This window comes from Burkholderia sp. AU18528 (assembly GCF_002223215.2).
Lineage (GTDB): Bacteria > Pseudomonadota > Gammaproteobacteria > Burkholderiales > Burkholderiaceae > Burkholderia > Burkholderia semiarida.
Window position 1 is genome coordinate 846516 of sequence record NZ_NKFC02000004.1, and the last position, 56784, is coordinate 903299.

A 56784-nucleotide genomic window follows, 5' to 3' on the forward strand; every position below is an offset into this window, starting at 1 on the left:
ACGGCAACCAGAACACCGATGGGTCGCGCAGCTTGCGCCAGAGCTTCGCCGCGCTGCGCCGCGCGGGCGCGGCCGCGCGCACGATGCTCGCGCAGGCGGCCGCTGCGGAGTGGGGCGTCGACGTGCGCCAGGTCAAGGTGACGGTGCACGAGGTCGTCGACCCGAAGACCGGACGCACGCTCGGCTTCGGCGAGTTGGCGGCGAAAGCGGCCGCGCTGCCGGTGCCGGATACGACGACGCTCGCGTTGAAGGCGCCGGCCGAATTCCGCTATATCGGCAAGGGCAGGACGGCGCTGATCGACGGACGCGACATCGTCGGCGGCCGCGCGTGGTACGGGATCGATACGCGGCTCGACGGCATGCTGTATGCGGTCGTCGCGCGACCGCCGGCGTACGGCGACACGGTCGCGTCGTTCGATGCGTCGGCCGCCGAGAAGCTGCCGGGCGTCGTCAAGGTCGTGCAACTGGCGTCGACGCCGCTGCCGTCCGGCTTCCAGCCGCTCGGCGGCGTGGCCGTCGTCGCGCGCGATACGTGGACGGCCATCCAGGCACGCGCGCAGTTGAAGATCGACTGGAAGCGCGGGCCGCATGCGGGCTACGACTCGGCCGCCTATCGCAAGACGCTCGAAGCGGCCGCCGCGCAGCCGGGCGACGTGATCCGCAACGACGGCGACGCGGCGGCCGCGCTCGCCGGCGCCGCGAAACGCGTGCGTGCGACGTACTACGTCCCGCATCTCGCGCACGCGACGATGGAGCCGCCCGCGGCCGTCGCGCGCGTGGCCGACGGCCGTTGCGAAGTGTGGACCTGCACGCAGGCGCCGCAGACCACGCGCGACGAGATCGCGAAGGCGCTCGGCTTGCCGACCGAGCGCGTGACGGTCAACGTGACGCTGCTCGGCGGCGGCTTCGGGCGCAAGTCGAAGCCCGATTACGTGGTGGAAGCCGCGCTGCTGTCGAAGGCGGTCGGCGCGCCCGTGAAGCTGACCTTCACGCGCGAGGACGACATCGCGCACGACTACTTCCACGCGGTGTCGCTCGAGGCGTTCGACGGCGGGATCGATGCGTCGGGGAAGGTCGTCGCGTGGCAGCATCGCACGGTCGCGCCGTCGATCCAGTCGACGTTCCGGGCCGGCGTCGTGCACGAGCAGCCGGGCGAGCTCGCGCAGGGCATCGCGGATCTGCCGTTCGCGATTCCGAACGTGCGGATCGAGAATCCGGCCGCCGAAGCGCACACGCGGATCGGCTGGTTCCGTTCGGTGTACAACATCCCGCATGCGTTCGGGATCCAGAGTTTCGTGTCGGAGCTCGCGCATGCGGCCGGCCGCGATCCGAAGGATTTCCTGCTCGAACTGATCGGGCCCGCGCGGCGTTTCGAACCGCACATCACGGTGAGGAACGTGAACTACGGCGAGGATCCCGCGCTGTATCCGGTCGATACGGGGCGGCTGCGGCGCGTGGTCGAGACGGTCGCGCGCGAAGCCGGCTGGGGGCGCAAGCTGCCGAAGGGGCACGGGCTCGGGATCGCCGCGCATCGCAGCTTCGTGTCGTACACGGCCGCCGTGTGCGAGGTTCAGGTCGGCGCGGACGGCGGGATCTCGGTGCCGCGCGTCGACATCGCGATCGACTGCGGGCCGCAGGTCAATCCGGAGCGCGTGCGCTCGCAGCTCGAGGGCGCGGTGGTGATGGGGCTCGGCATCGCGCTGCACGGGGAGATCACGTTCAAGGACGGCCACCCGGAGCAGAGCAACTTCAACGGCTTCCAGGTGCTGAGGATGAACGAGGCGCCGCGCGAGATCCGCGTGCATCTCGTCGCGCCGGACGACTACTCGACGCCGCTCGGCGGCGTCGGCGAACCGGGCCTGCCGCCCGTCGCGCCGGCGCTGACCAACGCGATCTTCGCGGCGACCGGCACGCGCATCCGCAGCCTGCCGGTGGCCGATCAGCTCGCGAAACCGCGGGCGGGTTGACGCAACGGCCGTTCGTGGCGGCGGCGCCGGGCCGCATCGCGCGGCCCGGCCCGCCTCCCGGTGCGCGGACTCGCGTGTGCGTCGTTGTCGGTTGCGAACGACCGTGCTAAATTTCTGCCGGCCGGGATGCTGACGATCGTGCCGATGCCGAAGGCCATCGTGCGTGCGTCGCGAACCGGCCGAGCGGGCGGATCCCGCGAACCATACCGATGCCCGGCCACGCCGCGCAAGGAGAGAGAAGCGCATGAAAGCCCTGTTGTGTACCGCATTCGGCCCGATCGACCGCTTGCGCATCGAGGACGTCGCGATTCCCGAACCGGCTGCCGGGCAGGTCCGGATCCAGGTGAAGGCGGCGTCGCTCAATTTTCCCGACGCGCTGATCGTCCAGGGGCTCTATCAGGTGAAACCGGCGCTGCCGTTTTCGCCGGGCGCCGAGTTTGCCGGCGTGATCGATGCGGTCGGCGACGGCGTCACCGCATGGCGGCCCGGCGATTCCGTGATGGCGTTTACCGGGCACGGCGGGTTCGCGCAGCAGTGCGTGGCCGATGCGCACCAGCTCGCCGCGCTGCCGCCGGGCATGACGTTCGAGCAGGGCGCGGCGCTCGTGCTCGCGTACGGCACGTCGCTGCACGCGTTGCAGCAGCGTGCGCGGTTGCAGCCGGGCGAGACGCTGCTCGTGCTGGGTGCGGCCGGCGGCGTCGGGCTCGCCGCGATCGAGATCGCGAAAGCGCTCGGTGCGCGCGTGATCGCGGCGGCGTCGAGCGCGGACAAGCTCGCGCTGTGCCGCGAAGCGGGCGCCGACGAGACGATCGACTATGCGACCGAGGATCTGCGCCGCCGCGTGGACGAACTGACCGGCGGGCGCGGGGCCGACGTCGTCTACGATCCGGTGGGCGGCGCATGCAGCGAAGCGGCGCTGCGTGCGACCGCGTGGCGCGGCCGGTTTCTCGTGGTTGGCTTCGCGGCCGGCGAGATTCCGAAGATCGCGCTGAACCTCGCGCTGCTGAAGGAGCGCGACATTCTCGGCGTGTTCTGGGGCGATGCGGTGCGGCGCGATCCGGCGCAGCATGCCGCGAACATGCGGCTGCTCGCCGAATGGTTCGCGGCCGGCAAGGTGCGGCCCGCGATCACCGAGCGCGTGTCGCTGGACGGTGCGGCCGACGCGATCGCGCGGATGGCGAACCGGCAGGTGAAGGGCAAGGTGGTGATTTTCCCGGACGCGTGATCCGGTTTCGCCGCGCGGCGATTCAACGCGGGCCGCGCGGCGGGTTCTTCATGACGACGGGCGCGGGGCGAGCGGTTGTCAAGCCGTCATCCTGTAGTCAGACGCACGATGTCGAGCGGCGGTGAAGCGAACCGCCGCGCCGCGGCGTCAATCCTTCGGCAGACGCAGCGTATCGAGCGCGTGCTGCGAAAACTCGACCCAGAACCGCTCGTTCGCGATGCCGGCCTGCAGCACCAGATGCTGCAGGCGCTTCGTGCGTGACTCGCCGGCCGCCGGGTCGCCGGCCGCCGGATCGCCGGCCGCCGGATCGCCGGCCGCCAAAAAATCACGCGCCTCGATTTGCAGATACAGGTCGAGCTTTTCCTGATGCAGCGCGATGCGCCGCCGGATCTCGTCCTCGAGGCCTGCCGGCCCGAGCACGGCCTCCGCGCGCAGGCGCACCATCAATGCTTCGCGCAACGGCGTCGGATCTTCCGGTTCGGCGATCCAGCGCCGCAATTCCTTCTTGCCGGCCGGCAGGATCCGGTACGCGCGCTTGCGGCCGCGACCGGATTCGGCCGGCAGCGATTCGATCCAGCCCGCTTCCTCGAGACGCCCGAGTTCGCGATAGATCTGCTGATGCGTCGCCTGCCAGAAGTAGCCGATCGAGCGATCGAAACGATCGGCGAGCTCGGACCCCGAACCGGGACGTTCGGCGAGGGCGGTGAGAAGCGCGTGAGGCAGGGACATGTCGGATCGAAGGAGGCTGCGCAATGGCCTGCATCTTGCCATATCGGGGCCACGGCACAAACGACGGGACTCTGTTTATGCAACATGTTGCATAAACGAGGGCGGCGAGCTACCATTCGTGCAACTTGTTGCATAAAAATTGGAGACGCTCCCGATGACCTCCCGTTATCCGCATTTGACGACCCCGCTCGAACTCGGCTTCACGTCGCTCCGGAACCGCGTGCTGATGGGGTCGATGCACGTCGGCCTCGAGGAGGCGCCGAACGGCTTCGAGCGGATGGCGGCGTTCTATGCGGAGCGCGCACGGGGCGAGGCCGGGCTGATCGTCACGGGCGGCTTCGCGCCGAACGAGCGTGGCCGCCCGGCGCCCGGCGGCGCGATGCTGACGACCGAAGCGGAAGCCGAACGCCATCGTGTCGTGACGCGCGCGGTGCACGCGGAAGGCGGCAGGATCGCGTTGCAGATCCTGCATTTCGGGCGCTATGCGTATCACCCCGCGCTCGCGGCGCCCAGCGCGCTGAAGGCGCCGATCAACCGGTTCACGCCGCATGCGTTGACGAGCGACGAGGTCGACGAGACGATCGCCGATTTCGTGCGATGCGCGGCGCTCGCGCAGCATGCGGGCTACGACGGCGTCGAGATCATGGGCTCCGAGGGCTACCTGATCAACGAATTCATCGCCGCGCGCACGAACCATCGCGACGATGCGTGGGGCGGTGCGTACGACAACCGTATCCGCTTCGCGGTCGAGATCGTGCGGCGCGTGCGCGAACGCGTCGGCGCGAACTTCATCGTCATCTACCGGCTGTCGATGCTCGATCTCGTCGAAGGCGGCTCGACGCTCGACGAGGTGATCCGGCTCGCGCGGGCGATCGAGGCGGCCGGCGCGACGATCCTCAACACCGGTATCGGCTGGCACGAGGCGCGCATTCCGACCATCGCGACCAAGGTGCCGCGCGCCGCGTATGCGTGGGTGACGCGGCAACTGATGGGCAAGGTCGGCATTCCGCTCGTCGCGACCAACCGGATCAACACGCCAGAAGTCGCCGAGCAACTGCTCGCCGACGGCTATTGCGACATGGTGTCGATGGCGCGGCCGTTCCTCGCCGATGCCGAATTCGTCCGCAAGGCGCGGGAAGGGCGCGCGGACGAAATCAACACGTGCATCGGCTGCAACCAGGCGTGTCTCGACCATACGTTCAGCGGCAGGATCACGTCGTGCCTCGTGAACCCGCGTGCGTGCCATGAAACCGAGCTCGTGATTCGTCCCGCGCCGCGGCGCAAGCGGATCGCGGTGGTCGGCGCGGGGCCGGCGGGCCTCGGCTTCGCGGTCACGGCGGCCGAACGCGGTCACGCGGTCACGCTGTACGAGGCCGGCGCCGAGATCGGCGGCCAGTTCAATCTCGCGAAGAAAGTGCCCGGCAAGGAAGAGTTCAACGAGACGCTGCGCTACTTCCGCCGGCAGATCGAGCTGCGCGGCATCACGCTGCACGTCAATACGCGTGCGAGCGCCGAGATGCTGTTGCAACGCGAATTCGACGAAGTGGTGATCGCGACGGGCATCGTGCCGCGTACACCGCCGATCGAAGGCATCGACCATCCGAAGGCGCTCGGCTATCTCGACGTGCTGCGCGACGGCATGGCCGTCGGCCGCAGCGTCGCGATCGTCGGCGCGGGCGGCATCGGCTTCGACGTCGCCGAATATCTCGTTCATCGCGACGGCGGCGAGCGCGTCGATGCCGACCGTTTCTTCAGCGAATGGGGGGTCGACAGCACGTATGCGACCGCGGGCGGGCTCGGCGCCGCGCGGCCCGAGCCGGCGGCGCGGCACGTGCATCTGCTGCAGCGCAAGGCGTCGAAAGTCGGCGACGGGCTCGGCAAGACCACCGGATGGATTCACCGCGCGGCGCTGAAGGCGCGCGGCGTCGGGATGTCGTCGGCGGTCACGTACCGCCGCATCGACGACGACGGTTTCCACGTGACGATCGACGGCGTCGAGCAGACGCTGCCGGTGGACAACGTCGTGATCTGCGCGGGGCAGGAGCCGTCGCGCGAGCTGGCGGAGCAACTGCAAGCCGCCGGATGCCGCGTGCATCTGATCGGCGGCGCATACGAGGCCGCCGAACTCGATGCGAAGCGCGCGATTCACCAGGGCACGACGCTGGCCGCGCCGCTTTGATACCGACTCGTTTCCATTCGATCCAACAACGTTACTGGAGACCGCGATGACGCACTCACTGCTGAATGTTCATCCCGCCGTCGCGAAATCGCTCGACGCGTGGCACGCGATGGTCGAGCGCAAGGATTTCGGCGCGCTGGAATCGATCGTCCATCCGGACGCCGTGTTCCGTTCGCCGATGGCGTTCAAGCCGTACGGGCCGGCGCCCGCGCTGCTGATGGCGCTGCGCACGGTGATCACGATCCTCGAGAATTTCACGTATCACCGCCAGTTCGCGACCGACGACGGCAAGAGCGTCGTGCTCGAGTTTGACGCGACCGTCGGCGACAAGGCGCTGAAGGGGATCGACATGATCCGCTTCGACGACGACGGGCGGATCGTCGAATTCGAGGTAATGATCCGGCCGTTCAATGCGCTGCAGGCGCTCGGCGCGGAAATGGGCGCACGGCTCGGGCAGCAGTTGCCGGCGTTCAAGACCGGCGGGTGAGCGGGAACACGCGCTAGCGTGCAACCGGCTTGCGGCCGCGTTGCCGGCCCCGCGCGAGGTCGGGCGCAGCGTCGACGACGCGCACGGCAAGCGCGTACGTGTGCGGGTGCACGCGTTCACGGCACGCAATCGGCCGCAGGCCGACAAGCCGCGGATGCAGTTCGGTTTCCCGCCGCAGACGCGCGGAGCGGCATCCCAAGCTGTCAAAATCCTGACGAATCAAGTTGATATATTGTATCATCCGAGGTTTTCGTCGCCGGCCGGGCGGGCTGCCCGGGCCGCTCGTGTGCGACGACATCCTGCGAAGATCGATACGACGTGACGAGAATCGGACACACCCCGGCGCGCGGGGCGCGGCGCCATGCCGCGCCGCGCCGGAACGCGAGCGCCTGGCGCACGCGCGCGGCACGCGGTTGCACGACCTTGGTCGGCTGCGCGATCGCGACCACCGGCGCGCTGGCCGCCGAAGCCGCCGCATCGGCGGCGGACGACCGGCACGCGCTGCCGGCGATCAGCGTCACGGCTTCGTCCGCACCGGCCGACCCGCTGACGCAACCGCTCGAAACGGGCTCGCGGCTCGGGCTCGCGAGCCTCGACACGCCTGCGAGCGTCGAAACCGTCACGGCCGATACGATCGAAGCACGCGGCGATCGCACCGTGCTCGACGCGGTCACGCGCACGGCCGGCTTTGCGAGCGCGATCGCACCAGGCACGGGTGGCACCGCATCGAGCGTGCGCGGCTTCAGCGGGCAGGAATCGGTGATGATGCTGCTCGACGGCGTGCGGCTGATGCCGGCGGCCGGCACGATCACGTTTCCGTTCGACACGTGGTCGGTCGCGCGCATCGAGGTGCTGCGCGGGCCGGCATCGGTGCTGTACGGCGAAGGGGCGATCGGCGGGGTCGTGAACGTGGTGCCGAAGCGGCCCCGGCGCGCGCGCGAGACGACGCTGCAGGCCGGCATCGGCCCCGACGGCGCGAAGCGCTTCGCGTTCGATACGACGGGCGCGCTCGGCCCGCGGCTGTCGTACCGCTTCTACGCGAGCGATGCGCGCGCGAACGGTCTCGCCGAGCGGGCCGATACGCATACGACGGCCATCGGCGGCGCGCTGACAGTCGACGTGAGCCCCCGGCTCACGCTGACGCTCGACTACGACTACGGGCGCCAGATGCCCGCGACGTACTATGGCGTGCCCGCGCCGAACGGCGTGCTCGATCCGTCGCTGCGCAAGCTGAACTACACGGTCGGTGACGCGACGATTTCGTACTACGACCAGTGGACGCGCCTGTCGGCCAGCTACCGGCCCGCGGCCGGCGTGACGATCGACAACCAGCTCTACTACCTGACCTCGAACCGCCACTGGCGCAACGCGGAATCGTATGTGCTTGACCGCGCGACGGGACGTGTCACGCGCGGCGACTATCTCGACATCGGCCACCATCAGCGACAGATCGGCGACCGGCTGAGCGCGCGCTTCGACGGCATGCTGTTCGGTCGCGCGAACCGTTTCGTCGTCGGCACGGAATTCAGCCAGACCACGTTCAACGGCATCAACAATTCGCCGTACGGCGGCGAAACGACGGTACCGGCGCACGGCTTCGATCCCGGCGTATTCACGAGCCCGAACCCGACCGTGCCGCAGTTCAGCACGCGCGCGCGGCAGGCGGCGGTATTCGCCGAGAACCGGCTCGAGGTGCTGCCGCGGCTCGCGTGGGTGAGCGGCCTGCGCTACGACCACATCGCGTTCAGCCGCGAGCAGGCGGCGACCGGCGCGCGCTTCGACAAGCGATTCGCGAACGTCGGCTGGCGCACCGGTTTCGTGTTCGACATCGCACCGACGTTCAGCGCGTATGCGCAGTACACGACGGGCGCGGAGGGCGTCGGCTCGCTGTTGACGCTGTCGGCGTCGCAGGCGGGCTACCGGCTCGCGACCGGCGAGCAGTGGGAAGCCGGCCTCAAGCAGACGCTGCTCGACGGTCGCGCGTACTGGACGTTCGCCGTGTACGACATCACGAAGCGCAACCTGCTCAGCACCGATCCGTTCAATCCGGCGCTGCGCCAGCAGGTTGGCCGGCAGTCGTCGCGCGGCGTCGAGCTGACGGGCGGCGCGCGGCTGCCGCACGGCTGGACGGTCGATGCGAACGTCGCGCTGCTGCGTGCGCGCTACGACACATTCAACCAGACGGCCGGCGGCGCGACGGTGTCGCGGGCCGGCAACGTGCCGTCCGGCGTGCCGCAGCGGACCGCGAACCTGTGGCTCGGCTGGGCGTTCGCCGAGCGCTGGCAGGCGAATGCGGGCGTGCGCTACGTCGGGCCGACCTACGGCGACGACGCCAATCGCATACAGGTGCCGTCGTATACGGTGTTCGATGCGTCGCTGCGCTGGCAGCCGACGTCGCGCACCGAGCTCGCGCTGACGCTGCGCAATCTCGCGAACCGCACGTACGCGGCGACGACGTCGAACGGCGGCGAGCAATGGCTGCTCGGCCCGTCGCGCTCGGCGGAGCTCGTCGCGACGATGCGCTTCTAGGCCGGCACGACATGCGTGCCGTCACCCACATGCTCGACATCGAACGCGTGCGCTGGTCTCCCGGCGGCGCGGCCGACGTGCTCGATTCGGTGACGCTGACGGTGGCCGAAGGCGAATTCGTCGGGCTGGTCGGCCCGAACGGCAGCGGCAAGACGAGCCTGCTGCGCTGCGTGTTCCGCTACGCGCGCCCCGACGCGGGCCGCGTCGCGCTCGACGCCGAGGACGTGTGGCGCATGCGGCCGCGCGCGGTCGCGCGGCGCATCGCGGTGCTGCAGCAGGAAACGCCGGACGATTTCGGGCTGACGGTCGACGAACTGGTCGGCATGGGCCGCACGCCGCACAAACGGGCGTTCGACGGGGAATCGGCCGACGATCGCCGGATCGTCGATTCCGCGCTGCACGACGTCGGCCTCGTCGAGCGCCGCGCCCAGCGTTTCGCGTCGCTGTCGGGCGGCGAGAAGCAGCGCGCGCTGCTGGCTCGCGCGCTCGCGCAGCAGCCCGAACTGCTGTTGCTCGACGAACCGACCAACCATCTCGACCTGCGTCACCAGCTCGAACTGCTCGCGCGCGTGCGCCGCCTCGGCATCGCGACGCTCGCGACGATTCATGACCTCAATCTCGCGGCCGCGTATTGCGACCGGCTCCATGTGCTCGCGCACGGCCGCGTCGTCGCGTCCGGCGCGCCGGACGACGTGCTGACCGAAGCGCTGCTGCGCGACGTGTTCGGCGTCGCCGCGCTCGTCGATCGCCATCCCGTCACGGGCCGCCCGCGCATCACGCCGCTTCATCCGGAATGACCGCCATGCCGTTTACTCTCTTGTCCTTCGTGTCCCGCCGGCTGCTTGCCGCCGCCGTGCTCGGCTGCGCGGCCGTTCACGCGCTCGCCTATCCGGTCACCGTGCGCAGTTGCGACCGCGACGTGACGTTCGAGCATGCGCCACGGCGTGCGGTGAGCAACGACGTGAACCTCACCGAGATGATGCTCGTGCTTGGCCTGAAGGACCGGCTCGTCGGCTATACGGGCATCGGCGGCTGGAAGACGGGCACCGCGCGCGTGCGCGACGCATTGCGCGGCGTGCCCGAACTGGCGAGCCAGTATCCGTCGCTGGAAGTGCTGGCCGCCGCGCGCGCAGACTTCTATCTCGCCGGCTGGAACTACGGGATGCATGTCGGCGGGCCGGTGACGCCGGCGACGCTCGCGCCGTTCGGCATCCGCACGTACGAACTGACCGAATCGTGTTCGCACGTGATGAAGCAGTCGGCCGCATCGTTCGACGACGTGTTCCGCGACCTGACCAATCTCGGCCGGATCTTCGGCGTCGATGCGCGCGCCGCGCAGGTCGTCGCCGCGATGCGCGCGCGGCTCGCGGCGGTGTCGCGTGCGATCGGGCGCCCGGCGCCAGTGCGCGTGTTCGTGTACGACAGCGGCACCGACAAGCCGATGACGGCGGGCGGGCTCGCGATGCCGACCGCGCTGCTCGCGGCGGCGGGCGCACGCAACGTGATGGACGACCTGCCGCGCAGCTGGACGCAGGTGAGCTGGGAAAGCGTGGTCGCGCGCGATCCGCAGGTGATCGTGATCGTCGACTATTCGGCGGTCACGGCCGCGCAGAAGCAGCAGTTCCTGTCGAGCCAGCCGGCGCTCGCGCGCGTGGCCGCGATCCGCGACCGGCGCTTCGTCGTGATTCCGTACGATGCCGCGACGCCGGGCCCCGAGAACGTCGCGGCCGTCGAGACGCTCGCACGCACGCTGTATCCGGCCGCATTTGCCGGAGCGGCGCGATGAGCGTGCGCGGGCAGGCGGCGCGGCCCCGCATGCGCGTGGTGCTGCCGGCGCTGGCCGTGCTGCTGATCGCGTCGATCGTCGTGTCGGCCGCGTTCGGCCCGGCGCCGATCGCGATGCCGGCCGCGGTGCGGATCGTCGCCGCGCACGTCGCGTCGGCGTTCGGCGGCGCCGACGCGTTCGCCGCGGCAGCGGGCGACGACAGCATCGTGTGGCTGATCCGGATGCCGCGTGCGCTGCTGGCCGCGATCGTCGGCGCGACGCTGGCGACGGTCGGCGTCGCGTTGCAGGCGGCGACCGCGAACCGCCTGGCCGATCCGCACCTGCTCGGCGTGAGCGCGGGCGCGATGCTCGGCGCGGTCGCGGTCACGGTGGTGGCCGGCGCGGCGTTCGGCCCGTTCACGCTGTCGGCCGCCGCCTTTGCGGGGGCGCTCGCGGCCACCGCGTGCGTGGTCGCGCTCGCTTACCGGAGCGGCCGGCTCGAATCGGACCGGCTGCTGCTCGCGGGCGTGTCGGTGTCGTTCATGATGGCCGCGTTCGGCAACCTGCTGCTGTATCTCGGCGACCAGCGCGCCGCATCGTCGGTGCTGTTCTGGATGCTCGGCGGCGTCGGGCTCGCGCGCTGGGACCTGCTGCCGGTGCCGGCCGTGTGCGCGGTGCTCGCCGTCGGCGCGCTCCATGCGCGCCGGCGCGAACTGAATGCGCTGATGTCGGGCGACGTCGCCGCCGCGTCGCTCGGCGTGCCGAGCGCACGGATGCGGCGCGAGGTGTTCGTCGTCGCGTCGTTCGCGACGGGCGCGATGGTCGCGGTGAGCGGCGCGATCGGCTTCGTCGGGCTCGTGACGCCGCATCTGTGCCGTCGCGTCGTCGGCGCCGAGCACGGCCGGCTGCTGCCGGTCGCCGCGCTCGCGGGCGCGATCCTGCTCGTATGGGCCGATGTCGCCGCGCGCACGCTCGCGGCGCCGGAGGATCTGCCGATCGGCATCGTGACCGCGCTGTTCGGCAGCCTGTTCTTCGTCGCGCTGCTGCGTCGGCGGTGAGCGGCGGCGCGGTCGGGCGGGGCAGGCCGACGCACGCCGCGTGTTTTATCGAAGCGGGATGACCGCACCCGCGCCGCTGCGGCGCCGCGCGTCGGCATGCGTGCTCGCCGCGTCCTGCGCGACGTCGAAGAGCGTGTCCGGCAGCGCGCGCACGGGCAGCGTGATCACGAAGCGCGCGCCGCCGAGCGGCGAATCCTCGAGCCGCACGTCGCCGCCGTGCACCTGCGCGACGCGCCGCACGATCGCGAGCCCGAGCCCGAAGCCGCCGGTCTGCCGGTCGCGGCTCGAGTCCAGCCGCTGGAACGGCTCGAACACGCGGGCACGTTCGGCGGCCGGAATGCCGGGGCCGTCGTCGTCGACGCTCAGCACGAGCGCGCCGGACCGGTCTCGCGTGGCGGCCAGCACGACCTTGCGCGACGCATAGCGCGCGCCGTTGCGGATCAGGTTCAGCAGCGCGCGGGCGACGAGCTTCGGATCGCAGACATGGGTCGCGGGCGCATCGAGCGTTGACACGTCGAGCGCGATGCCGCGATCGGCGATGTCGTCCGCGACGTTGCCGGCGACGCTGTCGATCAGCGCGTCGACGTCGACTTCCATCGGCGCGAGTTCGCTCGCGCCCTGTTCGAGCCGGCCGATCGTCAGCAGCTCGGTGACGAGCTCGTCGAGTTCGCGCACGTCGCGCCGCAGCGCGTCGCGGCGCTCGCGCATCCGGCCCGTTTCGTCGGCGTCGGCGAGCAGCGCGAGCCCGAATTCGAGTCGGGCGAGCGGCGTTTTCAGTTCATGCGAGATGCCGTGCATCATTTCGCGCTGCTGCTTGATCGACGCCTCGATGCGCGCGGCCATGTCGTTGAACTGCTGCGACAGCTCGTAGATGTTCGACTTGCCCGACAGCTTCACGCGCGTCGACAGCATCCCGGCGCCGAACGCGCGCGCGGCATCCTGCAGCCGGCGAATGTCGCGCCAGTGATAGTGAATCCACAGCACCACCGCGAGCAGCGTCGCGAGCGCGAGCAGCATGTACGCATAGATGCGGATGTCGAGGTCCGGCGCCTCGATCGGGCGCGCATGCAGCACCGAGCCGTCCGCGAGCGGCATGTAGTAATCCTTGCCGTTGTAGCTGATCGCGATCCGGCCGGCATCGAGATCGCGCAGCGGCGCGCCGCTCAATTGCGCACGCGCGTCGGCCATCGACATGAAGCCGAACCCTTCGCGGCCGTGCAGCGCGAGTTCGCGCAACGCAAGCTCGCGCTGCGCGCCGGGATGGCGTTCGAGATAGTCGTTCAGCACGAACGAGTAGGTCGTCAGCGAGTCGCGCTGAGCCTGCGCGCCGCGCTCGTAGAAGATCCGGTCGAACGACAGCTGGATGAAGATGATCGACGCGCCGACGAACAGGATCACGACGAGATACAACCGGAGTAGCGGGCGCAGCATTCACTCGTCCCATGCGGAAGGGCTGAACAGGTAGCCGCGGCCCCAGATCGTCTTGATCTTGTGCGGCTCCGACGAAGCGTCCTCGAAGCGGCGGCGCAGCTTCGAGATGCCGGAATCGACCGAGCGGTCGAGCCCGTCGAATTCGATCCCGCGCAACTGCTTCAGGATGTCGTCGCGGCTCAGCACGGTGCCGGCCGCGCGCGCGAGGATCAGCAGCAGATTGAATTCGGCGGTCTTCAGCTCGACCGGCTCGCCGCGCCACGTGACGGTGCGGTTCGGCGGCGAGATCGTGAGTTCGCCGAATACGAGCGCGTCGGGCGCGACGGCCGGCGCTTCCACCGCGGCCGGCTGCGCGCGGCGCAACAGCGCGCGGGCGCGTGCGACGAGCACGCGCGGCTCGATCGGCTTCGTCACGTAGTCGTCGGCGCCGGTCTCGAGCCCGGCGACCTGGTCGTACACGTCCGCGCGCGCGGTCAGGATCAGCACCGGGACGTTGGTGAATGCGCGGATGCGCCGGCAGACTTCCATGCCGTCGAGATTCGGCAGCATCAGGTCGAGTATCACGAGGGCCGGCTGGTGCTCGCGGACGCCCGCGACAGCGAGGTCGCCGCGCCGCACGACCGTCACCGCGAATTCGTAGCCGTCGAGATATTCGCGGACGAGCTGCGCGAGGCGATCGTCGTCCTCGATCAGCAGCACACGGTATTTGAGCGGAACTTCGTTCATGGTCTCCTCAGGGCGCACGCGCCATTTCGCACCCGGCAGGCTGGTGCGCGACGCGGCACGCGAATTCTATCCGGCGGATCGACCGGCGGGGCAGCGGGGAGACAATCTCGAACAATCGAACACAATTGCGCACAGATTCGCCGCACATTCGGGACAGTCTCGGCGCAGGGCGGCACCTAGACTGCGGGCTTCGTCACTCTTATCTCAATATTGTGCGCCCATTACTTCGCCGCTACCGCTATTGCATGCCGCTCGCCGGCCTGACCCTCGCCGCCGCCGCCCACGCGGAAAACCAGTATGCGTTGTCGCTCGGCGGCGGGTTCGCACCGCGCTACGCGGGCAGCAACCAGTATCGCGGCGTCGTCGCGCCGTCGTTTTCCGCCACGTTCGGCAACGGCTTCTTCATCGACAGCACGCAGGGCGCCGGCTACCGGCTGAACCTGCCGCACGGTGCGTTCGTGTCGGCGGCGGTGGGCTATGACGCGGGCCGCGCGGACGAGAACCGCTTCGATCTGCCGGGCTCCGACTACCTGAAGGGAATGGGGCGGATTCCGGGCTCGGTGCTCGTCGGCGTGCGCGCCGGCGTGACGTTCTTCGATGCGGCGGAACTGAGCGTCACGATCGATACGCCGGTGACGCACACGTCGCGCGGCGTGTCGGGGCACGTGGATCTCGCGGTGCCGGTGCTCAAGACGTCGCGGCACGAGATCATCGTGACGGGCACCGTGCACGCGGGCACGGGACGCTACATGCAGACCTTCTACGGCGTGACCGATGCACAGTCGCTGACGAGCCGCTTCCGGCCGTATTCGGCGAGCGGCGGGATCGACAGCGCGTCGATGGCGGTGGCATGGAACTGGACGCTGTCGCGGCACTGGTCGGTGCTCGCGACCGGCGGCGTGACGCGGCTGCTCGGCCGCGCGGGCGACAGCCCGATCGTGCAGTCGCGCAGCAACTACTACGGCATCGCGGGCGTCACCTACAAGTTCTGAACGGATGCCGACGCGGGCCGGCGTGTGCCGGGCGCATGCGTTGCGTCGGCGTCGCGCGGTCGCCGCGAACCGCGTGCGGTAACATGCGCTCGGGTCCGGCGTCAGGCCGGCCCGCGACGCAGGTGCGCCGAGACGGCTCGGCCAGGTCGAAAACGGCCGCCGTTCGCGGGCCGGCTCCGTCAGGAAACGGCCGGCAGCGTGCGGAACCGATCACGCATGCGATGCCCGGTCGTGCACGAATGCCGCACATGGACCACCGGGCCGAGACAGGGAGAAACCGATGAAGAACACGATCGCGATGCTCGTCGCACTCGTTGCGAGCGCAACTTTTGCAGGATGTGCAGACATGAACACGCAGCACCGCAACGCCACCGCCGGCGGCGCGGCGACGATTCCCGCGCAGCCGGGCGCCGCGCCGGCGTGCAAGGCGGACGCCACGCCGGACGACGCGCTGGTCGGCAAGACCGAAACCGATGCGGCCGCGCTGCTCGACGGTTGCCTGTGGCGCGTGCTCGAGCGCGACGGCAAGTCGTTGCCGGGCACGATGGATTATCGCGAGGAGCGCCGCAATCTCGGCATTCGCGACGGCAAGGTGATCTGGGTGCGGCGCGGGTGAGGGCGTGTGACGATTCCGCAGCCGGAATCGTCGACGTCACGTTATCTGCGCGTGTATTTCAGGCAGAACGGCACGGCCGAGCTGCAACGGGTGGACGACATGAACGCGCCCGAACCGCGGCCGACCGCGGGCCCATGATCGCCGCGATGCGCGTGCGGTCGGACGCGCGTCACTTCGAGATGTACCACAGCGCGTCCGCGCTGGCGCGCGACGGCTGAGCGGCCGGTGCCTGAGCCGGCGCGGGCGGCGGCGTGTTCGACGTGATGGCCGTCGGCAGCGTGGCGGGAATATTCGCGGTCGAAGGCGAGGCCGCCGCCGTGCCCGACGTCGATGGCGTATTCACGTACCACAGCGCATCGGCCGAGGCCGTGCGTTTCGCTGCCGTATTGGGCGCCGCGTTCGTCGCCGCGTTCGCGGCCGCACTGGCCGATTTCTTCGATGCCCCGGCCGTTGCCGTGCCCGCCGTCCCGGCCTGCGCGGTCATGCCGGCGGCCGCCGCCCCCCGCTGCGCGCGCGCTTCGAACGGCCCGAGCTGGAAGATCAACGTTTGCGCGGGACGCGTCACGACGGCATACGGAAACTGCAGCTCCCACGACATCAGCACGCGCCCGGCCGACGTTTCGGTGAAGATCGCCGGCACGTGCTTCATGTCGCTGAACTGCACGTAGACCCGCGCACCGTCGTCGAACACCTGGGTCGGCTTGGCCTGGTCGGCGCCGGTGACCGTCCATCCGAAGTTGTACGTACCAGCCGGGCCGGCGGGGCCACCCTGCGGCGGCGGAGGCGGCGAGGCCGGCGATATCGTGCGTGCGCGCGTGACGGGCGGCGCCGACACGCTCAGGCTCGCGAACGGGTTGTACGTCTGCGCCTGTTGCGGCGGCGTGAAGGACGGTGGAAGGATGGGCATGGGAGTATCCGGCGAATCCGGCATGGTCCGGATTGCATCATAGACCTTGCGCGCATACGCGAGGCGCTTGTCGGGCGACGCGGAGTTGTACGCGCCGATCGCGTTCCAGTTGGGGCCGAGCTGGCGGATGTTCTGCGACAGGATCCACGCGCCGACATACGCGTTCGTGCACGCATCGAACAGGCTTTCCCGCGTGATGCCTTCGCGCGCGAGCGTCGGCAGCCACGTGCTGTTGATCTGCATCAGCCCGATGTCGACCGTGCCGTTGGTATTGGTGTTGATCGCGTTCGGATTCATTCCCGATTCGACCTGCGCGATGCCGCGCATCAGGCTGACGCTCACGTGCTGGAATGCGGCCGCGTCGTCCAGGCAGTCGGCCCGCGCGACGCCGCAGAGCGCGCAGGAGAGCGCGATCGTCGAGGCAATGGTCGGTGTGGCGCGACCGAGCGGGCGAGAAGTATGACGCGGCATGGCAGGATGGGGCGGAATCCGGCCGCCCGGTGCAAGGAAATTACGCAGACGCGAAGTGTGCCATAGCAGGCGGGCAAATGGTTCGCGTCAAACTTTCCTTTGCATTTGCCCGCGCGTTCGCCGGGCATTTTTATCGCGCCGGATCAGGGACCGAGCCGATGCCTGATCGGTAAAAATGGCCGGAAATTATGCGCATGCGAATGCAACGGCGGCGATGGAAACCTGACGTGCTGCGTCAGCCACGCGGTAAAGCCGGCGATAAGCGGCGCGACAGGGAAAATCGCCCGGCGGCCGTTGGCGGGGGCGATAGAAAGCGATAAAAAATCGGCGGCCGAAGCCGCCGTTTGCGCAATGCGGATTCGGCCGGTCGCGCCGCGCGCGGCCGGCCGTCCTGCCGTATCGCGATCAGAAACGGTGACGCAGGCCGAGGTTGACCATCGTCTGCGAGCTCGTGCCCGCATAACCGTACGAGCCGATCGATGCCTGCGCGGCCATCGAGCCGCCCTTGCCGTCGCCGGTCTGGCCGCTCGCGTGCTGGTACGCGGCGGTCAGGTAGACGTCGGTGCGCTTCGACAGGTTGTAGTCGGCTCCGGCCGATACCTGGTGATAGGTCGCCGACGTGTCGCCGCCCGAGCGCGTGTAGCTGTAGCCGACGCCGACGAGCAGCGCATTCGTCGCCTGATAGTTCACGAAGCCTTGCCCCGTGTTGTAGTGCTCGTTCGAGCCGAACACCGAGCTGGCGTCGCGGCGGTACTGCGCGTTGCTGTAGCCGAGGCCGAACGTGAACGGGCCGGCGACGTACTGGCCCGCGATGCGCGCGATGCCGATCGAATGGGCGCTCGCGTAGCCGTTATTGATCGGGCCGTCGAACGTGCCGTCCGACGAGCTCGTCCAGCCGTTGCGCACACCGCTCGACGCGGGGCTGTTGGTCGCGTGGAAGTAGCCGCCCGCGACGCTGAACGGCCCGTTGTTGTACGACACGGCGGCCGAGTACGACTGCGCGGCGCCGGTGCTGCCGGCGATGCCGCCGAACGAATACATCGCCGCGAACTGCAGGCCCGAATAGACGGCCGACGTGTACTTCACCGCGTTGTCGACGCGGAAGCTGTTGTCGTAGTTGTCGACGTCGCCCGGCGTCGCGAACGCGCTGCCCAGATAGTTGTCGGCGGTGATGCCCTGCACGAGATCGATGAGCGGGTCGTACTGGCGGCCGAACGTGAGCGTGCCGTAGCGGTCGCTCGCCAGCCCGACGAAGGCCTGCCGGCCGAACAGGCGGTTGCCCTGGCCCAGCCGGCCGTTGCTCGGGTCGAAGCCGTTCTCGAGCTGGAACAGCGCCTTCAGCCCGCCGCCGAGATCCTCGGTGCCTTTCACGCCCCAGCGGCTGCCGGCGAGGTTGCCCGCGCTGCTGTTGCCGAGCATCCACGCGTTGTCCTTGCCTTGTGCATGGTTCACATAGGTGATCGACGTGTCGATCACGCCGTACAGCGTGACGCTCGACTGCGCATGCGCGACGGGCATCGCCGCGAACGACGCGAGCGAAATCAGCGAGAGGGTCGTGCGTTTCATGTCATCTCCTTGCGCATTGGTGTGGGTTCGTGATCCGGAATGGCAGGAGACTACAGAGCCGCGATAAAACCGCAAAAATGAAATTCTCCATTGTGGCCTGGTGCAGACAGGCCTGTTTTATGAAATTCATCATTGAGGGATTTGGATTATTGATCGTTGCGTATCAATAGGGGGCCGAGTTTGGGTGGGGTGTCGTTGAGTTTTGCGTGTCGAGTGATAATTCGAGGTAGTTTTCGGGCGAATTGCCTCATTCCCAACATTGTTAACGTTTCGTCAAATCGTTATTTAATGGATTGAATTGGCTCAGTCGGAATGAGTGTGATAAAGGCGTGCGATTCGCGTCGGGTGGACGGCATCGCTGCTTGCCATTCGGCGCCGAGCCGCCACGTGTCGATCACGCGGCTTGCGGCGGCGAGCGTCGCCGCGACGCCGCCTCGATCAGTTGCGCCAGCGTTTGCGCGGGTTCCGACATCGTGCGCCGCGCGCGATGCACGAGGCCGATGTCGCGATGGAACGTGTGATGCCCGAGGTCGATCGCGCGCACGCCGGCCGGCCAGCGGCGATACACGGCGGTCTGCGGCACGATCGCGACGCCGACGCCGTTCTCGACCAGCTTGACGATCGCGTCGAGCTCGTCGAGTTCGCAGGTGTCGCGCACCGCGATGTGCATCTTGCGCAGAAAGCGGTCGACCTGGCGGCCGCCGAACGACGCGCGATCGTAGCGCACGAACGGCTCGCTCGCGAGCAGGGCGGCCCAGTCCTTGCCCTTCACGCCGCGCGGCACGATCAGCCGGAACGGTTCCTGTGCGAGCGTCGTCCAGTGCAGGTCGCTCTGCAGCGCAAACGGCGGCCGGATGATCGCGGCCATGTCGATCTCGCCCGCGTCGACCCGGTTGACCAGCTCGATCGACAGCCCCGGTATCACGCGCGTGCGGCATGCGGGGTGCCGGCGATGGAAATCGGCCAGCGCGGCCGGCAGCAGCGCGCTCTGCACCGATGCGATCGCGCCGATCGTCACGCGCACGGCGGCCGGCGAGCCGGGCGCGGTCGAACTCAGGTTCTCGTACAGGCCGATCAGCGTCTGCGCCTGGTCCAGCACGTGATGACCCATTTCGTTGAGCCGCGCCGATCGCCCTTGCCGGTCGAACAGCTCGAAGCCGAGTTCGGCTTCGAGGCGCTGCATCTGCGCGCTCACGGCCGCCTGCGTGAGCCCGATACGGTTGCCGGCGGCGGCAAAGGTGCCTTCCCGGGCGACGGCGACGAGGGTTTTCAGTTCGCGGATCATTCATCAATTCCGTTTGTGAATCAGCCAATTTTATATTGATTTAATTTTTGTCCGGGCTTGTCTACCATGGTGCCGTCCTCGCGCCCCGCGAGCGTTCCTTCACGAGGCCATCATGAGTCTTTCCCCGTTTCACCTGGCGATTCCCGTCCACGACCTGCCGGCCGCGCGCGATTTCTACGGCCGCGTGTTCGGGCTGGAAGAGGGGCGCTCGAGCGCGCAGTGGGTCGACTTCAACTTCTACGGCCATCAGCTCGTGATCCATGAGCATCCGAAAACCGCGGCGCAGGAAAGCGCGCATACGAATGCGGTCGACGGCCACGACGTGCCGGTGCCGCATTTCGGGATCGTGCTCGACTGGGCAAGCTGGGAGGCGCTGGCCGAGCGGCTGCGTTCGTTCGGCGTGACGTTCGTGATCGAGCCGTACGTGCGGTTCCAGGGGCAGGTCGGCGAACAGGCGACGATGTTCCTGTTCGATCCGTGCGGCAATGCGCTCGAATTCAAGGCGTTTCGCGACATCGGCCAACTGTTCGCGAAGTGACCTGCCGCGGCGCCTGCGCCGATCGAAATCGGGTGCGAGAATGCGGCCTCGGATCCGGCCGCGCGCAGGTGCGACGGCCGGCGCCGCGCCGCAGGGCATCCGTCCGTGCGCGCCGTTCTCCACGGAGCTCGTATGAACAGTCACATCGCGCCGGTGGCGCTGAACAAAGCCTACCGTCTCCTCAATCACGGCCCGACCGTGCTCGTGTCGGCCCGCCACGACGGCGTCGACAACGTGATGGCCGCCGCGTGGGCGTGCGCGCTGGACTTCCTGCCGCCGAAGCTGACGGTCGTGCTCGACAAATCCGCGAAGACGCGCGAGCTCGTCGAGCGCAGCGGCACGTTCGTGATCCAGGTGCCGACGGCCGCGCAACTGCGGCTCACGCATGCGGTCGGCAGCCACAGTCTGGCCGAGCGGCCCGACAAGCTGCGCGACGCGGGCGTCACGCTGTTCGACGTCGACGGTCACGGCCTGCCGTTCGTCGCCGGCTGCTCGGGCTGGCTCGCGTGCAGGCTGATTCCGGAGCCGCACAACCAGCAGACCTACGACCTGTTCATCGGCGAGGTGGTCGCCGCGTGGTCCGACACGCGCGTGTTCCGCGACGGCCACTGGTATTTCGAATCGGCCGATCCCGCGCTGCGCAGCCTGCACTACATCGCGGGCGGCAATTTCTATGCGATTGGCGAATCGCTGCACGTCGACCCGGCGGCGCAGTAAGTAAGCGCCGGGCAAACCGTCCCGATGTGGGAACCGCGCGTCACGCGCGCTTTTTCAATTCCGCCAGCATGAGGTCGGCGAACGCCTGCGCGACGCGCGGCAGCGTGCGCCCGCGCTTGACGACGAGCGCGATCGGCCGCACGAACGCGGGATCGTCGATCGGCTTCGCGACCAGATCGGGCTCGGCGCGCACCTCGCGGGCGGTCGCGGGCAGGATCGTCACGCCGAGGCCGCCGCGCACCATCGCGACGGCCGTCATCATGTAGGTCGGCTCGCACGCGATGTCGGCCGTGCAGCCGGCCGCTTCCAGCGCGGCATCGACGACGCTGCGCACGCTCGTGCCCTGCGCGGTGAGCACGAGCGGCACGCCGGCGACGTCGGCGGTGCCGACGCGACGCTTGCGCGCGAGCGGATGATCCTGCGGGCACACGGCGACGAGCCGGTCGGCGCCCACATACAGCACCTCGAGCGACGCATCGAACGTGTCGCCGCCGGTCAGCCCGAGATCGGCATCCTCGTTGCGCACGAGCGCGGTGACGAGGCTCGCGACGCCGTCGCGGATCTCGAAGCCCGCGCGCGGCACGTCGCGCCGGAACGACTGGATCAGCTCCGGCAGCATGCTCGACGCGAAGGTCGGCAGGCACGCGAGCCGCACCGTGCCGCTCGCGCCTTCGCCGAGCGCGCGCGCATCGCGCAGCACGCGCTCCATGTCGTCGAGCGAGCGTTGCAACAGCGGCAGCAACTCGCGCCCGGTCTGCGTGAGCGCGACGCTGCGGCTGTTGCGGTCGAACAGGCGCGCGCCGACGATTTCCTCGAGCCGGCGGATCTGCACGGTCAGCGCCGGCTGCGACAGGTGCAGCCGCGCGGCCGCGCGCGTGAAGTTGCCGGCGTGCGCGACGGTGACGAACGCGCGAATGTCCCGAAGATTCAGATCCATAACGATTCGTGATTGCTACGATCAAATCATTTCAATTGTGCTATCGCTGCGCCGACCTTACGCTCGTCTCCAACAAAAGACAAGGTAGGAGACACGGATGCTGCCGTTACTCGGGCTTGGCACGATCGTCGTGCTGCTGGCCTCGATTCTGTCGAAGCGGATGTCGCCGCTCGTCGCGCTGATCATCGTGCCGATCGCCGCGTCGCTGATCGGCGGCTTCGGGCTGCACACCAGCAAGTTCGTCATCGACGGGCTGAAGGGCCTCGCGCCCGTGGTCGGGATGTTCGTGTTCGCGATCCTCTATTTCGGGACGATCACCGATGCCGGCACGCTCGACCCGATCATCGACCGGATCCTGCGCGCGGTCGGCACGCGGCCGACGCGCATCGTGATGGGCACGACGCTGCTCGCGCTGCTGATCCACCTCGACGGCTCGGGCGCCGTCTGCTTTCTCGTGACGATTCCGGCCGTGCTGCCGCTGTACGACCGGCTGAAGATGGACCGGCGCGTGCTGGCCGCCGCCGTGTCGATGGCCGCGGGCATCAACTTCCTGCCGTGGACGGGGCCGATGATTCGCGCGTCCGCGTCGCTGCACCTGCCGGTGTCGGCGCTGTTCAATCCGCTGATTCCGGTGCAGGCGATCGGGCTCGTGTTCGTGTTCGGCGTCGCGTACTGGCTCGGGCGGCGCGAGGAGAAGCGGCTCGGCCTGTCGCGCGACGATGCGTCGATCCCGCTGCCCAGGCGCGAATTGACGGCCGACGAGCAGGCGCTGCGTCGGCCGCATCTGTTCTGGTTCAACCTCGTGCTGACGCTCGTCGTGCTCGGCACGATGGTCGTGATGGGCGAGAAGATTCCGCCCGCGATCATGTTCATGGTCGGGCTGTGCATCGCGCTGATGGTGAATTACCCCGACGTCGACATGCAGCGGAAGCGCATCGACGCGCATGCGCGGGCCGCGCTGATGATGGCCGGCATCCTGCTCGCGGCCGGCGTGTTCACCGGGATCATGCAGGGCAGCGGGATGCTGAAGGCGATGGCGCAGGCGGCGGTCGGCTTCGTGCCGCCGTCGATGGCCGGCCACATCCCGGTCGCGCTCGGCCTCGCGTCGATGCCGCTCAGCATGCTGTTCGATCCCGATTCGTTCTACTTCGGCGTGCTGCCCGTGATCGCGGAAGTGGCCGGGCAGCTCGGCGTGCCGGCCGTGCAGGTCGGGCAGGCCGCGCTGCTCGGCCAGATGACGACGGGGTTCCCGGTCAGCCCGCTCACGCCGGCGACGTTCCTCGTCGTCGGCCTGTGCGGGATCGAGCTCGCCGAGCACCAGAAATTCACGTTTCCGCTGTTGTTCGGCGCGTCGATCGTGATGACGATCGCCTGCGTCGTGCTCGGCGTCTTTTGATTTTGCCGGCGGCGTGCTCCGCCGGACGACGGTACGGACATGACAGCAAAGCCTTCACATGAACGGCGCGTGCGCATCGGCGCGGGCGCCGGCTATTCGGGCGACCGAATCGAGCCCGCGGTCGAACTGGCTGAACACGGGCAACTCGACTACCTGGTCTTCGAATGCCTGGCCGAGCGCACGATCGCGATCGCGCAGCAGGCGCGGCGCAACGATCCGGCGCTCGGCTACGATCCGCTGCTCGACGCGCGCATGCAGGCGGTGCTGCCGGTCGCGGCGGTCAAGCGCGTGCGCATCGTGTCGAACATGGGTGCGGCGAATCCGCGCGCGGCCGCACGGCGTACCGCGCGGATCGCGCAGTCGCTCGGCATCGCGGGGCTGAAGGTCGCGGCGGTCGAAGGCGACGACGTGCTCGACGTCGTGCTGCGCGGCGCGTTCCGTTTCGAGGAATCGGGCGACGAGGTCGCCGCGTATCGCGACCGCATCGTATCCGCGAACGCGTATCTCGGCGCCGCGCCGATCGTCGACGCGCTTGCGGCCGGCGCGGACGTCGTGCTGACCGGGCGCGTCGCCGATCCGTCGCTGTTCGCCGCGCCGCTGATCCACGCATTCGGCTGGCGGATGGACGACTGGGACGCGCTCGGACAGGCGACCGTCGTCGGCCATCTGCTCGAATGCGCGGGGCAGGTGACGGGCGGCTATTTCGCCGATCCCGGCTACAAGGACGTGCCGAATCTGGCGCGGCTCGGCTTCCCGATCGGCGAGGTCACGGCCGACGGCTCGGTCGTGATCACGAAGGTGCCGCACGCGGGCGGCCGCGTGAGCGCGGCGACCTGCAAGGAACAACTGCTCTACGAGATTCACGACCCGGCGCGGTATCTGCAGCCCGACGTCGTGGCCGATTTCACGCGCGTGGCGGTCGCGGAGGAGGCGACCGATCGCGTGCGTGTGACCGGCGGGCGCGGCGCCGCGCGGCCCGACACGCTGAAGGTGTCGGTCGCGTATGTCGACGGCTGGATCGGCGAAGGGCAGATCTCGTACGGCGGGCCGGGTGCGCTCGCGCGGGCGCGTCTTGCGCTCGACATCGTTCGCGAGCGGCTCGCGCTGACCGGCGTCGCGGCGACCGAGTTGCGCTTCGACCTGATCGGCGTCGATGCGCTGTACGGCGACGCGACGCCGGCCGTGCGTGGCGAGCCGGCCGAGGTGCGCGTGCGGGTGGCCGGCCGCGCGGCGAACGCCGCCGAGGCCGCGCGAATCGGCAACGAAGTCGAGACGCTCTATACGAACGGGCCGGCCGGCGGCGGCGGCGCGTTCAAGTCGACGCGCGAGGTGATCGCCGTGCAGTCGGTGCTGCTGCCGCGCTCGGCCGTGACGCCGTCGTTTTCATTCGTGGAGGCCTGATGCAACTGCGTGAACTCGCGCATGCGCGCACCGGCGACAAGGGCAATACGCTGAACGTGTCGGTCATCTGCCGCGATCCGCGTCATTACGATCATCTGCGCACCCACCTCGATGCGCAGGCGGTGAAGGCATGGCTCGCGGGCATCGTGCACGGCGACGTCGTGCGCTACGAATTGCCGGCGCTCGGTGCGTTCAACTTCGTGCTGAGCGATGCGCTCGGCGGTGGCGTGACGCGCTCGCTCGCGCTCGATGCGCACGGCAAGTCGGTCAGTTCGGCGCTGCTGGCGATCGAGGTGCCGGATCCGGCGTGACGGCGGGCGTCGCGGTCGGGACGCGGCCGGGCGCGCACGGAATCGGCAGTTCGCGACGCTCGTGCGCGTGCTCGATGCGCGCGCCGGCGATGTGCGCAGGCACGAGGCGATGACGTGATGGGCAACGATGCAGGGCGCGTCGTCGTCGGCAACGAGCGGTTGCCATTCTTTTCCGCCCCGGACGACGTGTGAAGGATCGACGGGGACCCGCCGATTCTGCAACAATCCGCCGCACACCCATCCGACCTGATCTCGTCATGACTGCCCAGAACCCGACCATACGTCTCAAGCCGCTCTTGGCTTCGCTTGCCGCCCTTGGTGCCCTCGCGGGACTCACGGCGCTCGCCGCACCGTCGCCCGTTCATGCCGCCGAGCCGGCCCAGCCCGACCGTCAACTGAAAACCTTCATCCGCGACACGTACGGCAACTGGCGCGCGAGCCGCAAGGGCTGGCAGTCGGACGGCGACGATTTCATCCATTCGCCGTGCGGCGTGCTGCGCGTGGCGACCGCGGACGGCCCGCGCACGCTGCTCGCGATGTGCGGCGAGACCGAGGCGGCGGTGCAGAACGGGATGCCGGGCATGGATTCGGACGCGACGCCGGGCGCGATCGACCTGTACGTGCTGAAGCCTTCGCCGGACGGCAGGACGCTCGAGCCGGTCGCGAAGAAAACGGAGATCGCATCGGGCGGGCGCGGCGAACCGGGCACGGTGCGCATCGAGCGGCTCGGGCCGCACCTGTTCGGGTTCGTCATCGGCGAAAGCGATACGCGGCAAGGCTATACGCAACGCTTCCGCTCGATCTGGCTACCGGTCGGCAATGCGCTGGTGCATGCGGCGGCACGCATCGACGAGGCGCTCGACAACGCGGAGTCGACGGAATGCGCGAACGCCCGCGCGCGCTGCGAGGAACGCCGCTTCGAGATCGCGCCGGACACGGCCGGCACGGGCGACGTCTATCCGTTGACGGTCACCGAAACGGGCACGCGCGGCGACAAGGCCATCCATGCACGCTACACGGTGAAGTTCGACGCCGCGCGCGGCCGCTACGTCGTGCCCAAGGCGTTGCGCGACGGGTACTGATCCTCCGCGCGGGAACGGGCGGCGTTGCACCGCCCGCGCATTCACACGTACAGGTAGCGCACCAGGTGGAAGAACACCGGCGCGGCGAAGCAGATCGAATCGACGCGATCGAGCATGCCGCCGTGGCCGGCGATCATCGAGCCCCAGTCCTTCGTGCCGAGCGAGCGCTTGACGGCCGACAGCACGAGCCCGCCGACGAAGCCCGCGATCACGATCGCGAGCGAGATCCCGAACGCCGCGCCGAAGCCGAACGGCGTCACGCGATACAGCGACGCGCCGCACAGCGTGGCGAGCAGCCCGCCGCCGATGAAGCCCTCGACCGTCTTCGACGGCGACAACTGCGGCGCGATCTTGCGGCGTCCGAACAGTTTGCCGACGACGTATTGCAGCACGTCGCTGATCTGCACGACGAACAGGAAGAAGAACAGCAGCAGCGCGTTCTGCCCCGCGTAGCGCGGAATGTCGAGGATCAGCACGGCCGGCGCGTGGCTCAGTCCGTACACGCACACCATCAGCGCCCAGTTGATCTTCGCGTTGCGGCTCAGGAAGTCGCGCGTGTCCTGCGTGAGCGCCGACACGAGCGACATCGCGAAGAACAGGTGCACGGGCACGAAGATCGAGTACATCCCGTACCAGTTGATGCCGAGCAGCAGGTACTGCACGGGAATCGCGATGAAGAACGCGATGAAGAGCGTCGTATGGTCGCTCGCGGTGGTCGGCGTGAGCGTGATGAACTCGCGCAGCGTCAGGTACGACAGCAGCGCGAACACCAGGTACGTGACGTTGTTGCCGAGGCCGATCGCGACGGCCATGATCGCGATCATCGCCCACCATGCGCGGATGCGCTGGTTCAGGTTGACGATGGTCGGGCTCGCGCCGCCGCTGCGCGCGCCGAGGATCGCGCCGATCACGGTCGCGACGACGAGCACGCCCGTGACGCCCGCGACCAGTTCCCAGAAGAGGGTTCGCATGGTTGGTATCCGGAAAAGGGAGAAGGAGGCGCGCTCAGCCGGCCGGCCGCTGCGGCGGCGCGAGCGCGACGACCGCGTCGCGCATGCGGGCGAGGAACGTCGGCTTGTCTTCCTGCGCGCCGAGCGCTTCGTTCGCGCCGAAATGTACCTTGCAGATCAGCGGCACGGGCCAGATCGCGCCCTTCGGCATGATGCGCTGCAGGTTCTCGAGGTAGACGGGCGCGAGCGCGACGTCGGGGAATTCGGTCGCGAGATGGAACAGCCCGCTCTTGAACGGCTGCGGCAGTACGTCGGCGCCGCGCGTGCCTTCCGGGAAGATGATGATCGAGTGGCCCTGCCGCAGCGCGTCGCGTACCGGCTCCAGCGGGTCGCCGCCCGATTCGCGATGACGGTCGATCAGCACGACGTTCAGCAGCTTCTGCGCGATGTGACGCTTCAGGTCGCTGCTGTCCCAGTAGTCGCGCGCGGCGACCGGCCGCACGACCGCGCGCACGTCGCGCGGCAGCGCGGCGAGGATCGCGAGCGTGTCGATATGGCTCGTATGGTTCGAGAAATAGATCTTCTGCGTCGGGGACGGCGGCGCCTGATGCCAGACCGGATACGCGCCGGCGACGAGCCGCACGATGGACAGCAGGAAATCGCGCTGCCAGACGTTGAGGATGTTCATCGGCGCGCGGCCTCCTGCGTGCATGCCCGGCCCGCCGCGCACGCGCGGTGGGCGGAACCCCGGAATGCCGGCGCGGCAGGATGCGCGCCGGACGGCTCTTGTTTAAATTTTTTCAAAGTTCGTGGCTGCCTGTCGCAGGTCCGCGATAATCGGACGATTCGCCGTCGCACGCTGCTGCGTCGCGGCGAATGCGCCGGTCGGCGGCGTGATAATCGGCTGTTGCACGAGTGCCCGCTGCCGCTCGAATGGATCTCGCCGCGATCGGGCCAGCGGATTATCGCGAGTTTCGCCGAAAAACGCCAGATTGCCGCCGCGCGGGCGGTTCGCGCCGCCATGCTTGACGCATGGAGGCCGCTCGGCGACGATGAGGGCCGTTCAATCCAGGCCGACGAAGGCCGTTTCGCCGCCCGGGGCATGGCGGCGGGAAACTATCCGACCGTGCCGCGCGAATAATACGAATACGAAACGATGAGCCTCTACGCACTCAAACCCAAATTTCAGAACCGTCTGCGCCCGTTCGCGAATTCGCTCGCCGAACGCGGCGTCACGGCCAACCAGGTCACGCTGTTCGCGGCCGGCGGCTCGATCGTCGTCGGCGCGCTTGCCGGGCTCGGCGTGTTCGCCCGCGCGCTGTTCCTGCTGATCCCGCTGTGGCTGTTCGCGCGGATGGCGCTCAACGCGATCGACGGGATGCTCGCGCGCGAGCACGGGCAGAAGAGCACGCTCGGCGCATACCTGAACGAGCTGGGCGACATCGTGTCCGACGTCGCGCTCGTGCTGCCGTTCCTCGCCATTCCCGCGTTCGCGCCGGCGGACGTCTGGCTGTTCGCGCTGACGGCGGTGATCGTCGAATGCGCGGGGCTGATCGGCCCGCTCGTCGGCGCGACGCGCCGCTACGACGGCCCGTTCGGCAAGAGCGACCGGGCGCTGGCCCTCGGCGCGTTCGCGCTGTGGATCGGCCTCGGCTTGCCGGTCGGCGGCGCCGCCGCGTGGTTGTGGCGGCTGCTGATCGTGCTGTCGATCGTGACGGCCGTGCGGCGCGTGCAGGCCGGGATCGCCGAAGCGGGCGGCTGATCGGCCGTCGACGCGGGGCGGGACCGGCGCCGGAGGGCGGCGCCGCATGATTCGAATAACGAAACGAGAGAGATCGCATGAACGCACGCACGGCCCGCGAGGCCGACTTCATCACGCACGACGGCGCAACGCTGTTCTACCGCCACTGGCCCGCGACGGGCGCACGCTGCCGCGGCGCGATCGTGCTGCTGCATCGCGGGCACGAACATTCGGCGCGCGTCGCGCACCTCGTCGACGAGCTCGACCTGCCGGATTTCGCCTTTTTTGCGTGGGACGCACGCGGCCACGGCCGCTCGCCGGGCGCGCGCGGCTACAGCCCGAGCGCGGCCGCGTCGGTGCGCGACCTGCAGACCTTCGTCGAGCATATCCGCGACACGCACGGCATCGCGATCGAGGAGATGGCGGTCGTCGGCCAGAGCGTCGGCGCGGTGCTCGCGGCGACCTGGGTGCACGACTACGCGCCGCCGATCCGCGCGCTCGTCGTCGCGTCGCCGGCATTCCACATCAAGCTCTACGTGCCGTTCGCGCGGCCGGGGCTGCGGCTGATGCACAAGCTGCGCGGGCTGTTCTACGTGAACAGCTACGTGAAGCCGAAATTCCTCACGCACGATCCCGAACGGATCGCGAGCTACGCGTCCGATCCGCTGATCACGCGGCCGATCGCGGTCAACATGCTGCTCGACCTGCACGATACCGCGCGGCGGATCGTCGCCGACGCGGCCGCGATCACCGTACCGACGCAGTTGCTGATCTCGGGCGCCGACTGGGTCGTGCATCGCGGCCCGCAGGACCGCTTCTTCGAACGGCTCGGCTCGGCGCGCAAGGAGCGCATCGTGCTGCCGGGCTTCTACCACGACACGCTCGGCGAGCGCGATCGGGCCCAGGCGCTCGCGCCGCTGCGCGCGTTCGTGCTGCGCGAGTTCGATGCGCCGAGCCCGCGCGTGTCGCTCGCCGATGCCGACCGGCGCGGCGCGTTCCACGACGAATACGCGGCGCTCGGCCGGCCGCCGGCCAACGTGTTCGCCCGGGCGTACTGGGCGCTCACGCGCGCCGGGCTGAAAGCCGGCGGCGCGCTGTCGGACGGCATCGCGCTCGGCTTGCGACTCGGCTTCGATTCGGGCTCGACGCTCGACTACGTGTACCGCAACCGCGCGCAGGGGCGGTTCGGCATCGGCGCGCTGATCGACCGCACGTATCTCGATTCGCCGGGCTGGGTCGGCATCCGCCAGCGCAAGGTGCATCTGCAGGAGCTGATCGGCGCGGCGATCGGCCGGCTGCGCGCGCACGGCACGCCGGTGCGGATCGTCGACATCGCGGCCGGTCACGGGCGCTACGTGCTCGACGCGATCGCGATGGCCGCCGAGCGCGACGGCGCGGCGCCCGACGACATCACGCTGCGCGACTACAGCCCGCCGAACGTCGAGGCCGGGCGCGTGCTGATCGCGCAGCGCGGCCTCGAGCCGATCGCGCGCTTCGAGCGCGGCGACGCGTTCGACGAGGCGTCGCTCGCAACGCTGGAGCCGCGGCCGACGCTCGCGATCGTGTCGGGCCTGTACGAGCTGTTCGGCGAGAACGCGCTGATCGAGCGCTCGCTGCGCGGGCTCGCGCAGGCCGTGCCGCCGGGCGGCTATCTCGTCTACACGGGGCAGCCGTGGCATCCGCAGCTCGAATTCATCGCGCGCGCGCTGAACAATCACCGCGGCGAGTCGACGTGGGTGATGCGCCGCCGTTCGCAGGCCGAAATGGACGAGCTCGTCGCGCGGGCCGGCTTCCGCAAGCTCGACCAGCGGATCGACGAGATGGGCATCTTCACGGTCAGTCTCGCGCAGCGGGTCGACGCGTCATGAGCGCGCTCGGCGGCGGCGCGGGTGCTGGCGCGGGCGGCGGGCTGGCCGAGCCGGCGGCCGGCGCGCGCGGCGCGTCGTTCGCGCTGCGTTTCGGCTGGCTCGCGGCGATGGGCGCCGTGTTCTTCTCGACGTACGGCTTCGCGAACTGGCTCGCTGCGCGCCGCGCCGCGGTGCCGACGTTCGCGTTCGGCTGGGAGCATGCGATCCCGTTCGTGCCGTGGACGATCGTGCCGTACTGGTCGATCGACCTGCTGTATGCGCTGTCGTTCTTCTTCTGGACGCGCCGCGACGATCTGCTCGATCACGTGAAACGGCTGCTGACCGTGCAACTGGTGTCGGTCGCATGCTTCATCGCGTGGCCGCTGCGCTTCGGCTTCGAGCGGCCCGACGCGGGCGGCGTGGCCGGCGCGCTGTTCACGCTGCTGATGGGCTTCGACAAGCCGTTCAACCAGGCGCCGTCGCTGCATATCGGGTTGCTCGTCGTGCTGTGGGCCGCCTATGCGAAGCACCTGCGCGGCACGTTCGCGCGCGGTGTGCTGCATCTATGGTTCGCGGCGATCGGCGTGTCGGTGCTGACGACCTATCAGCATCACGCGATCGACGTGCCGACCGGGGCGGCCGTCGGCTGTCTCGCGCTGTTCCTGTTTCCGCTGCGCGATGCCGCGGGCCGGTTGCCGGGCGCCGATGCATCGCCGAGCCAGGCCGGCCGCGCGCTTGCGCGCCGCTATGCGTTCGGCGCCGCGCTGGTCGCATGCGCGGCGCTGGCCTGGGTGCCGCGTGCGCCGGGCGGGGCGCTGGCGGCGGGGTGGGGCGCGCTGGCGCTCGCCTGCGTTGCGTGGGCTTACCGGCGCGGCGCGCCCGGCGCGTTCCAGAAGGACGCGCACGGGCGGTTTCCGGTCTTCATCGGCGCGCTGCTCACGCCGACGATCGCCGGCGCGTTCGTCAATTCGCGGCTGTGGACGTTCCGCCAGCCGGCGCCGGTGCGGATCGACGAACGCGTGTCGATCGGCCGGACGCCGACGACGCGCGACATCCGGCGCCACGGCTTCTCCGCGCTGGTCGACCTGACTGCCGAGATGCCGCGCTGGGCGGTGGCCGACGCATCGCTCGCGTATGCGTGCGTGCCGCAGCTCGACCTCGTCGCGCCGACGGCGGCGCAGCTCGCGCAGGCCGTCGCGGCGCTCGAGCGCCTGCACGGCGAAGGGCGCGACGTGCTGGTCTGCTGTGCGCTCGGCTACGGGCGCAGCGTGCTGTGCGCGGCGGCGTGGCTCGCCGCGCGGCGCGGGTTCACCGATGCGCGCGACGCGCTGGCCGCAGTGCGCGCCGTGCGGCCGCGCGCGGTTTGGTCGGATGACGGCGTGGCCGTGCTGCAGCAGTGGATCGATCGCCGGCGCGACGCGGGGCGCGTGTGATGCGCGATCCGTCCGCGCCGTTCAGGATCGCCGCCGCACGCGGCGCGCTCGATGCGGGTGCATGGGCGCTCGCGGCCGCGCTGGCCGCGGCCGGCGCGGGCGGGTGGATCGCGGCGGGCTGGGCGCCCGCGACGCTCGCCCGGGTACTGCTGGCTCTCGTCAGCACGGGATCGGGGATCGCGGCGCTGTGGTACGCGGTGCGCATCGAGATCGATCGGCGGCTGTTTGCCGCGCTGGCGCGGGCGGCGCAAGGCGACGGGGCGGTCGACGACGGGCTCGCGGCGCTCGACCGTGCGCTCGCCGATCTGGGCTGGATCGACGCGGCGAAGGCCGGACGCACGCTCGACGCACGCGTGCGCGGCGCGGTCGGGCTGTGCCGGGCTGCGGTGCTCGTGGCGATCGCGCAGTGGCTCGTCGTCGGGCTCGCGATCGCGGTGTCGCCGATCGGTTAGGGCCAGCGCAAGCGCGCTATCGGCGGGAACGGCCCGTCCGGCGCATGCGACGCGTCATGCTTGCGCGGAGCGCCGCGATCGCGTGCGCTTGGCCTCGTACATCGCGTGGTCCGCGTGCTCGATCAGCGCATTCATGTCGGTGCCGTCGTCCGGCAGCACCGCGATGCCGACGCTGACGCCGAGCTGCAGCGCATGCCCGTCGAATTCGAACGGCTCGCCCACCCGCCGCGCGAGCCGCGTGCTTTGCGCATGGGCATCGTCGCGGGTGCCGATATTCGGCAGGATCACCGCGAATTCGTCGCCGCCGATGCGCGCGACCGTATCCGAGCGCCGCACCGCGGCCTGCATCCGCGTGGCGACCTCGCGCAGCGCGGCGTCGCCCGCGCGGTGGCCGAACCCGTCGTTGATCGGCTTCAGCCCGTCCATGTCGATGTTGAGAATGCCGAGCCGGCCGCTTGCGCGCAGCGCCGAATGCATCGACTGGCGCAGGCGGTCGTAGAACAGCGCGCGGTTCGGCAAGCCCGTGAGCGCGTCGTGGGTCGCGCGCAGGTAGAGCTCGTTCGCTTCGTTGCGCGCCGCGTGGAACATCGCGGCGGCGATCAGGTCGGCCATCAGCCGCAGGGTGGCCGAGTCGGCCGGCGAGAAGCCGTCGACGTCCGGCGACATCACCTTCAGCACGCCGACCGTCGTGTCGGCATGCGCTAGCGGCATCACGAGCATCGAGCGCAGGCCGACCCGGCGGCACGCATCGCGATCGACGCGCGGGTCGGTTTCGGAATCGATGCAGTGCAGCAACTCGCCTTGCTGCACGCACAGCCCCGACAGGCTGCCCGAGCGCCGCAACCGCAGGCCGAGCATGCCGGCCGCCGTGCCCGACGCGGCGCGGTACACCATGTCGTCGCCTTCGGCGAATTCGACCGCGGCGGCGCTCGCGCCGGTGAGCTTCGGCATCTGTTCGGCCACGTACGCGATCACGCTGCCGAGGTCCATGCCGAGTTTCGCGATTTCGGCTTGTGCCGCGATGATGCGCAGCAACGTGTCGGCGGACGGGGTGGCGGAGTCGGCGGTTTGATTCAAGTCAGTTTTCCATGAAGAAAGTACGTCGCGCGACACGTACTTGCGGTAGCATACGCGCCGCCTGCGGCAGCGCGCGTGGCGAGGGCGGTCCGCCACGGACCGCGGCCGGGGCCCGGCTCCCGGCCAGCCGTATCGCGCCGGCAGTATGCCGTTCCAGCCGTCCCGCTGGCAACGGCGCAATTCTTGCCATTCCCTCTTCCCGCGCGGCATTTCCGACCGAATTGAGGTTTTTTCGCTTCACAGTCGCGAATCACGGTAAGTTTTGTTCTATTTTTGAGATAGTGTGACGAATGAGCGGGCGCCGGTGCCAGGCGCGCCGCAACGCGACGAACCGGCCGCTGAAGCATTCGCCGCGTCGTACCGACAAATGCAATCAGGTCATATAGATGAGAGGAAGCAGAGGGGATGTGCACTCACGGGCATAGCTGCTTTGCGCGCGTCCGTTGCGACGCGCGGATGGACCGGACGATCGTGACGATGGAGAGCGGCGCATGAGGCCGGCCGTGTCGCTGTTCGTCCTCGCGGCCGCGATGACCGGCGCTTTCCACGCGGCCGCGCTGTCGGCCGCGCCGATGCCGGCGGTGCCGGCCGCCGCTTCGACGTCCGCTGCCGATCGCGCGGCGGCCCCCGCTACCGCGGCGCCCGCGGCCGCGCCGACGGCGGCCAGCGCGCCGGCCGCCGGCCTGCCGGCGACGACCGTGCGCATGCCGTTCGCATCGCTCGGCGCGTTCGATCCGCTGCGCCTGCGCGGCGCCGACGACGCGCGCACGATCAACGCCGGCGTGCGGCTCGACCGCGTGATCACGGGCGCGCGGCTGCGCCTGACCTACGCGTATTCGCCGTCGCTGGTCTTTCCGCTGTCGCACCTGAAGGTGTCGGTGAACGGCGAGGTGATCGCGACCGTTCCGTTCGATGCGGCACGCGCCGGGCGTACGGTCACGCAGGAGATCCCGATCGATCCGCGCTACTTTTCCGATTTCAACCAGATCGGCCTGCGCCTGATCGCGCACTACACGCTCGACCATTGCGAGGATCCGGCGAACTCGGCGCTGTGGGCCGACGTGAGCCCGACGAGCGAGCTGATCCTCGACGAATCGCCGGTGCGCCTGCCGAACGATCTCGCGCTGCTGCCCGCGCCGTTCTTCGACCGGCGCGACAACGGCCGCCTGCGGCTGCCGTTCGTGCTGCCGGCCACGCCCGATTCGGCGACGCTGCGCAGCGCGGGCGTGCTCGCGTCGTGGTTCGGCGCGCTGGCCGACTACCGGCATGCGCGCTTCCCGGTATCGGCCGCGCTGCCGGCCGACGACCAGGCCGTCGTGGTCGGCACGGCCGCGACGCTGCCGGCCGGTCTCGCGCTGCCGCCCATCAACGGTCCGCTGCTCGCGGTCGCCGACAATCCGGCCGCGCCGGGGCGCAAGCTGCTGATCGTCACGGGCCGCACGGCGGCCGAGGTCGACGACGCGGTCGCGACGCTCGTGCTCGGCCGCGCGGCGCTGTCCGGGCCGGCCGCGACGGTCGCGCACGTCGATCTCGGCGCGCCGCGCAAGCCGTACGACGCGCCGCGCTGGCTGCCGGTGAACCGGCCGATCGCGTTCCGCGAGCTCGTGAACGACCCGCGCCAGCTCGAAGTGCGCGGCACGACGCCCGACGCGATCCGGCTGAACCTGCGTGTGCCGGCCGATCTGCATTCGTGGAACGGCGCGGGCGTGCCGATCACGCTGCGCTACCGCTACACGGCGCCGACCGTGCAGGACAATTCGACGCTCGCGGTCGAGATCAACGACCAGCTCGTGAAGTCGTACCGGCTCGGGCCGGCCCACGCGGAGGACGCGCACGGGCGCATGCAGTTGCCGCTGCTGTCGGTGCCGGAAGGGCGCGTGACGAGCGACGTCGACATTCCCGCGTTTCGCGTCGGCAGCGGCAACCAGCTGCAATTCCGCTTCACGCTCGATTCGCAGAAGACGGGCCTGTGCTCGAGCACGGCCACCGAGCCTCAGCGCGCGGCGATCGATCCGGATTCGACGATCGACTTCTCGCATTTCGTCCATTACGCGCAATTGCCGAACCTTGCGTTCTTCGCGAACAGCGGCTTTCCGTTCACGCGCTTCGCGGACCTGTCGCAGACGGCCGTCGTGCTGCCCGAGCGGCCCTCGCCGCAGGAGCTCGAGGCGTACCTGACGATGCTCGGCCACATGGGCGAATGGACCGGCTTCCCGGCGCTGCGCGTGCAGGTCGCGCGGCCCGGCGACGTCGCCGCGCTGTCGGGGCACAAGGATGTGCTCGTGATCGATGGCTCCCCGGCGTCGCCGCTGCTCGCGAACTGGCGTGCGTCGCTGCCGCTCGCGATCGGCGAGCCGGGCGGCGCGGGCGGCGGCGGCGCGACGCGCGTCGCGTTCACGGTGAAGGAGCGCTGGCGCAACGGCGTGGGCGTCGCCGACGGCGGCGCGCACATCGAACAGACGGGCCCGCTCGCCGCGCTCGCCGGTTTCGAGCTGCCGGGCAGCCGCGGCCGCAGCGTCGTCGCGCTGACGGCGACCGACCAGCCGCGCCTCGGCGATCTGCTCGACGTGTTCGAGAACGCGGGGCTCGTGGCGCAACTGCAGGGCGACCTCGCGCTGGTGCGGCCGGGGCAGGTCGACAGCCTGCGGGTCGGCGAGCCTTACGTGGTCGGCTTCGTGCCGTGGTATGCGCGCGTGTGGACGGAGGCGGCGCGGCATCCGGTCGTGCTCGGCGCGGTGGGCGTCGTCGCGGGGCTGCTGCTCGCGCTCGGCGTGTTCAGCGTGCTGCAGCGAATCGCCGCGCGTCGACGGGGGATGTAACGGATGGCGCGGGCAATGACGAAGCGACGGGCGACGCAGCCGGCGCGGCGTGTCGGCGCGACGCTCGCGCTGGCGGTGGCGGTGACGTGCGCGGCGGCCGGCATGGCCATGCACGCGCGGGCCGCGCCGGCCAGTGCAGCCGATGCCGCCGCCGCGGGATGCAGCGCCGCGTGGCCGCGCTGGGACGCGTTCAAGCGCGATTTCATCTCGGCCGACGGCCGCGTGATCGACGTCGGCTCGGCCGATTCGCGCACGGTATCGGAGGGGCAGGCGTATGGGCTGTTCTTCGCGCTGGTCGCGAACGACCGGCGCATGTTCGACACGATCCTCGCGTGGACCGAGAACAATCTCGCGCAGGGCGACCTGAGCGCCCGCTTGCCGGCGTGGCTGTGGGGCCGCGCGCCCGACGGCGCATGGCGCGTGCTGGACGCGAACGCGGCGTCGGACGCCGACCTGTGGATCGCCTATGCGCTCGTCGAGGCCGGGCGGCTGTGGCGCGAGCGCAGCTATACGGCGCGCGGCGCGCTGCTCGCGAAGCGCGTGCTCGACGACGAGACGGCGACCGTGCCGGGCCTCGGCCTCACGCTGCTGCCGGGGCCGACCGGGTTCAAGCTGGCCAACGGCCAATGGCGCGTGAATCCGAGCTATTCGCCGCCGCAGGTGATTCGCGCGCTCGGCGCGCGGCTGCCCGACGACCGTCGCTGGGCCGCGCTCGCATCCAGCACCGCTCGCGTGCTGCTCGACACCGCGCCGAAGGGCTTCTCGCCCGACTGGGCGCTGTATCGCGCGGGCAAGGGGTTCGGGCCCGATCCGGACACGCACGCGGAGAGCGCGTACAACGCGATCCGCGTGTACCTGTGGGCCGGCATGCTCGACCGCGCCGATCCGCTCGCCGCGCCGCTGCTCGCGAAGTTCGCGCCGTTTGCCGACCATATCGCCGCGCATGGCGCGCCGCCGGAGAAGGTCGATACGACGACGGGCGTCGCGGGCCCGAACGACGGCAACGGCGGCTTCTCCGCGGCGGCCGTGCCGTTCCTCGACGCGCGCGGCCAGCACGCGCTCGCGGATGCGCAGGCGGCGCGCGTCGAGACGCTCGCGCGCCAGTCGGCGCCCGGCTATTACTCCAGCGTGCTGACGCTGTTCGGGCTCGGCTGGCGCGACGGCCGCTACCGGTTCGAAGCGGACGGCACGCTCGACACCCGTTGGGGAGGCCGTTCGTGCGCCGCCCGTTGAAGCGCGCCGCGCCGCACGTCGCGGGATTCGCGTGGCTCGCGTCGTCGGTGTGCGCGGCGGCGCCGGGCGCCGCGGCGGCGACCCCCGCGGCACCGGCGACCGCGGCTGCCGGCGATGCGCGGCGCGAGCTCGACACCGCGCGGATGTGGGGCATCAAGCATCGCGACGATCTCGCGCGCGATGCGCTGCGCAAGGGCCTGCTGATCGCGCCGGGAGACACCGAGCTGCTGGCCGAACAGGTGCGCGTGCTGCTGCGGCTCGGCGACGCGAAAGGCGCGCAGGCGTCGCTGGCGCGGCTGCAGGCGCAGTCGCCGAATGCGCCGGCCACGCGGCGGGTGGCCGACGAATACCGCGTCGCGACGAGCGCGCGCGGCGAGATGGCGCAGATCCGGCTGCTCGCGCGCAGCGGCCGCGCCGACGAGGCGGCCCGGCGGATCGTCGCGCTGTTTCCGAACGGCGCGCCGTCGGGTGCGCTCGGCGCCGAGTATTACCAGATCGTGTCGAATGCGCCGGGCGGGCGCGAGCCGGCGATCGCCGCGCTGCGCCGCGCGATCGCCGCCGATCCGCGCGACACGAGCGCGTCGATCGCGCTCGCGCGGCTGTTGAACCAGCGCGACGACACGCGCGCGGAAGCGAACCGGATCGCGTCGTCGCTCGCGACGCGCGCCGACGCGGACCATACGGAAGCGATGGCGCTGTGGCGGCGCGTGCTGCAGTCGGCCGGCAGCGATCCCGCGTATCTCGATGCGCTGCACGCGTATCTCGCGCTCGCGCCGGACGATACCGAATTCCGCGATCGCGCGGCCGGCCTCGATCGGCAGCGCGATGCGCAGCGCCGGCTCGAGCGCGATCCCGACTACATCGCGCAGCAGCGCGGGCTGCAGGCGCTGGCGCGCGGCGACCTGGCCGCCGCCGACCCGCTGCTCGCGCGCGCCGCGCGGGCGCGGGCGGACGACGCCGATGCGCTGGGCGGGCTCGGCCTGCTGCGCCTGCGCGAAGGGCGGCATGACGAAGCGCGCGCGCTGTTCGCACGGGCCGCGACGCGTGCGACCGACCAGCGCGGCAAATGGCAAGGCCTCGCGCGTACCGCGCAGTTCTGGGGGCTGCTCGCCCAGGGCCGCGAGGCGGCCAGTGCGGGCCGCCCGCGCGATGCCGAGCGCGCCGCGCGCGCGGCGCTCGCGATGCAGCCGGACAACCCGGACGCGAAGCTTCAGCTTGCCGATGCGCTGCTCGCGCAGCGCGACTGGGCGCAGGCGGAGCCATTGCTGCGCGGTTTGCTCGCCGCGCGCTCGCCGAGCGTGTCCGCCGTGCGCGACACGGCCACGCTGTATGAAAACACCGGCCGCGCGGACCGGATCGGCCCGTTGCTCGACGCGCTGCAAGGGCGTGTGACGGGCGCCGACGATCGGCGCGCGCTCGACGGCCTGCGCGGCGACCTGCTCGCGAAGGAAGCGCGCGCGCTGGCCGACAAGGGGGCACGCGGGCCGGCCGCGCAACGCTACGAGGCGGCCGTGCGCGCGACGCCCGACGCGCCGTGGACGCGCTTCGCGCTCGCGCGCCTTTATCGCGACATGGGGCTGCCGCAGCTCGGCCGCACGGTGATGGACGACGGGCTCGCGCTGAGCGATACGCCCGAGATGCGCTACGCGAACGCGCTGTATCGCAACTCGCTCGACGATGTCGCGGGCGCGCAGGCCGCACTGGCGCCGGTCGACGATGCGCACCGTTCGGACGGGATGCGTGCGCTCGCGCGCAAGCTCGATGCCGAAAATGCGCTCGCCGACGCGCGCGGCGCGCATGCACGCGGCGACCGCGCGGCATTCGCCGCCACGCTCGCGCACGCGCAGGCGAGCGCGCCGGACGATCCCGACATGCTCGCCGCGATCGGCGCGCAGTGGATCGACGCGGGCGAACCCGAGCGCGGCCTCGCGCCGCTCCACGACTGGATCGCCGCGCATCCGCGCGAAGCCGATGCGGACGTGCGCCTGCGCTACGGCGACCTGCTCGGCCGCGCGGGGCGCGACGACGCGCTCGCCGCGTGGCTCGACACGCTGCGCCGCGACCCGGCGCTGACGCCCGCGCAGACGGCGCGACTGGAGGACCAGTCGCTGCGGCTCGTGCTGCGGCAGACCGACGACGCGATCGCGCGACAGGACTATGCGCAGGCGCGCACGCTGCTCGATCGCGCGAGCCCGGCCGGCCGCGCGGACAAGCGCCATGCGCTCGAACTCGCCGATCTCGAACGCGCGCAGGGGCATTACGATGCGGCGCGCGAGGCGCTCGCGCCGGTCGTGGCGCGCACGCCCGACGATGCCGATACGCAGCTCGCGCTCGCCCGGATCGACGAGGACAGCGGCAACCGTGCGGCCGCCCGCGAGCGCGTGCAGGCGGTGCTGGCGCGCACGCCGGACGACGACGTCGACACGCAGTTGTCGGCCGTGCGGCGCCTGAACGCGCTGCGCCGGCCGGACGAAGCCGCGCAGGTGACCGGGCGGCTGCAGGCCGCATATCCGGCGCGCGCCGACGTGACGGTCGCGGCCGGCCGCGTGGCCGAGGCGCAGGGCCGCTACGACGACGCGGCGTCGCTGTACCGGCTGTCGCAGTCGCAGGAGCGCGCGACGGGGGTAGGCCCGGGCCGCGACGGGCTGACACCCGCGCAGGCCGCGTTCGCGGAGCTGGCGCAGCGGCGCAATCCCGAGATCGAGACCGGCTGGATACCCGCGTACAAATCGGGCGACGAAGGCATCTCGTCGTATCGCGCGCAGCAGGTGCCGATCTACATGCAGATGCCGGTCCGCTACGACGGGCACGTATTCGCGCAGATCGACACCGTGCATCTCGACCCGGGCACGCTCGATACGAGCGACCCGAACGCGTATTCGCTGAAGACGTTCGGCACGTACGCGGGGCTCAGGGCGCCGAACGGGCTGCCGCCGCCGTTCCAGCCGAATCCGCAGGCTGCCGCGCTGCTCGCGAATCCGTCGGGTTCGCTGCACCAGTCGGTGACGGGCGTCGCGCTCGGTGCCGGTTACCTGTCCGATGCATGGCGCTTCGATCTCGGCACGTCGCCGCTCGGCTTCCCCGTGCACTACCTCGTCGGCGGCGTGCGTTATCGCTTCGACGCAGGCCCCGCGAGCTTCTCCGTGAATGCGTCGCGCCGGCCGGAAACGAGCAGCGTGCTGTCGTACGCGGGGATGCGCGACCCGTGGACGGGCGCGGTGTGGGGCGGCGTGCGCCGCGACGGCGTGAACCTGCGCGCGTCGGTCGACGTCGGCCGCACGAACCTGTTCGCGGAACTCGGCGCGGGCGTGCTGTCCGGCCGCAACGTCGAACGCAATGCGGAAGTCACGCTGCGCACCGGCTTCACGGTGCCCGTGTACGAGCGCGCGACGATGAAGGTCAGCACCGGGCTCGTCGGCAATGCGTGGCACTACGCGCAGAACCTGCGTTACTACACGTACGGGCAGGGCGGTTACTACAGCCCGCAGCGCTACCTGTCGCTCGGCGTGCCGATCGAATGGGCGGGGCGGCACGATGCGCTGTCGTGGGACCTGACCGTCACGGGCGGGATCTCGAACAGCTACGAGAAGGATTCGCTGTATTACCCGACGCTCTCCGGACAGCGGGCCGCGCAGGTGGCGGCCGGGTTCGTGTACGCGGGCAGTTCGACGCGCGGCGTGTCGTTCTCGTACGGCGTGAACGGCATCGTCGAGTATCGCGTGAACCCGCACCTGAGCGTCGGCGCGCAGTTGCACATCGACCGGTCGCACGACTATGCGCCGAGCTCGGCGCTCGTCTACCTGCGCTATGCGTTCGATGCGCGCGCGCCGCGCAGCTGGCTCGTGACACCCACGCCCGTGCGGCTTTATTCGGATTACTAGGGGAACGCGTGACTACGGAATTCGATGCTACCCGCCTCGCGCCCGGCGCCACCGGCCTGGTCGATCGCGTGCGCGCGCTGTTGCGCATGGGGCCGGCGGGCGGCCGTGCCGGCGCATCGAGCCGGCTCGCGATCGACGGCCTGCCCGACGCCTGGACGCAACTGGACGCCGGCGGCCTTTACGCGATCTACGCGGCCGGCGGCACGCCGGGGTGCGACGCGCTCGTGTGGGAAAGCGCGCGGCAGGCGCGCACACGCGACGTCACGATCGTGCTGGCGCGCGATCCGTCGAGCGTCGCCGCGCAGATGGCATCGCTCGGCTTCGCGGGCGGCGCGCAGCCGGCCGGCTGGCCGCGCAACCTGAACGTGCTGGCGATGCCGCCGGCGGCCGAGTCGGCCGACGCCGGCGCCGGCGCCGATGCCGGCGTGGCCGGCAGCGCGTCGGGCCGCGCGGCGCCCGGCCCGTTCGCGCGGCTGACGGGCGGCTTGCGCGCGATGAAGCGCTACGGGCTGCATGCCCGGTCGCTGTATTTCGTCGAAGGCGCGCAGCGCTGGTTCAGCTGGGACGATCCGGTCGCGCTCGCGGAGGAAGCGCACGCGCTGGCCGGCTGGTGCCGCACCCGCCGGATCGCGCTCGTGCTGCTGCTCGACCCGGAAGCGGCCCGGGCAGGCGGCGACACGCGTGCCGACGATGCGCCGCTCGTGCGCGATGCGCAGCGCGCGCCGCGCAGCGCCTTCCACGGAATCTGCTCGGGTGTCGCGCAGTTGCAGCGCACGCACGGCGAATTGCTGTGGGTCGTCGATTTCTGGCGCGCGGGCGACACGCTCGCGGCCGGCGAGGTGCGGCCGCTGCGTTTCGCGCCCGGCGGCCGGTTGACCGCCAGCGTCGATGGCGGCGCGACCGAACCGGCGCACCGGATGAAGCTCGCGAGCGACGAGGATCGCGTGGTGGTCAGCCGCGCGGTGCTCGACGGCGCGAGCCGCGTGCCGGACGGCTGGGAGATCGTCGACGACAACGCGGCCGTCGTCGCCGCGTGCGCGAACGCACAGGCCGCGACCGCGGTGCTGGTGTTCCGCTCGCATGCGCAGCTCGAAGCGCTGTGCGCGGACGTGCATACGTTGCGCCGGCAGTGCGGCGGCGCGCTGAAGATCGCGGTCGTCGAGCGCGGCGAGGTGCTGCGCCAGCAGTTCGAGATGCTCGTGCTGAGCGTCGGCGCGAACCGCGTCGTCGCGCGCGACCTGCCCGTGTCGCGGATGCAGGCCGCCGTGCACGCGCTGCACGGCCAGCTCTACGCGCGTCCCGTCGCGGCCGACTATCGCGCGGCGCTCGCGGCCGCGCTCGGCGATTCGGTGCTCGGCTACCTGCCGGTCGGCGCGTTCTGCCAGCGGATTCGCGCGGTGCTCGATCGCGGCGCGGTGCTCGCGCTGCCGCATACGCTCGCGAAGCTCACGCTGCTGCCGGGCGTGTCGCACGTCGACGCGTTGCGGCATTGCCGGCCGCGTCGCGCGGGCGACGTCGTGACGGCCGATGCCGGGCACCTGTTCGTGTTCCTGTTCGCGTGCGAGCCGGTTGATGCCGAAGACGCGCTCGCGCGGATCTTCGACGTGCCGGTCGATACGCTGTCCGACCGCGTCGTGTGCCTCGGGCAGGGCAGCATCGACACCGAGCTCGACGCGCTGAAGGCCGAGAACCGGCGCGCGCCGATCGCCGATTACAGCGACCTGTTCGCGGCGGCGCGGCCGCCGGGCGCCGCGCGCGCAGCGGCCACGCCCGTCGCGCCCGGCGCGGCATTGCCCGACGCGAGCGAGGTGAGCGACGCGATCGATGCGATCGATACCGTCGTCGCGCTCGACGCGATCGGCGTGCCGCAGGCGTCCGCGCCCGCTGCCGCCGACGCCGCGGCGCCGGACCCCGTCATTCCCGTCGTGCGTGCGCGCGGCGCCATTCGCAGCGCGATGCCGCTGCGCAAGCAGGAGGACGCATGATCGCCGAACTCGTCATCGGCTTCATCGTCGGTATCGTGATCGCGGTGCCGGTGTGGATCGTCGCGCAGCACCTCGGCATCGGCCGCGGCTTTCATGCACCGCGCGGCATCGACCGGCGCGACGCGGTGCCGTGCGAACTCGTGCCCGTCGCGCTGCGCGGCCGCCTGCTGCCGGGCGCGGGCGGCGACGAAGGCGATGAAGGCGACCAGTGCGGCACGCGCGACAGCAAGGCGGCACGATGAAGACGATCGCCCTCACGTCGACGACGGGCGGCGCGGGCCGCACGACGCTCGCCGCCGCGCTCGCGGTGCTGCTCGCACGCCGCGGCCGGCCGGTCGTCGCCGTCGAATTCGATGCACAGAACCTGATGGGCGCGACGCTCGGCCTCGATACGCTGGCCGAACACGGTCTCGCGCACGGCCTGCTGGGCGGCGCCGAACCGTGGCACACGCATACGTGGGGCAACGCCGACGGCGTGCTGTTCGTGCCGTACGGGCAGGTCGACGCGGCCGGCGCGGCCGCGTGCGATGCGCGGCTCGTGGCCGATCCGGCGTGGCTCGCGCGCGCGCTCCACGAGATCGCGCTGCCGGCCGACGGCGTCGTGCTGATCGACACCGCCCGCTATCCGTCGCCGCAGGCCGAGCAGGCGATCCGGTGCGCGGACCTGACGCTCGTCGTCGTGCCGCCGGAGCCGGTCGCCTGCGCGACGACGGCCGCGCGGCTCGGCGCGCTGCGGGCCGGCGGCGGCGACCTGCGGATCGTCGTGAACCGGCTGAACCCGGCGCGCGACATGCAGCGCGACGCGCTGGCGATGCTGCGCGCGGTCGCGGGGCCGGCGTCGATGCTCGAGCAGCGCATTCACGTCGACGCGGCCGTGCCCGAAGCGCTCGCGCGCGGCAGCTGGATCTTCGACGACGCGCCGTATTCGCAGGCGTCGCACGACCTGAACGGCGTCGCGAACTGGGTCGATACGTGGCTGAAGGCGGTCGTCGCCGGCCGCGCGGGAGCCATGCGATGAAGGCCGCGTTCGCGTCGCGACTGCGCGCGCTCGGCCGTCGAGCGGCCGACTGGTGCGCGCGCGGCATCGGGCTGCCGGCGCAACGCACGCGGCTGGACTGGTTCGTGCGGCTGTTCTTCCACGCGCCGCCGGCCGGGCGGCCCGATCATGTGCGCCGCTGGGTGCGCGTCGCGTTCCTGCAGCTCGCGCACGACTGGGGCGTGCTGCAGCCGCTCAGCGTGCGCGAATGGCTGTGGCGCGCGGTCGTGCGCGCGCCGCGCGCGGCCGACGGCCGGCCCGCGCGCGATCCGCTCGCGTGGTTCGACAGGTTCGTGGTGCCCGTCTACGTGGCCGGGCGCGCGGTCGGCCGGCGCATCAACGCGATGCTCGAACGTCTGCCGTGGGCGCGCTGGGGCGGCTGGCTCGATGCGCGCGCGAACGGCGTCGGCCGGCGCCGCTGGCTCGCGCCGCTGCTGCTCGTGGCCGGCGCGGTGCTGTGGGCCGCGGCCGGGATGTCGCCGCTGATGCCCTGCGCGCAGTTCGCGTTCTTCGCGATCGTCGCGGTGCTCGCGCTCGCGCTGCGCCGCCTGCCGGGCCATCTGCCGACCCTCGCGCTCGCGTCGCTCGCGCTGCTCGCGGCCGTGCGCTACGTATGGTGGCGCACGACGCAGACGCTCGATTTCCGCAGCCCGATCGAGGCCGTCGCCGGCTACCTGCTGTATGGCGCCGAAGCCTATACGTGGATGATCCTGCTGCTCGGCTTCGTGCAGACCGCATGGCCGCTCGACCGGCCGATCGTGCCGCTGCCCGACGATCCGGACACCTGGCCGAGCGTCGACGTCTATATCCCGACCTACAACGAACCGCTGTCGGTCGTGAAGCCGACCGTGTTCGCCGCGCAGAGCATCGACTGGCCCGCCGCGAAGCTGCGCGTGTACCTGCTCGACGACGGCCGGCGCCCGGAATTCGCGGCATTCGCGGCCGAGGCCGGCATCGACTACCTGACGCGCGACGACAATCTCCACGCGAAGGCCGGCAACATCAACCGCGCGTTGCCGAAGACGCACGGCGAGTACATCGCGATCTTCGACTGCGATCACGTGCCGACGCGCTCGTTCCTGCAGACGACGATGGGCGTGTTCCTGCGCGACCCGAAGTGCGCGCTCGTGCAGACGCCGCACCATTTCTTCTCGCCCGATCCGTTCGAGCGCAACCTCGGCACGTTCCGCGAGGTGCCGAACGAGGGCAACCTGTTCTACGGCCTCGTGCAGTCGGGCAACGACCTGTGGAACGCGACGTTCTTCTGCGGATCGTGCGCGGTGCTCAAGCGCAGCGCGCTGGAGGAGGTCGGCGGCGTCGCGGTCGAAACCGTGACCGAGGATGCGCACACGGCGCTCAAGCTGCATCGGCGCGGCTATACGTCGGCGTACCTGCCGACCGTGCAGGCGGCCGGCCTCGCGACCGAAAGCCTCGCCGGCCACGTGAAGCAGCGCACGCGCTGGGCGCGCGGGATGGCGCAGATCTTCCGCATCGACAACCCGTTCCTCGGGCGCGGGCTCGGCTTCATCCAGCGGATCTGCTACGGCAACGCGATGCTGCACTTCTTCTACGGGATTCCGCGCCTGGTATTCCTGACGATCCCGCTCGCGTACCTGTTCTTCCACCTGTACTTCATCAACGCGTCGTCGCTCGCGCTCGCGAGCTACGTGATCCCGTACCTCGTGCTCGCGAACATCGCGAACTCGCGGATGCAGGGGCGCTACCGGCATTCGTTCTGGGCCGAGGTCTACGAATCGGTGCTCGCGTGGTACATCGCGCTGCCGACCACCGTCGCGTTCTTCAGCCCGAAGCACGGCAAGTTCAACGTGACCGACAAGGGCGGCAAGATCGACGAAGGCTACGTCGACTGGTCGACGTCGAAGCCGTATCTCGTGCTGTTCGCGCTGAACGTGCTCGCGATCGTCGCCGGCCTGTGGCGGCTCGTGGCCGACCAGGGCGACGAGGCGTCGACGATCCTGATCACGCTCGGCTGGACCGTGTACAACCTCGCGATGCTCGGCGCGGCGCTGGCCGTCGCGCGCGAGACGAAGCAGGTGCGCGTCACGCACCGGATCGCGATGCGCGTGCCCGCGATGCTGCTGCTCGCCGACGGCTCGACCGCCGCGTGCTTCACGAGCGACTACTCGACCGGCGGCCTCGGTCTTGAAGCCGTGCCGGGGCTGCCGCTCGCGGTCGGCGACACGCTGACGGTGTGCGTGACGCGCGGCGACCGCGCGTTCCCGTTCCCGGTGCGCGTGACCCGTGTGACGCCGACCCACGTCGGCGTGAGCTTCGAGGCGCTGACGCTCGAACAGGAGCGTCAGCTCGTGCAATGCACGTTCGGCCGCGCGGATGCGTGGCTCGACTGGCACGAAGGCGCGCGGCCCGACACGCCGCTCGGCGGGCTCAAGGAAGTGCTGCGGATCGGGTTGGACGGTTACGTACGAATGTGGAAGGGTGCGGCGCGCGGCGTGCAGGCCATGCTCGCGCCGAAACTCGATCGCGCGCGCGACTGACGCGGCGCGCATCATGGAGTGGGTTAGATGACGTTCTGGAATCTGTATTTCATCCTGAAGTTCGCGCTGTTCGCGACCGGGCGCCTGCAGCCGTTCTGGCTCGCGAACCTCGCGTTCGCGGTGGCGCTGGTGGCGAGCGCGCCGATCCGGTCGCGCGCATGGCGCATCGTCCGGCAGGTCGTGGCGATCGCGATCGCGGTGCCGCTGCTCGCGCGCGAGCTGCATGCGCCGCCGCTCGCCCGTCTCGCGGAGGCCGCGCGCGAAGTCAGCACGTTCCGGCTCGACTACTGGATGGAGCTGCTGCCGCGCCTGTTGCCGCCCGTGCTCGCGCTGACGATCGTCGGCGTGCTGATCGTCTATTTCATCGTCAATCGCTGGCTGCGCGTCGCGACGTTCGTGGTGGCCGTGCTCGTTGTCATGCCGTTGTGGCAGGCCGGCAGCGGGCTGATGGCGCGCGTCGTCGCGCCGGCCCAGCCGCAGGCGAACGCGGCGGGCGCCACGCGCGTCGACGCGCCCGAGGATCACAACGCGGCGCTCGCGACGTTCCGCGCGCAGGAATCGCAGCGCCAGGTCGCGTTCGGTCATCTCGGCAGCGACCCGGCCGCGCAGTTCGACGTGATCGTGCTGCACGTCTGCTCGCTGTCGTGGGACGACCTCGATGCGGCGAAGGTGCGCAACCATCCGATGCTGAGCCACTTCGACTACCTGTTCACGAACTTCAGCACGGCCGCGAGCTACAGCGGCCCGGCGGCGATCCGCGTGCTGCGCGCGAGCTGCGGGCAGGAGGCGCATGCGGACCTGTACAAACCCGCGCCGCAGCAGTGCCACCTGTTCTCGCAACTGGCGGGCGCCGGCTACACGGTGCAGTCGCTGCTGAACCACGACGGCCATTTCGACAACTTCCTGCAGGTGATCCACGACAACATCGGCGTGGCCGATGCGCCGATGATCTCGAACGCGGCCGCGCCCGTCGCGATGCACGCGTTCGACGGCTCGGGGATCAAGGACGACTATGCGACGCTCGCGAACTGGTACGCGCAGCGCGCGTCGGTGCCGGGGCCGGTCGCGCTGTACTACAACACGATCAGCCTGCACGACGGCAACCGCGTCGTCGGCAGCGCGCTGACGAGCATCGACTCGTATCCGCAGCGCGCGACGAAACTGATGACCGACTTCGACCGTCTCGCCGACCTGATCGCGCAATCGGGCCGCCGCGCGGTGATCGTGTTCGTGCCCGAGCACGGCGCCGCGTTGCGCGGCGACAAGAACCAGATCGCGGGGCTGCGCGAGATTCCGACGCCGCGCATCGTGCACGGGCCGGTCGGTGTGCGGCTCGTCGGCTTCGCCGGCAACCACGGCGCGACGACCGTGATCGAGCAGCCGACCAGCTTCCTCGCGCTCGCGCAGTTGCTGTCGAACCTCGTGTCGAACAGCCCGTTCAAGCCGGGCGCGACGCTTGCGCAATACGCGGCCGATTTGCCGCGCACGCGGATGATCGGCGAGAACGAGGGCACGGTGACGATGCAGACGGCCGCGGGTTACGCGGTGAAAACTCCGGATGGCGTATGGATCGACGAACAGTGACGATTACCGGCGAAGGCGACGACGATCGCCTGTCGCAACCGAACGACGTGATCGGTCTCGCGCGGCATCTGCCCGCGCTCGATCCCGAGCGCTACGTCGACGAGCAGGCGCGCCGCGCGTTCGACGCGTCACTCGATCGCTGGCCGGTGCTCGCGAAGCTGATGGGGCTGAAGCGGTAAACGCGCGACGGCCGGCATGATGGCCGGCCGTCGTCGCCTTGTCGGGGCAGGCTGCCTACTGCGCTTTGCGTTCCGGCTGCCGCGTCCATTCGTTTTCTTCGCCCGGCACCTTGCCGAAGGTCTGATCGGCCCACGCGGCCCGCGCCGCGTCGATCTTCGCGCGTTCGCTCGACACGAAATTCCATTCGATGAATCGCTCGCCCGGCAGGTGCGCACCGCCGAGCAACATCACGCGTGCGCCGTGCGCGCTCGCGAGCGCCACGGTCGCGCCCGGTTCGAGCACGGCCATCGTCGCGGCGTTGAGCGGCGTGCCGTCGATCGACAGGTCGCCGTCGACCAGATACACGCCGCGTTCCTCATGTTCGGCGTCGAGCGCGAGCGTGCCGCCTGACGCGAACTCCGCAACCGCATAGAGCGTCGGCGAGAATACGGCGACCGGCGACACGAGCCCGAACGCGGTGCCCGCGATCACGCGCACGGTCACGCCGTCGCGCGTGAACGACGGCAGCGTGTCGGCCGCATGGTGAACGAACGCGGGCGCGGTGTCTTCATGCTCGACCGGCAGCGCGACCCAGGTCTGGATTCCGTGCACCGGCTGCTCGCGCGGCCGATCCTCGTCGGGCGAGCGTTCCGAATGCACGATGCCGCGGCCGGCGGTCATCCAGTTCACGTCGCCCGGCACGATCTTCTGCCGGAAGCCAAGGCTGTCGTGATGCATCAGCGAGCCGTCGAACAGGTAGGTGACGGTCGCGAGCCCGATGTGCGGATGCGGGAGCACGTCGATGCCGTGGCCGGCCGGCAGCACGGCCGGGCCCATCTCGTCGAAGAAGATGAACGGGCCGACGAGGCGCGCGGCGCGCGCGGGCAGCACGCGGCGCACGACGAGGTTGCCGATGTCGCTTTCGCGCGGCGTGAGCAGGGTCTTGATCGAGGCGGACATGACGGGAATCTCGTGACGGGGGCGGGAATACTCAAGCGATCGCCGTGTCGATCGCGATCGGGTGCGTGAGGATCTTGTGCACCGGGCATGCATTCGCGATCTGCAGCAGGCGTTCGCGCTGTTCGTCGGTCAGCTCGCCGTCGAGCGTGATGCGGCGCACGATCGTGCTGCCCGCGCTGCCCGATTCGTGCGCGAGCTTCACGTGCACTTCGTCGAGCGGCCAGCCTTTTCGTTGCGCATACATCTTCAGCGTGATCGCGGTGCACGCGCCAAGGCTCGACAGCAGCAGCGCGACGGGCGTCGGCGCCGTATCGCCGCCGCCGAGCGACGCGGGTTCGTCGGCGCGCCACTGGTGGACGCCGTCGGTGAAGTGGACGAGGTAATCGACCGGGCCGATGCTCGCTTCGACGGTGAGTTCGCTCATTGCAATTCCAGGTGGGGAAAGGGGCCGGGCCGGCCGGGCATGCCGCGGGCCGGACGTTACGGTTCGAGCAGGCGCTGCAGCCGCAGCTCCTCGAAATCCAGCTCCGATTCTATGCGGTGCAGCACCGCGTCGTCGACCCGGCCGTCGCGATGCAGGTCGAGCAGCGCGTCGCGCGACACGCCGACCAGCTCCAGCTCGACGCGCAGCATCCGCGCGCGCACGTCGGCGGGCGCCGCGCCGTCGCGGTGTGCGCGTTCGTTGAACGCGACGCGGTTGCGGTATTCGGTCAGCAGCCGGTCCAGCGATGCACGTTCGAGGCCGGCGCCGCGCTGCTCGCGCGCATCGAGTTCGGCGAGCGCCGCGCCGAACGTGTGCGCGCGCACCGCGTGCTCGGACATCGTGCGGCGCGCGGCCGGGCGCAGCTTCAGCACGCGGATCAGCGGCGCGAGCGTGCCGCCCTGCACGACGAGCGTCGCGATGATCAGCAGGAACGTGCTGAACAGGATCAGGTCGCGGCCGGGGAAATTGGCCGGCAGCGCGATCGCGGCCGCGAGGCTCACGACGCCGCGCATGCCCGACCAGCCGAGCACGACCGCTTCGCGCCACGACCACGCCGCGTGGCCCGCGCGCCGCGCGCGCAGGCGGCCCGGCAGCCACATCGCGACGAACACCCACATCATGCGCGCGCCGATCGCGGCGGCCGTCGCCGGCAGCGCGACCCGCAGGCCGGCCATCAGCACAGCGCCTTCGTGGTTCACGCCCGCGAGGATCGCGTGCAGCGCGAGGCCGATCAGGATGAACACGAGCGCGTCGAGCACGAACACGATCGCTTCCCACGTCGCCTTCGCCTTGATCCGCATGTCGGCGTCGAACACGCGATGCTGGCGCACGCCGAGCACGAGGCCGCAGGTGACGACCGACAGCACGCCCGAGCCGGCGACCGCTTCCGCGATTCCGTAGCTGCCCCATGCCATCGCGAAGGTCACGACGATGCCGAGCATCGGGTCGCGCAGGCGCGGCAGCACCCAGCACATCGCGTGGCCGCACGCGAGGCCGACCGCGATGCCGATCAGCGTGAGCGAGAAGAACAGGCCGGTGGCGCTCGCCGCCGTGATCGACACGGCGAGCGCGGCCGATACGGCCATCTGGTACAGCAGCAGGCCCGACGCGTCGTTGACGAGGCTTTCGCCTTCGAGCACCGCGACGAGCCGCGCGGGCAGCGGGTGGCGCTGCAGGATCGCCTTCGCGGCGACCGCGTCGGGCGGCGACACGATCGCGCCGAGCGTGAAGCACGCGGCCCACGGCAGTGCGGGATTCGCCGCATGCACGGCGAGCGCGACCGCGACGGTCGTGAAGGCCACGGCCCCGAGCGCGAGCGACGCGATCGATGCGAGCTCCTGCCGGAATTCCTTCCAGGCGGTGTAGAACCCGCTCGACATCAGGAGCGGCGGCAGCACGGCCGCGAGCAGCAGCGCCGGGTCCATGTCGGGCACGCGCTTGCCGGCGACGGCGACCGCGCAGCCGCCGAGCAGCAGCACGACGGCCGGCGGAATCGACACGCGTTCGGCGAGCCACGTGAGCGCGCCCGCGCCGCAGATCAACAGCAACAGGTAATGGAACAGCTCGACGTTGGTCATGCGCGGCCGGCGGCGATGGGGTGGATCAAGAAGGCTTGCGGTCGTTCGCGGCGCCGCCCGGCAGCGCGCCGAACATGTGCTGGCTGCACTGCGCGTCGCGCCATGCGGTGTTCAGCCGATGGCCGGACAGCATCCGGCGCGCGACGGGCAGGATCTGTTCGCCGGCCAGCATGCCGAGCAGGCCGAGAAGCGCGATGATCGGCGGCGCGGGCGAATTCACGCCGATCGCGCCGTAGATGACGCCGGCGAGGATGCCGGCGAGCAGCGAGAGGACATACGGTTTCATGGGGTGCGCCTCGTGAGGGCCGAGCGGCGCCGGAGCGGCGCCGTCAAAGTCTTGAGAGCGTATCGGGTTTGCGTGAAGAAAAAAAGGGCGGGCGGCCCGGAACGGCCATCCATTCGGGAATCGGATCGATTCCATTCCTTGGGTGTTCGTGCCGCGCGTTTGCGGCTTAAATGTTCGGGTCCGGATGACGACGATCCGGCGCCGATGCATTCCGGGCTCCTCCCGTTGTCACGGTCGAGGCAGGCCCCCCTTTTTCCGTTCACAGGACCCATCCGCCATGAGCAACCCGAAGCTTGAAGTACTGACGCCGCAGAACAGCCAGCTGATCTTCATCGACCAGCAGCCGCAGATGGCCTTCGGCGTGCAGTCGATCGATCGGCAGACGCTGAAGAACAACGTCGTCGGGCTCGCGAAGGCCGCGAAGGTCTTCAACATCCCGACCACGATCACGACGGTCGAAAGCGAGAGCTTCTCGGGCCACACCTATCCCGAGCTGCTCGACGTGTTCCCGAACCAGAAGACGCTCGAACGCACGTCGATGAACTCGTGGGACGACCAGAAGGTGCGCGACGCGCTGGCCGCGAACGGCCGCAAGAAGGTGGTCGTGTCGGGGCTGTGGACCGAAGTCTGCAATACGACGTTCGCGCTGTGCGCGATGCTCGAAGGCGACTACGAGATCTATATGGTCGCCGATGCATCGGGCGGCACGTCGCAGGCCGCGCACGATATCGCGATGCAGCGCATGGTGCAGGCCGGCGTGGTGCCGGTCACGTGGCAGCAGGTGCTGCTCGAATGGCAGCGCGACTGGGCGCGCCGCGACAGCTACGACGCGGTGATGGCGATCGCGAAGGAGCATTCTGGCGCATACGGGATGGGCGTGGACTACGCGTACACGATGCTCCACAAGGCGCCGCAGCGCACCGCGACGCCGCACGAGTCGATTCCGCCGGTGCCGGCGAAGTAACGGGCCGCCGGCCGCGATCGCCGCACGGGATGCGGCGATTGCCGGCCGTCGGCCGTCGCGCGTTCAGGCGGCGGGCAGCGCCCACGGCGCGTGCGAGAAATGGTCGGCGAGGAAATCGAGCAGTACCGTCACGCGTGCGGCGCGCAGCATGCCGGGCGGCGTGACGAGGTTCACGTTGATGTCCGCGATCTTCCAGTCGCTCATCACTTCCTCGAGCTCGCCGCGCTGCAATTCGTCCCATACCAGGAACTCGGGCTGCAGCGCGAGACCATGACCGCCGACGAGCGCGGGGAGGATCACGTCCGCGTTGTTCGTGCGAATGCGGCCGTGCACGTTCACACCGAAATCCTCGCCCGATGCCGGATGACGGAAGCGCCAGTGCTCGGGCGTCGGCAGGTTCGTGTACGTCAGGCATACGTGCTGTTCGATGTCGCGCGGATGCGTGGGACGGCCGCGCCGGTCGAGATACGCGGGCGACGCGACGAGCGGCCGGCGCACCGCGCAGAGGCGGCGCGAGCGCAGCGTCGAATCGCTGAGCTCGGCGATGCGGATCGCGACGTCGAAGCCGCCGGACACGATGTCGACGATGTGGTCGGTCAGCACGAGATCGATGTCGACGCGCGGATAGCGCTCGAGAAACGCGGGCAGCACCGGCGACAGGTGGCGCAGCCCGAACGACATCGGCGCATTCACGCGCACGAGGCCATGCGGCTCGAGCGCCTGCGCGGATGCTTCGTTTTCGATCAGTTCCGCATCGGCGAGCAGCCGGATCGCGCGGTCGCGCAGCAGTTCGCCGGTCGGCGTGAGCGACAGCCTGCGCGACGTGCGGTACAGCAGCATCGCGCCGAGGCGCTTTTCGAGGCGTGCGATCGCTTTCGATACGGTGGGTTGCGATACGCCGAGCGTTTCCGCGGCTTTTGCGAACGAACCGGTCTCCGCGACGCGCGCGAAGATGGCCCAGGCTTCGAGATCAGGAAGGTGTTGCATGGTCGGACGGGATGACGGGAAAGCGAAGGGGATGCGAGGGCGGCGAAGCATGCGGCCGATGCGATGCGGGTCATTCTAATCCGGCCGGGAGAAAAATCGTTATGGAATCTTATCTACTTTCACTGAGCGCCGGCGTGCTGATCGGCGTCGTGTACAGCGTGATCAGGGTGCGCTCGCCGGCACCGCCGCTGATCGCGCTGGTGGGCCTCGCCGGCATGCTGGTCGGCGCGCAGGCCATCGCGCCGGTTCGTCACTGGCTCGGCTTCTGACCGCATCGAGGACAAAATCATGAGCGCAACCGATACTCAACCCGATCTCATCCTGCACAACGGGCGCATCACGACGCTCGACCGCGCGAACCCCGTCGCGACGGCCGTCGCGATTGCCGCCGGCCGCTTCGTCGCCGTCGGCAGCGACGCGGACGTCATGCCGCTCGCGGGCCGCGCGACGAAGGTCGTCGATCTCGGCGGCCGCGGCGTGCTGCCGGGCCTGATCGACAACCACTGCCACGTGATTCGTGGCGGCCTGAACTACAACATGGAGCTGCGCTGGGACGGCGTGCCGTCGCTCGCGGTCGCGATGGAGATGCTCAAGCGCCAGGTCGCCGTGACGCCCGCGCCGCAATGGGTGCGCGTCGTCGGCGGCTTCACCGAACATCAGTTCGTCGAGAAACGGCTGCCGACGATCGATGAGCTCAACGCCGTTGCACCGGACACGCCCGTGTTCATCCTGCACCTGTACGACCGCGCGTTGCTGAATGCGGCCGCGCTGCGCGTGGTCGGCTATACGAAGGACACGCCGGAGCCGCCGGGCGGCACGATCCTGCGCGATGCCGCGGGCAATCCGAGCGGCCTGCTGCTCGCGAACCCGAACGCGACGATCCTCTACGCGACGCTCGCGAAGGGGCCGAAGCTGCCGTTCGAGTATCAGTACAACTCGACGCGCCATTTCATGCGCGAGTTGAACCGGCTCGGCGTGACGGGCGTGATCGACGCGGGCGGCGGCTCGCAGAATTATCCCGACGATTACGAAGTGATCCGCAAGCTGCACGACGCGGGCGAGATGACGATCCGGATCGCGTACAACCTGTTCACGCAGAAGCCGAACGCGGAGAAGGAAGACTTCGTGAACTGGACGAAGAGCGTCAAGTACCACGACGGCACCGACTACTTCCGCAATAACGGCGCCGGCGAGATGCTGGCGTTTTCCGCGGCCGACTTCGAGGATTTCCGCGTCGCGCGGCCGGATTTGCCCGCGCAGATGGAGGACGATCTCGAAGGCGTCGTGCGCGTGCTCGCGGAAAACCGCTGGCCGTGGCGCATGCACGCGACCTATGACGAAACGATCAGCCGCGCGCTGGACGTGTTCGAGAAGGTCAACGAAGACATCCCGCTCGACGGGCTGAACTGGTTCTTCGATCATGCGGAAACCATCTCCGAGAAATCGATGGACCGGATCGCCGCGCTCGGCGGCGGCATCGCGGTGCAGCACCGGATGGCGTACCAGGGCGAATACTTCGTGGAGCGCTACGGCGCGCAGGCCGCCGAGGCGACGCCGCCTGTCGCGAAGATGCTCGGCAAGGGGCTCAAGGTGTCGGCCGGCACCGACGCGACGCGCGTCGCATCGTACAACCCGTGGGTATCGCTTGCATGGCTCGTGACGGGCAAGACGGTCGGCGGCATGCGCCTGTATCCGCAGCGCAACCTGCTCGATCGCGAAACCGCGCTGCGGATGTGGACCGAGTACGTGACGTGGTTCTCGAACGAGGAAGGCAAGAAAGGGCGCATCGCGGTGGGACAGCTTGCCGACCTGATGGTCCCCGATCGCGATTTCTTCGCGTGCGCGGAAGACGATATCGCCGGCACGACCGCGTTGCTGACGGTGGTCGACGGGAAGATCGTGTGGGGCGCGGGGCCGTTCGCGTCGCACGACGCGCCGATCCCGCCGGCGATGCCGGACTGGTCGCCGGTGCGCGAGTTCGGCGGCTATGGCGGCTGGGGCGCGACGCAGCGCGCCGGCGCGCCGTTGCAGCGCGCGGCGGCCGCCGCGATGTGCGGCTGCGCGAACGAATGCAACGTTCACCAGCATGCGCACGCGAGCGCATGGGCGAACGCGTTGCCGACGTCGGACGCGAAGGGTTTCTGGGGCGCGTTCGGCTGTTCGTGCTGGGCGGTCTGATATGGCGGCCCCGATCCATCGCGGCGGCGCCGGCAACCCGGCATGGGTCCGCGCGCTGCTCGCGCAGCCGTGGGTGCCGCCGCTCGTGCGGCTCGCACTGGTGTCCGCTTACCTGCTCGGCGGCGCAGCGAAGGCGCTCGACTTTCACGGCGCGGTTGCGGAGCAGGCGCATTTCGGCCTGCGGCCGGCCGCGCTGTGGGCGGCGCTCGCGATCGCGGTCGAGATCGCCGGCTCGCTGTGCGTGGTATTTCGCCGTTTCACGTGGCTCGGCGCCGGCAGCCTCGGTATGCTGACGCTCGTCGCGATGTTCGTGGCGAACG

49 protein-coding genes (2 of these 49 running past the window's edge) are annotated in these 56784 nt (G+C 70.2%); 34 read left to right on the top strand and 15 right to left on the bottom strand.

What is annotated here, in order from left to right; genetic code table 11:
* Together CFB52_RS06700 and CFB52_RS06705 are read left to right on the top strand one after the other, a co-directional pair.
* Window positions 1–1967, top strand: partial view of a xanthine dehydrogenase family protein molybdopterin-binding subunit gene (locus tag CFB52_RS06700; protein WP_099316287.1) — the 3' portion only. Its footprint begins 358 nt before the window's first position; 1967 of the gene's 2325 nt are visible here — the last part of the coding sequence; its start codon lies beyond the left edge, outside the window; it ends in the stop codon at window positions 1965–1967.
* 244 nt (window positions 1968–2211) lie between these two features.
* Entirely contained in the window at window positions 2212–3192 is a 981-nt protein-coding gene (locus CFB52_RS06705; RefSeq protein WP_099316620.1) for an NADPH:quinone oxidoreductase family protein, read from the top strand.
* A 147-nt stretch (window positions 3193–3339) separates the two neighbouring features.
* On the opposite strand, the gene CFB52_RS06710 is transcribed toward CFB52_RS06705, so the two are convergent.
* Window positions 3340–3921 carry a PadR family transcriptional regulator gene (locus tag CFB52_RS06710; protein ID WP_180278194.1) on the bottom strand — a complete coding sequence of 194 codons (582 nt, stop codon included), beginning with the start codon at window positions 3919–3921 and terminating at the stop codon, window positions 3340–3342.
* A 154-nt stretch (window positions 3922–4075) separates the two neighbouring features.
* On the opposite strand from CFB52_RS06710, the gene CFB52_RS06715 reads away from it, so the two are divergent.
* From CFB52_RS06715 to CFB52_RS06745, 6 genes are all read left to right on the top strand, one after another.
* Complete coding sequence (locus CFB52_RS06715) at window positions 4076–6100, top strand: NADPH-dependent 2,4-dienoyl-CoA reductase (protein ID WP_099316289.1); 2025 nt, start codon at window positions 4076–4078, stop codon at window positions 6098–6100.
* A 46-nt stretch (window positions 6101–6146) separates the two neighbouring features.
* Window positions 6147–6587 (top strand): nuclear transport factor 2 family protein, encoded by a 441-nt coding sequence (locus tag CFB52_RS06720; protein WP_059573819.1) that lies wholly within the window; start codon window positions 6147–6149, stop codon window positions 6585–6587.
* A 438-nt stretch (window positions 6588–7025) separates the two neighbouring features.
* A complete protein-coding gene (locus tag CFB52_RS06730) occupies window positions 7026–9116 on the top strand; it encodes a TonB-dependent siderophore receptor (protein ID WP_059574310.1) in 2091 nt (696 codons plus the stop codon).
* Between the two features lie 11 nt (window positions 9117–9127).
* Window positions 9128–9913 (top strand): ABC transporter ATP-binding protein, encoded by a 786-nt coding sequence (locus CFB52_RS06735; protein ID WP_099316290.1) that lies wholly within the window; start codon window positions 9128–9130, stop codon window positions 9911–9913.
* On the top strand, window positions 9910–10902 hold the full coding sequence (locus CFB52_RS06740) for an ABC transporter substrate-binding protein (protein ID WP_099316291.1): 993 nt from the start codon (window positions 9910–9912) through the stop codon (window positions 10900–10902). Before CFB52_RS06735 ends, CFB52_RS06740 begins: the two co-directional genes overlap by 4 nt.
* On the top strand, window positions 10899–11939 hold the full coding sequence (locus CFB52_RS06745) for an iron ABC transporter permease (protein ID WP_099316292.1): 1041 nt from the start codon (window positions 10899–10901) through the stop codon (window positions 11937–11939). The genes CFB52_RS06740 and CFB52_RS06745 overlap by 4 nt, the downstream gene beginning before the upstream one ends.
* Window positions 11940–11984: 45 nt before the next feature.
* On the opposite strand, the gene CFB52_RS06750 is transcribed toward CFB52_RS06745, so the two are convergent.
* Both CFB52_RS06750 and CFB52_RS06755 read right to left on the bottom strand, forming a co-directional pair.
* Window positions 11985–13370, bottom strand: coding sequence for an ATP-binding protein (locus tag CFB52_RS06750; RefSeq protein WP_099316293.1), 1386 nt, complete (start codon window positions 13368–13370; stop codon window positions 11985–11987).
* Window positions 13371–14096 (bottom strand): response regulator, encoded by a 726-nt coding sequence (locus CFB52_RS06755; RefSeq protein WP_059573813.1) that lies wholly within the window; start codon window positions 14094–14096, stop codon window positions 13371–13373. It abuts the gene before it with no gap.
* A 245-nt stretch (window positions 14097–14341) separates the two neighbouring features.
* Between CFB52_RS06755 and CFB52_RS06760 the strand changes: the two genes are divergently transcribed.
* Window positions 14342–15088 carry a MipA/OmpV family protein gene (locus CFB52_RS06760; RefSeq protein ID WP_099316294.1) on the top strand — a complete coding sequence of 249 codons (747 nt, stop codon included), beginning with the start codon at window positions 14342–14344 and terminating at the stop codon, window positions 15086–15088.
* 280 nt (window positions 15089–15368) lie between these two features.
* Entirely contained in the window at window positions 15369–15704 is a 336-nt protein-coding gene (locus CFB52_RS06765) for a hypothetical protein (protein WP_059573811.1), read from the top strand.
* A gap of 169 nt (window positions 15705–15873) precedes the next feature.
* Here the strand turns inward: CFB52_RS06765 and CFB52_RS06770 are convergent, their stop codons facing one another.
* The 3 genes from CFB52_RS06770 to CFB52_RS06785 all read right to left on the bottom strand — a co-directional run bounded on the left by CFB52_RS06770 (window position 15874) and on the right by CFB52_RS06785 (window position 19933).
* Entirely contained in the window at window positions 15874–17082 is a 1209-nt protein-coding gene (locus CFB52_RS06770; protein WP_099316295.1) for a transglycosylase SLT domain-containing protein, read from the bottom strand.
* Window positions 17083–17487: 405 nt separating this feature from the next.
* Window positions 17488–18648 (bottom strand): porin, encoded by a 1161-nt coding sequence (locus tag CFB52_RS06780; RefSeq protein ID WP_060011690.1) that lies wholly within the window; start codon window positions 18646–18648, stop codon window positions 17488–17490.
* A 394-nt stretch (window positions 18649–19042) separates the two neighbouring features.
* Window positions 19043–19933 carry a LysR family transcriptional regulator gene (locus tag CFB52_RS06785; RefSeq protein WP_099316296.1) on the bottom strand — a complete coding sequence of 297 codons (891 nt, stop codon included), beginning with the start codon at window positions 19931–19933 and terminating at the stop codon, window positions 19043–19045.
* A gap of 112 nt (window positions 19934–20045) precedes the next feature.
* On the opposite strand from CFB52_RS06785, the gene CFB52_RS06790 reads away from it, so the two are divergent.
* Window positions 20046–20471, top strand: a complete 426-nt coding sequence (locus tag CFB52_RS06790; RefSeq protein ID WP_060011695.1) for a VOC family protein — start codon at window positions 20046–20048, stop codon at window positions 20469–20471.
* Between the two features lie 132 nt (window positions 20472–20603).
* A complete protein-coding gene (locus tag CFB52_RS06795; RefSeq protein ID WP_060011697.1) occupies window positions 20604–21188 on the top strand; it encodes a flavin reductase family protein in 585 nt (194 codons plus the stop codon).
* A 40-nt stretch (window positions 21189–21228) separates the two neighbouring features.
* Here the strand turns inward: CFB52_RS06795 and CFB52_RS06800 are convergent, their stop codons facing one another.
* Window positions 21229–22125: a LysR family transcriptional regulator gene (locus CFB52_RS06800; protein WP_060011698.1), complete on the bottom strand. Its 897-nt coding sequence runs from the start codon at window positions 22123–22125 to the stop codon at window positions 21229–21231.
* A gap of 97 nt (window positions 22126–22222) precedes the next feature.
* On the opposite strand from CFB52_RS06800, the gene CFB52_RS06805 reads away from it, so the two are divergent.
* From CFB52_RS06805 to CFB52_RS06820, 4 genes are all read left to right on the top strand, one after another.
* A complete protein-coding gene (locus CFB52_RS06805; RefSeq protein ID WP_099316297.1) occupies window positions 22223–23521 on the top strand; it encodes a CitMHS family transporter in 1299 nt (432 codons plus the stop codon).
* A 39-nt stretch (window positions 23522–23560) separates the two neighbouring features.
* A complete protein-coding gene (locus CFB52_RS06810) occupies window positions 23561–24922 on the top strand; it encodes an acyclic terpene utilization AtuA family protein (protein WP_099316298.1) in 1362 nt (453 codons plus the stop codon).
* Window positions 24922–25233, top strand: a complete 312-nt coding sequence (locus CFB52_RS06815) for a hypothetical protein (RefSeq protein ID WP_059573802.1) — start codon at window positions 24922–24924, stop codon at window positions 25231–25233. Before CFB52_RS06810 ends, CFB52_RS06815 begins: the two co-directional genes overlap by 1 nt.
* 257 nt (window positions 25234–25490) lie before the next feature.
* Window positions 25491–26315, top strand: a complete 825-nt coding sequence (locus tag CFB52_RS06820; protein WP_059573801.1) for a hypothetical protein — start codon at window positions 25491–25493, stop codon at window positions 26313–26315.
* A 41-nt stretch (window positions 26316–26356) separates the two neighbouring features.
* Here CFB52_RS06820 and CFB52_RS06825 read toward each other — a convergent pair whose 3' ends face one another.
* Both CFB52_RS06825 and CFB52_RS06830 read right to left on the bottom strand, forming a co-directional pair.
* Window positions 26357–27286 (bottom strand): phosphatidate cytidylyltransferase, encoded by a 930-nt coding sequence (locus CFB52_RS06825; protein ID WP_059573800.1) that lies wholly within the window; start codon window positions 27284–27286, stop codon window positions 26357–26359.
* A gap of 34 nt (window positions 27287–27320) precedes the next feature.
* Window positions 27321–27953, bottom strand: coding sequence for a lysophospholipid acyltransferase family protein (locus CFB52_RS06830; RefSeq protein ID WP_059574309.1), 633 nt, complete (start codon window positions 27951–27953; stop codon window positions 27321–27323).
* Between the two features lie 18 nt (window positions 27954–27971).
* Here CFB52_RS06830 and CFB52_RS34565 point away from each other — a divergent pair, with 18 nt between their 5' ends.
* The 5 genes from CFB52_RS34565 (at window position 27972) to CFB52_RS06855 (ending at window position 32738) form a co-directional block, all read left to right on the top strand.
* Window positions 27972–28406 (top strand): hypothetical protein, encoded by a 435-nt coding sequence (locus CFB52_RS34565; protein ID WP_155634599.1) that lies wholly within the window; start codon window positions 27972–27974, stop codon window positions 28404–28406.
* Window positions 28407–28421: 15 nt separating this feature from the next.
* Window positions 28422–29027, top strand: coding sequence for a CDP-alcohol phosphatidyltransferase family protein (locus CFB52_RS06840; protein WP_059573799.1), 606 nt, complete (start codon window positions 28422–28424; stop codon window positions 29025–29027).
* Window positions 29028–29104: 77 nt separating this feature from the next.
* Complete coding sequence (locus CFB52_RS06845; protein ID WP_059573798.1) at window positions 29105–30874, top strand: bifunctional alpha/beta hydrolase/class I SAM-dependent methyltransferase; 1770 nt, start codon at window positions 29105–29107, stop codon at window positions 30872–30874.
* Complete coding sequence (locus CFB52_RS06850) at window positions 30871–32286, top strand: phosphatase PAP2/dual specificity phosphatase family protein (protein ID WP_099316299.1); 1416 nt, start codon at window positions 30871–30873, stop codon at window positions 32284–32286. Before CFB52_RS06845 ends, CFB52_RS06850 begins: the two co-directional genes overlap by 4 nt.
* Window positions 32286–32738 (top strand): hypothetical protein, encoded by a 453-nt coding sequence (locus CFB52_RS06855; protein ID WP_099316300.1) that lies wholly within the window; start codon window positions 32286–32288, stop codon window positions 32736–32738. Before CFB52_RS06850 ends, CFB52_RS06855 begins: the two co-directional genes overlap by 1 nt.
* Before the next feature lie 54 nt (window positions 32739–32792).
* Here the strand turns inward: CFB52_RS06855 and CFB52_RS06860 are convergent, their stop codons facing one another.
* Window positions 32793–33815, bottom strand: a complete 1023-nt coding sequence (locus tag CFB52_RS06860) for a sensor domain-containing diguanylate cyclase (protein ID WP_059573795.1) — start codon at window positions 33813–33815, stop codon at window positions 32793–32795.
* A gap of 491 nt (window positions 33816–34306) precedes the next feature.
* Between CFB52_RS06860 and bcsB the strand changes: the two genes are divergently transcribed.
* Genes bcsB through CFB52_RS06905 form a run of 9 tightly spaced genes read left to right on the top strand, consistent with a single transcriptional unit; the run spans window position 34307 to window position 49048 of the window.
* Window positions 34307–36634 (top strand): cellulose biosynthesis cyclic di-GMP-binding regulatory protein BcsB, encoded by a 2328-nt coding sequence (gene bcsB / locus CFB52_RS06865; protein WP_059573794.1) that lies wholly within the window; start codon window positions 34307–34309, stop codon window positions 36632–36634.
* Window positions 36635–36637: 3 nt separating this feature from the next.
* On the top strand, window positions 36638–37867 hold the full coding sequence (gene bcsZ / locus CFB52_RS06870) for a cellulose synthase complex periplasmic endoglucanase BcsZ (RefSeq protein WP_059573793.1): 1230 nt from the start codon (window positions 36638–36640) through the stop codon (window positions 37865–37867).
* The gene (locus tag CFB52_RS06875) at window positions 37852–41748 is read left to right on the top strand and encodes a cellulose synthase subunit BcsC-related outer membrane protein (protein ID WP_089464971.1); all 3897 of its coding nucleotides are present in this window, start codon (window positions 37852–37854) and stop codon (window positions 41746–41748) included. The genes bcsZ and CFB52_RS06875 overlap by 16 nt, the downstream gene beginning before the upstream one ends.
* An 8-nt stretch (window positions 41749–41756) precedes the next feature.
* On the top strand, window positions 41757–43733 hold the full coding sequence (gene bcsE, locus CFB52_RS06880; RefSeq protein ID WP_099316301.1) for a cellulose biosynthesis protein BcsE: 1977 nt from the start codon (window positions 41757–41759) through the stop codon (window positions 43731–43733).
* Entirely contained in the window at window positions 43730–43975 is a 246-nt protein-coding gene (locus tag CFB52_RS06885) for a hypothetical protein (RefSeq protein ID WP_059573791.1), read from the top strand. The genes bcsE and CFB52_RS06885 overlap by 4 nt, the downstream gene beginning before the upstream one ends.
* Window positions 43972–44751, top strand: coding sequence for a cellulose biosynthesis protein BcsQ (bcsQ, locus tag CFB52_RS06890; RefSeq protein ID WP_059573790.1), 780 nt, complete (start codon window positions 43972–43974; stop codon window positions 44749–44751). The genes CFB52_RS06885 and bcsQ overlap by 4 nt, the downstream gene beginning before the upstream one ends.
* Window positions 44748–47285: a UDP-forming cellulose synthase catalytic subunit gene (gene bcsA / locus CFB52_RS06895; protein ID WP_099316302.1), complete on the top strand. Its 2538-nt coding sequence runs from the start codon at window positions 44748–44750 to the stop codon at window positions 47283–47285. Before bcsQ ends, bcsA begins: the two co-directional genes overlap by 4 nt.
* A gap of 27 nt (window positions 47286–47312) precedes the next feature.
* Entirely contained in the window at window positions 47313–48869 is a 1557-nt protein-coding gene (gene bcsG / locus CFB52_RS06900) for a cellulose biosynthesis protein BcsG (protein WP_059573788.1), read from the top strand.
* Window positions 48851–49048, top strand: a complete 198-nt coding sequence (locus CFB52_RS06905) for a hypothetical protein (protein ID WP_059573787.1) — start codon at window positions 48851–48853, stop codon at window positions 49046–49048. Before bcsG ends, CFB52_RS06905 begins: the two co-directional genes overlap by 19 nt.
* Before the next feature lie 55 nt (window positions 49049–49103).
* On the opposite strand, the gene CFB52_RS06910 is transcribed toward CFB52_RS06905, so the two are convergent.
* From CFB52_RS06910 to CFB52_RS06925, 4 genes are read right to left on the bottom strand one after another with little or no spacing between them, the layout of a single operon-like run.
* On the bottom strand, window positions 49104–49988 hold the full coding sequence (locus tag CFB52_RS06910) for a pirin family protein (RefSeq protein ID WP_099316303.1): 885 nt from the start codon (window positions 49986–49988) through the stop codon (window positions 49104–49106).
* Between the two features lie 31 nt (window positions 49989–50019).
* The gene (locus tag CFB52_RS06915) at window positions 50020–50412 is read right to left on the bottom strand and encodes an OsmC family protein (RefSeq protein WP_059573785.1); all 393 of its coding nucleotides are present in this window, start codon (window positions 50410–50412) and stop codon (window positions 50020–50022) included.
* A 56-nt stretch (window positions 50413–50468) separates the two neighbouring features.
* Window positions 50469–52049, bottom strand: coding sequence for a sodium:proton antiporter (locus CFB52_RS06920; protein WP_099316304.1), 1581 nt, complete (start codon window positions 52047–52049; stop codon window positions 50469–50471).
* Between the two features lie 25 nt (window positions 52050–52074).
* Window positions 52075–52335, bottom strand: coding sequence for a DUF1427 family protein (locus CFB52_RS06925; protein WP_059573783.1), 261 nt, complete (start codon window positions 52333–52335; stop codon window positions 52075–52077).
* Between the two features lie 277 nt (window positions 52336–52612).
* Here CFB52_RS06925 and CFB52_RS06930 point away from each other — a divergent pair, with 277 nt between their 5' ends.
* On the top strand, window positions 52613–53299 hold the full coding sequence (locus CFB52_RS06930) for a hydrolase (RefSeq protein WP_059573782.1): 687 nt from the start codon (window positions 52613–52615) through the stop codon (window positions 53297–53299).
* Window positions 53300–53362: 63 nt separating this feature from the next.
* Here CFB52_RS06930 and CFB52_RS06935 read toward each other — a convergent pair whose 3' ends face one another.
* On the bottom strand, window positions 53363–54286 hold the full coding sequence (locus CFB52_RS06935) for a LysR family transcriptional regulator (RefSeq protein ID WP_059573781.1): 924 nt from the start codon (window positions 54284–54286) through the stop codon (window positions 53363–53365).
* A 101-nt stretch (window positions 54287–54387) separates the two neighbouring features.
* Between CFB52_RS06935 and CFB52_RS06940 the strand changes: the two genes are divergently transcribed.
* The 3 genes in view from CFB52_RS06940 to CFB52_RS06950 are tightly spaced (at most 19 nt apart) and all read left to right on the top strand, a layout consistent with a single transcriptional unit that may run on beyond the window.
* The gene (locus CFB52_RS06940; RefSeq protein WP_059573780.1) at window positions 54388–54555 is read left to right on the top strand and encodes a DUF1427 family protein; all 168 of its coding nucleotides are present in this window, start codon (window positions 54388–54390) and stop codon (window positions 54553–54555) included.
* 19 nt (window positions 54556–54574) lie between these two features.
* On the top strand, window positions 54575–56464 hold the full coding sequence (locus tag CFB52_RS06945) for an amidohydrolase (protein ID WP_099316305.1): 1890 nt from the start codon (window positions 54575–54577) through the stop codon (window positions 56462–56464).
* A 1-nt stretch (window position 56465) separates the two neighbouring features.
* Window positions 56466–56784: the 5' portion of a DoxX family protein gene (locus CFB52_RS06950; RefSeq protein WP_099316306.1), read on the top strand. 143 nt of this gene lie beyond the right edge of the window; 319 of the gene's 462 nt are visible here — the first part of the coding sequence; the start codon lies at window positions 56466–56468; its stop codon lies off the right edge, out of view.

Coding starts and splice junctions, on each gene's coding strand:
- CFB52_RS06705 (WP_099316620.1), top strand. CDS start 2,212: ATGAAAGCCCTGTTGTGTACCGCATTCGGCCCGATCGACCGCTTGCGC.
- CFB52_RS06710 (WP_180278194.1), bottom strand. CDS start 3,921: ATGTCCCTGCCTCACGCGCTTCTCACCGCCCTCGCCGAACGTCCCGGT.
- CFB52_RS06715 (WP_099316289.1), top strand. CDS start 4,076: ATGACCTCCCGTTATCCGCATTTGACGACCCCGCTCGAACTCGGCTTC.
- CFB52_RS06720 (WP_059573819.1), top strand. CDS start 6,147: ATGACGCACTCACTGCTGAATGTTCATCCCGCCGTCGCGAAATCGCTC.
- CFB52_RS06735 (WP_099316290.1), top strand. CDS start 9,128: ATGCGTGCCGTCACCCACATGCTCGACATCGAACGCGTGCGCTGGTCT.
- CFB52_RS06740 (WP_099316291.1), top strand. CDS start 9,910: ATGACCGCCATGCCGTTTACTCTCTTGTCCTTCGTGTCCCGCCGGCTG.
- CFB52_RS06745 (WP_099316292.1), top strand. CDS start 10,899: ATGAGCGTGCGCGGGCAGGCGGCGCGGCCCCGCATGCGCGTGGTGCTG.
- CFB52_RS06750 (WP_099316293.1), bottom strand. CDS start 13,370: ATGCTGCGCCCGCTACTCCGGTTGTATCTCGTCGTGATCCTGTTCGTC.
- CFB52_RS06755 (WP_059573813.1), bottom strand. CDS start 14,096: ATGAACGAAGTTCCGCTCAAATACCGTGTGCTGCTGATCGAGGACGAC.
- CFB52_RS06760 (WP_099316294.1), top strand. CDS start 14,342: ATGCCGCTCGCCGGCCTGACCCTCGCCGCCGCCGCCCACGCGGAAAAC.
- CFB52_RS06765 (WP_059573811.1), top strand. CDS start 15,369: ATGAAGAACACGATCGCGATGCTCGTCGCACTCGTTGCGAGCGCAACT.
- CFB52_RS06770 (WP_099316295.1), bottom strand. CDS start 17,082: ATGCCGCGTCATACTTCTCGCCCGCTCGGTCGCGCCACACCGACCATT.
- CFB52_RS06780 (WP_060011690.1), bottom strand. CDS start 18,648: ATGAAACGCACGACCCTCTCGCTGATTTCGCTCGCGTCGTTCGCGGCG.
- CFB52_RS06785 (WP_099316296.1), bottom strand. CDS start 19,933: ATGATCCGCGAACTGAAAACCCTCGTCGCCGTCGCCCGGGAAGGCACC.
- CFB52_RS06790 (WP_060011695.1), top strand. CDS start 20,046: ATGAGTCTTTCCCCGTTTCACCTGGCGATTCCCGTCCACGACCTGCCG.
- CFB52_RS06795 (WP_060011697.1), top strand. CDS start 20,604: ATGAACAGTCACATCGCGCCGGTGGCGCTGAACAAAGCCTACCGTCTC.
- CFB52_RS06800 (WP_060011698.1), bottom strand. CDS start 22,125: ATGGATCTGAATCTTCGGGACATTCGCGCGTTCGTCACCGTCGCGCAC.
- CFB52_RS06805 (WP_099316297.1), top strand. CDS start 22,223: ATGCTGCCGTTACTCGGGCTTGGCACGATCGTCGTGCTGCTGGCCTCG.
- CFB52_RS06810 (WP_099316298.1), top strand. CDS start 23,561: ATGACAGCAAAGCCTTCACATGAACGGCGCGTGCGCATCGGCGCGGGC.
- CFB52_RS06815 (WP_059573802.1), top strand. CDS start 24,922: ATGCAACTGCGTGAACTCGCGCATGCGCGCACCGGCGACAAGGGCAAT.
- CFB52_RS06820 (WP_059573801.1), top strand. CDS start 25,491: ATGACTGCCCAGAACCCGACCATACGTCTCAAGCCGCTCTTGGCTTCG.
- CFB52_RS06825 (WP_059573800.1), bottom strand. CDS start 27,286: ATGCGAACCCTCTTCTGGGAACTGGTCGCGGGCGTCACGGGCGTGCTC.
- CFB52_RS06830 (WP_059574309.1), bottom strand. CDS start 27,953: ATGAACATCCTCAACGTCTGGCAGCGCGATTTCCTGCTGTCCATCGTG.
- CFB52_RS06840 (WP_059573799.1), top strand. CDS start 28,422: ATGAGCCTCTACGCACTCAAACCCAAATTTCAGAACCGTCTGCGCCCG.
- CFB52_RS06845 (WP_059573798.1), top strand. CDS start 29,105: ATGAACGCACGCACGGCCCGCGAGGCCGACTTCATCACGCACGACGGC.
- CFB52_RS06850 (WP_099316299.1), top strand. CDS start 30,871: ATGAGCGCGCTCGGCGGCGGCGCGGGTGCTGGCGCGGGCGGCGGGCTG.
- CFB52_RS06855 (WP_099316300.1), top strand. CDS start 32,286: ATGCGCGATCCGTCCGCGCCGTTCAGGATCGCCGCCGCACGCGGCGCG.
- bcsB (WP_059573794.1), top strand. CDS start 34,307: ATGAGGCCGGCCGTGTCGCTGTTCGTCCTCGCGGCCGCGATGACCGGC.
- bcsZ (WP_059573793.1), top strand. CDS start 36,638: ATGGCGCGGGCAATGACGAAGCGACGGGCGACGCAGCCGGCGCGGCGT.
- CFB52_RS06885 (WP_059573791.1), top strand. CDS start 43,730: ATGATCGCCGAACTCGTCATCGGCTTCATCGTCGGTATCGTGATCGCG.
- bcsQ (WP_059573790.1), top strand. CDS start 43,972: ATGAAGACGATCGCCCTCACGTCGACGACGGGCGGCGCGGGCCGCACG.
- bcsA (WP_099316302.1), top strand. CDS start 44,748: ATGAAGGCCGCGTTCGCGTCGCGACTGCGCGCGCTCGGCCGTCGAGCG.
- bcsG (WP_059573788.1), top strand. CDS start 47,313: ATGACGTTCTGGAATCTGTATTTCATCCTGAAGTTCGCGCTGTTCGCG.
- CFB52_RS06905 (WP_059573787.1), top strand. CDS start 48,851: ATGGATCGACGAACAGTGACGATTACCGGCGAAGGCGACGACGATCGC.
- CFB52_RS06910 (WP_099316303.1), bottom strand. CDS start 49,988: ATGTCCGCCTCGATCAAGACCCTGCTCACGCCGCGCGAAAGCGACATC.
- CFB52_RS06915 (WP_059573785.1), bottom strand. CDS start 50,412: ATGAGCGAACTCACCGTCGAAGCGAGCATCGGCCCGGTCGATTACCTC.
- CFB52_RS06920 (WP_099316304.1), bottom strand. CDS start 52,049: ATGACCAACGTCGAGCTGTTCCATTACCTGTTGCTGTTGATCTGCGGC.
- CFB52_RS06925 (WP_059573783.1), bottom strand. CDS start 52,335: ATGAAACCGTATGTCCTCTCGCTGCTCGCCGGCATCCTCGCCGGCGTC.
- CFB52_RS06930 (WP_059573782.1), top strand. CDS start 52,613: ATGAGCAACCCGAAGCTTGAAGTACTGACGCCGCAGAACAGCCAGCTG.
- CFB52_RS06935 (WP_059573781.1), bottom strand. CDS start 54,286: ATGCAACACCTTCCTGATCTCGAAGCCTGGGCCATCTTCGCGCGCGTC.
- CFB52_RS06940 (WP_059573780.1), top strand. CDS start 54,388: ATGGAATCTTATCTACTTTCACTGAGCGCCGGCGTGCTGATCGGCGTC.
- CFB52_RS06945 (WP_099316305.1), top strand. CDS start 54,575: ATGAGCGCAACCGATACTCAACCCGATCTCATCCTGCACAACGGGCGC.